Source organism: Xanthomonas massiliensis (genome assembly GCF_900018785.1).
Classification (GTDB): Bacteria; Pseudomonadota; Gammaproteobacteria; order Xanthomonadales; family Xanthomonadaceae; genus Xanthomonas_B; species Xanthomonas_B massiliensis.
Window position 1 is genome coordinate 737865 of record NZ_FCOY01000007.1, and the last position, 56629, is coordinate 794493.

The 56629-nt window shown below is 70.5% G+C and carries 49 protein-coding genes and 4 pseudogenes (3 of these 53 cut by a window edge); 18 read left to right on the top strand and 35 right to left on the bottom strand.

Features of this window, described 5'->3' with window-relative positions:
* On the bottom strand, position 1 holds a 1-nt sliver of the coding sequence (locus BN3794_RS13425) for a septal ring lytic transglycosylase RlpA family protein (RefSeq protein ID WP_066098021.1). Its footprint begins 1388 nt before the window's first position; a 1-nt sliver of its 1389-nt coding sequence is all that appears in the window; only part of the start codon is in view: it crosses the left edge, with 1 base visible at position 1; its stop codon lies beyond the left edge, outside the window.
* Positions 1 to 1125, bottom strand: partial view of a lytic murein transglycosylase B gene (gene mltB, locus BN3794_RS13430; RefSeq protein ID WP_066098023.1) — the 5' portion only. Its footprint begins 3 nt before the window's first position; only the first 1125 of its 1128 coding nucleotides appear in the window; the start codon lies at positions 1123 to 1125; the stop codon falls past the left edge of the window. Before mltB ends, BN3794_RS13425 begins: the two co-directional genes overlap by 4 nt.
* Positions 1126 to 1346: 221 nt before the next feature.
* Complete coding sequence (locus tag BN3794_RS13435; protein WP_066098027.1) at positions 1347 to 2126, bottom strand: acetoin reductase; 780 nt, start codon at positions 2124 to 2126, stop codon at positions 1347 to 1349.
* A gap of 96 nt (positions 2127 to 2222) precedes the next feature.
* Complete coding sequence (locus BN3794_RS13440) at positions 2223 to 3644, bottom strand: NAD(P)(+) transhydrogenase (Re/Si-specific) subunit beta (RefSeq protein ID WP_066098029.1); 1422 nt, start codon at positions 3642 to 3644, stop codon at positions 2223 to 2225.
* Between the two features lie 4 nt (positions 3645 to 3648).
* A complete protein-coding gene (locus BN3794_RS13445; protein WP_066098032.1) occupies positions 3649 to 3978 on the bottom strand; it encodes an NAD(P) transhydrogenase subunit alpha part 2 in 330 nt (109 codons plus the stop codon).
* A gap of 1 nt (position 3979) precedes the next feature.
* Positions 3980 to 5110: an NAD(P) transhydrogenase subunit alpha gene (locus BN3794_RS13450; protein WP_066098035.1), complete on the bottom strand. Its 1131-nt coding sequence runs from the start codon at positions 5108 to 5110 to the stop codon at positions 3980 to 3982.
* Between the two features lie 129 nt (positions 5111 to 5239).
* Complete coding sequence (gene rodA / locus BN3794_RS13455) at positions 5240 to 6364, bottom strand: rod shape-determining protein RodA (protein WP_066098037.1); 1125 nt, start codon at positions 6362 to 6364, stop codon at positions 5240 to 5242.
* Positions 6361 to 8424, bottom strand: coding sequence for a penicillin-binding protein 2 (gene mrdA / locus BN3794_RS13460; protein ID WP_066098039.1), 2064 nt, complete (start codon positions 8422 to 8424; stop codon positions 6361 to 6363). The genes rodA and mrdA overlap by 4 nt, the downstream gene beginning before the upstream one ends.
* Positions 8425 to 8430: 6 nt before the next feature.
* A complete protein-coding gene (gene mreD, locus BN3794_RS13465; protein ID WP_066098041.1) occupies positions 8431 to 8916 on the bottom strand; it encodes a rod shape-determining protein MreD in 486 nt (161 codons plus the stop codon).
* Complete coding sequence (mreC, locus tag BN3794_RS13470; RefSeq protein WP_066098043.1) at positions 8913 to 10046, bottom strand: rod shape-determining protein MreC; 1134 nt, start codon at positions 10044 to 10046, stop codon at positions 8913 to 8915. Before mreC ends, mreD begins: the two co-directional genes overlap by 4 nt.
* Before the next feature lie 145 nt (positions 10047 to 10191).
* Positions 10192 to 11238, bottom strand: a complete 1047-nt coding sequence (locus BN3794_RS13475; RefSeq protein WP_066098045.1) for a rod shape-determining protein — start codon at positions 11236 to 11238, stop codon at positions 10192 to 10194.
* Between the two features lie 283 nt (positions 11239 to 11521).
* Between BN3794_RS13475 and BN3794_RS13480 the strand changes: the two genes are divergently transcribed.
* Entirely contained in the window at positions 11522 to 12454 is a 933-nt protein-coding gene (locus tag BN3794_RS13480) for a carbohydrate kinase family protein (RefSeq protein ID WP_066098047.1), read from the top strand.
* A 45-nt stretch (positions 12455 to 12499) separates the two neighbouring features.
* On the opposite strand, the gene BN3794_RS13485 is transcribed toward BN3794_RS13480, so the two are convergent.
* The 7 genes and pseudogenes from BN3794_RS13485 to ubiE all read right to left on the bottom strand — a co-directional run bounded on the left by BN3794_RS13485 (position 12500) and on the right by ubiE (position 17793).
* Entirely contained in the window at positions 12500 to 12745 is a 246-nt protein-coding gene (locus tag BN3794_RS13485) for a hypothetical protein (protein ID WP_066098049.1), read from the bottom strand.
* Positions 12746 to 12748: 3 nt separating this feature from the next.
* The gene (locus BN3794_RS13490) at positions 12749 to 13552 is read right to left on the bottom strand and encodes a hypothetical protein (protein WP_066098051.1); all 804 of its coding nucleotides are present in this window, start codon (positions 13550 to 13552) and stop codon (positions 12749 to 12751) included.
* Positions 13549 to 14274, bottom strand: a complete 726-nt coding sequence (locus tag BN3794_RS13495) for a hypothetical protein (protein ID WP_066098052.1) — start codon at positions 14272 to 14274, stop codon at positions 13549 to 13551. Before BN3794_RS13495 ends, BN3794_RS13490 begins: the two co-directional genes overlap by 4 nt.
* Before the next feature lie 263 nt (positions 14275 to 14537).
* Positions 14538 to 16500 (bottom strand): annotated as a pseudogene (locus BN3794_RS13500) (M1 family metallopeptidase).
* A 66-nt stretch (positions 16501 to 16566) separates the two neighbouring features.
* A complete protein-coding gene (locus BN3794_RS17000; RefSeq protein ID WP_328585358.1) occupies positions 16567 to 16785 on the bottom strand; it encodes a YbaK/EbsC family protein in 219 nt (72 codons plus the stop codon).
* A gap of 33 nt (positions 16786 to 16818) precedes the next feature.
* Positions 16819 to 17028 carry a YbaK/EbsC family protein gene (locus tag BN3794_RS16705; protein WP_201455278.1) on the bottom strand — a complete coding sequence of 70 codons (210 nt, stop codon included), beginning with the start codon at positions 17026 to 17028 and terminating at the stop codon, positions 16819 to 16821.
* A 3-nt stretch (positions 17029 to 17031) separates the two neighbouring features.
* Positions 17032 to 17793 (bottom strand): bifunctional demethylmenaquinone methyltransferase/2-methoxy-6-polyprenyl-1,4-benzoquinol methylase UbiE, encoded by a 762-nt coding sequence (gene ubiE / locus BN3794_RS13510; RefSeq protein ID WP_066098054.1) that lies wholly within the window; start codon positions 17791 to 17793, stop codon positions 17032 to 17034.
* Between the two features lie 156 nt (positions 17794 to 17949).
* Between ubiE and BN3794_RS13515 the strand changes: the two are divergent.
* The 4 genes and pseudogenes from BN3794_RS13515 to BN3794_RS13535 all read left to right on the top strand — a co-directional run bounded on the left by BN3794_RS13515 (position 17950) and on the right by BN3794_RS13535 (position 22510).
* A pseudogene (locus BN3794_RS13515) lies at positions 17950 to 19908 on the top strand (ribonucleoside triphosphate reductase).
* Positions 19905 to 20570, top strand: coding sequence for an anaerobic ribonucleoside-triphosphate reductase activating protein (locus BN3794_RS13525; RefSeq protein ID WP_066098058.1), 666 nt, complete (start codon positions 19905 to 19907; stop codon positions 20568 to 20570). Before BN3794_RS13515 ends, BN3794_RS13525 begins: the two are co-directional and overlap by 4 nt.
* A gap of 78 nt (positions 20571 to 20648) precedes the next feature.
* A complete protein-coding gene (locus BN3794_RS13530) occupies positions 20649 to 21104 on the top strand; it encodes a nucleoside deaminase (protein WP_066098059.1) in 456 nt (151 codons plus the stop codon).
* An 89-nt stretch (positions 21105 to 21193) separates the two neighbouring features.
* Positions 21194 to 22510: a threonine/serine exporter family protein gene (locus BN3794_RS13535; protein ID WP_078059757.1), complete on the top strand. Its 1317-nt coding sequence runs from the start codon at positions 21194 to 21196 to the stop codon at positions 22508 to 22510.
* 201 nt (positions 22511 to 22711) lie between these two features.
* Here BN3794_RS13535 and BN3794_RS13540 read toward each other — a convergent pair whose 3' ends face one another.
* Entirely contained in the window at positions 22712 to 24592 is a 1881-nt protein-coding gene (locus tag BN3794_RS13540) for a DUF1302 domain-containing protein (protein WP_066098063.1), read from the bottom strand.
* Positions 24593 to 24758: 166 nt separating this feature from the next.
* Between BN3794_RS13540 and atpC the strand changes: the two genes are divergently transcribed.
* Positions 24759 to 25184: an ATP synthase F1 subunit epsilon gene (gene atpC, locus BN3794_RS13545; RefSeq protein WP_066098065.1), complete on the top strand. Its 426-nt coding sequence runs from the start codon at positions 24759 to 24761 to the stop codon at positions 25182 to 25184.
* A gap of 63 nt (positions 25185 to 25247) precedes the next feature.
* Here the strand turns inward: atpC and BN3794_RS13550 are convergent, their stop codons facing one another.
* From BN3794_RS13550 to hslV, 3 genes are all read right to left on the bottom strand, one after another.
* Positions 25248 to 26753: a DASS family sodium-coupled anion symporter gene (locus BN3794_RS13550; RefSeq protein ID WP_066098067.1), complete on the bottom strand. Its 1506-nt coding sequence runs from the start codon at positions 26751 to 26753 to the stop codon at positions 25248 to 25250.
* Positions 26754 to 27086: 333 nt separating this feature from the next.
* The gene (hslU, locus tag BN3794_RS13555) at positions 27087 to 28451 is read right to left on the bottom strand and encodes an ATP-dependent protease ATPase subunit HslU (RefSeq protein WP_066098069.1); all 1365 of its coding nucleotides are present in this window, start codon (positions 28449 to 28451) and stop codon (positions 27087 to 27089) included.
* Between the two features lie 105 nt (positions 28452 to 28556).
* Positions 28557 to 29108 carry an ATP-dependent protease subunit HslV gene (hslV, locus tag BN3794_RS13560; RefSeq protein ID WP_066098071.1) on the bottom strand — a complete coding sequence of 184 codons (552 nt, stop codon included), beginning with the start codon at positions 29106 to 29108 and terminating at the stop codon, positions 28557 to 28559.
* Positions 29109 to 29306: 198 nt separating this feature from the next.
* Between hslV and BN3794_RS13565 the strand changes: the two genes are divergently transcribed.
* Positions 29307 to 30263, top strand: a complete 957-nt coding sequence (locus BN3794_RS13565) for a LysR family transcriptional regulator (protein ID WP_066098073.1) — start codon at positions 29307 to 29309, stop codon at positions 30261 to 30263.
* 36 nt (positions 30264 to 30299) lie between these two features.
* On the opposite strand, the gene BN3794_RS13570 is transcribed toward BN3794_RS13565, so the two are convergent.
* The 9 genes and pseudogenes from BN3794_RS13570 to BN3794_RS13605 all read right to left on the bottom strand — a co-directional run.
* A complete protein-coding gene (locus BN3794_RS13570; protein WP_078059759.1) occupies positions 30300 to 31967 on the bottom strand; it encodes an OFA family MFS transporter in 1668 nt (555 codons plus the stop codon).
* A gap of 55 nt (positions 31968 to 32022) precedes the next feature.
* On the bottom strand, positions 32023 to 32520 hold the full coding sequence (locus BN3794_RS13575; protein ID WP_066098075.1) for an HPP family protein: 498 nt from the start codon (positions 32518 to 32520) through the stop codon (positions 32023 to 32025).
* A gap of 7 nt (positions 32521 to 32527) precedes the next feature.
* Complete coding sequence (locus tag BN3794_RS13580; RefSeq protein ID WP_066098077.1) at positions 32528 to 33733, bottom strand: NAD-dependent formate dehydrogenase; 1206 nt, start codon at positions 33731 to 33733, stop codon at positions 32528 to 32530.
* Between the two features lie 892 nt (positions 33734 to 34625).
* Positions 34626 to 35540: a tyrosine recombinase XerC gene (gene xerC, locus BN3794_RS13585; RefSeq protein WP_078059760.1), complete on the bottom strand. Its 915-nt coding sequence runs from the start codon at positions 35538 to 35540 to the stop codon at positions 34626 to 34628.
* 9 nt (positions 35541 to 35549) lie between these two features.
* On the bottom strand, positions 35550 to 36233 hold the full coding sequence (locus BN3794_RS13590) for a DUF484 family protein (protein WP_066098078.1): 684 nt from the start codon (positions 36231 to 36233) through the stop codon (positions 35550 to 35552).
* The gene (dapF, locus tag BN3794_RS13595; RefSeq protein WP_066098080.1) at positions 36230 to 37084 is read right to left on the bottom strand and encodes a diaminopimelate epimerase; all 855 of its coding nucleotides are present in this window, start codon (positions 37082 to 37084) and stop codon (positions 36230 to 36232) included. Before dapF ends, BN3794_RS13590 begins: the two co-directional genes overlap by 4 nt.
* Positions 37071 to 37295, bottom strand: coding sequence for an LPS translocon maturation chaperone LptM (gene lptM, locus BN3794_RS13600; RefSeq protein ID WP_066098082.1), 225 nt, complete (start codon positions 37293 to 37295; stop codon positions 37071 to 37073). Before lptM ends, dapF begins: the two co-directional genes overlap by 14 nt.
* A 40-nt stretch (positions 37296 to 37335) precedes the next feature.
* The gene (locus BN3794_RS16045; RefSeq protein WP_078059825.1) at positions 37336 to 37788 is read right to left on the bottom strand and encodes a YbaN family protein; all 453 of its coding nucleotides are present in this window, start codon (positions 37786 to 37788) and stop codon (positions 37336 to 37338) included.
* Positions 37736 to 39880: pseudogene (locus BN3794_RS13605) on the bottom strand (S9 family peptidase); the annotation flags it as partial. The pseudogene BN3794_RS13605 and the gene BN3794_RS16045, both read right to left, overlap by 53 nt.
* Positions 39881 to 39993: 113 nt before the next feature.
* Between BN3794_RS13605 and BN3794_RS13610 the strand changes: the two are divergent.
* Entirely contained in the window at positions 39994 to 41202 is a 1209-nt protein-coding gene (locus BN3794_RS13610; protein WP_066098084.1) for a pyridoxal phosphate-dependent aminotransferase, read from the top strand.
* Positions 41203 to 41343: 141 nt separating this feature from the next.
* Here the strand turns inward: BN3794_RS13610 and BN3794_RS13615 are convergent, their stop codons facing one another.
* Complete coding sequence (locus BN3794_RS13615) at positions 41344 to 42117, bottom strand: OmpA family protein (protein ID WP_236493263.1); 774 nt, start codon at positions 42115 to 42117, stop codon at positions 41344 to 41346.
* 169 nt (positions 42118 to 42286) lie between these two features.
* The gene (locus tag BN3794_RS13620; protein WP_425476728.1) at positions 42287 to 45805 is read right to left on the bottom strand and encodes a YadA-like family protein; all 3519 of its coding nucleotides are present in this window, start codon (positions 45803 to 45805) and stop codon (positions 42287 to 42289) included.
* Between the two features lie 19 nt (positions 45806 to 45824).
* Here BN3794_RS13620 and BN3794_RS17085 point away from each other — a divergent pair, with 19 nt between their 5' ends.
* Positions 45825 to 46067, top strand: coding sequence for a hypothetical protein (locus BN3794_RS17085; RefSeq protein WP_425476735.1), 243 nt, complete (start codon positions 45825 to 45827; stop codon positions 46065 to 46067).
* Positions 46068 to 46258: 191 nt separating this feature from the next.
* On the opposite strand, the pseudogene BN3794_RS17090 reads toward BN3794_RS17085, so the two are convergent.
* Together BN3794_RS17090 and BN3794_RS13630 are read right to left on the bottom strand one after the other, a co-directional pair.
* Positions 46259 to 46396: pseudogene (locus BN3794_RS17090) on the bottom strand (ESPR domain-containing protein); the annotation flags it as partial.
* A gap of 231 nt (positions 46397 to 46627) precedes the next feature.
* Complete coding sequence (locus BN3794_RS13630; RefSeq protein ID WP_066098094.1) at positions 46628 to 47626, bottom strand: helix-turn-helix domain-containing protein; 999 nt, start codon at positions 47624 to 47626, stop codon at positions 46628 to 46630.
* A gap of 621 nt (positions 47627 to 48247) precedes the next feature.
* Here BN3794_RS13630 and BN3794_RS13635 point away from each other — a divergent pair.
* From BN3794_RS13635 to BN3794_RS13675, 9 genes are all read left to right on the top strand, one after another.
* Entirely contained in the window at positions 48248 to 48418 is a 171-nt protein-coding gene (locus BN3794_RS13635; protein WP_066098096.1) for a Flp family type IVb pilin, read from the top strand.
* A 15-nt stretch (positions 48419 to 48433) separates the two neighbouring features.
* The gene (locus tag BN3794_RS13640; protein WP_066098098.1) at positions 48434 to 48976 is read left to right on the top strand and encodes an A24 family peptidase; all 543 of its coding nucleotides are present in this window, start codon (positions 48434 to 48436) and stop codon (positions 48974 to 48976) included.
* Positions 48973 to 49488, top strand: a complete 516-nt coding sequence (locus tag BN3794_RS13645; RefSeq protein WP_078059762.1) for a TadE/TadG family type IV pilus assembly protein — start codon at positions 48973 to 48975, stop codon at positions 49486 to 49488. Before BN3794_RS13640 ends, BN3794_RS13645 begins: the two co-directional genes overlap by 4 nt.
* 82 nt (positions 49489 to 49570) lie before the next feature.
* Positions 49571 to 50647, top strand: a complete 1077-nt coding sequence (cpaB, locus tag BN3794_RS13650; RefSeq protein WP_078059763.1) for a Flp pilus assembly protein CpaB — start codon at positions 49571 to 49573, stop codon at positions 50645 to 50647.
* A gap of 19 nt (positions 50648 to 50666) precedes the next feature.
* The gene (locus BN3794_RS13655; protein ID WP_425476719.1) at positions 50667 to 52016 is read left to right on the top strand and encodes a type II and III secretion system protein family protein; all 1350 of its coding nucleotides are present in this window, start codon (positions 50667 to 50669) and stop codon (positions 52014 to 52016) included.
* 60 nt (positions 52017 to 52076) lie between these two features.
* A complete protein-coding gene (locus tag BN3794_RS13660; RefSeq protein WP_066098104.1) occupies positions 52077 to 53342 on the top strand; it encodes a CpaE/TadZ family protein in 1266 nt (421 codons plus the stop codon).
* Positions 53327 to 54742 (top strand): TadA family conjugal transfer-associated ATPase, encoded by a 1416-nt coding sequence (locus BN3794_RS13665; RefSeq protein WP_425476720.1) that lies wholly within the window; start codon positions 53327 to 53329, stop codon positions 54740 to 54742. Before BN3794_RS13660 ends, BN3794_RS13665 begins: the two co-directional genes overlap by 16 nt.
* On the top strand, positions 54739 to 55677 hold the full coding sequence (locus tag BN3794_RS13670; protein WP_066098107.1) for a type II secretion system F family protein: 939 nt from the start codon (positions 54739 to 54741) through the stop codon (positions 55675 to 55677). Before BN3794_RS13665 ends, BN3794_RS13670 begins: the two co-directional genes overlap by 4 nt.
* A 43-nt stretch (positions 55678 to 55720) precedes the next feature.
* Positions 55721 to 56629: the 5' portion of a type II secretion system F family protein gene (locus BN3794_RS13675; RefSeq protein WP_066098109.1), read on the top strand. Its footprint extends 57 nt past the window's final position; 909 of the gene's 966 nt are visible here — the first part of the coding sequence; the start codon lies at positions 55721 to 55723; its stop codon lies off the right edge, out of view.

Sequence of the window (56629 nt, forward strand, 5' to 3'; positions counted from 1 at the left end):
TGCCGGGGGCAACTCCTGTCCGGCGATGGCCTGGGACAGCTGGAACACGGCCATCGCGTACATCTTGGAAATGTTGTAGCGGGTGATCGCGTAGTAGTTCTGGAAGCCGAGCCAGTACTGGCGGCCGGCGGCGCCGTCCAGCGCGATCGGGGTGGCGCGGGTGCCGGCGACCACCGGCGCGGCCGGGCGGTAGCCGCGCCGCGACAGCTCGGCCAGGGTCCAGGTCGGGGTCCAGTCGTCCGGGTTGAACTCGGCATGGCCGGGGGCCAGCGTCGCCGGCACCGCCACCTCGCCGCCACGCACCCAGCCGCCCTTGGCGACGAAGTAGTTGGCAATGGAGGCGAAGGCGTCGTCGTAGTCGCTGAACAGGTTGCGCCGGCCGTCGCCGTCGCCGTCCACCGCGTACTGGCGGTAGCTGGACGGCATGAACTGGCCCAGCCCCATCGCCCCGGCGTAGCTGCCGGTCAGGGTGGTGACGTCCAGGCCCTCCTCCTTGGCCAGGGCGAACAGCTGGCCCAGCTCGTCGCGGAAGAACAGCTCGCGGCGCACCTCGCGCTCGAGCTTGGCCGGATCGCCGCTGCGCGGGTAGTTGAACGCCAGCGTGTACAGCGCGTCGAGCACCCGGTACTTGCCGGTGTTGGCACCGTAGCTGGTCTCCACGCCGATGATGGCGACGATCACCTGCGCCGGCACGCCGGTGGCCGCCTCCACCCGCGCCAGCTCGTCGCGGTGCTGGGCCAGGAAGCGGCGCCCGCCGTCGATGCGCGCCTGGGTGATGAACATCGGCCGGTATTCGCTCCACGGCTTGACCCGCTCGGCCGGGCGCGACATCGCGGCGATGATCGAATCCTTCACCTGCGCCTGCGCCAGCGCCGCCTCGATCGTTGCCGGGGCGATGCCGTAGCGCGCGGCGGTGTCGCGCACGAACCCGGCACGCGCCACTTCCGGCGGCACCGGCGCGAGGTCCACCGGCGGGGCACCGGCCGGGGCGGCCTCGGGGGCCACTTCCGCCGGCGGCGCGGGCGGTGCCGTACTGGCCTGCGGTGCGCGCGCGGGCCGCTGGGGCTGCGTCGCGCAGGCCACCAGGCCAAAGGTGAACAGGCAGGCCAGCAGGCGTCTTGGCATCACGGAGCGGAAGATTCCGGTTGAACTGTTGCCAATAACACCATGAATCAAAAGAAAATTACAGTTCCATCCCGAAATCGACCTTCCCCGGCTTCAGGCCCGGTTTCCTTTTGTGGCTGCCGCGGCCGGCGCGCCGCCCCGGTTCCGGGCCACGAAAAAAGGCCACCGCAAGCGGTGGCCCTCGGTTGCCGTCGCGCCGGAACGGGCCGGCGCCGCCGCCGTCAACGGTAGACCATGCCGCCGTCGATCAGCACCGACTGGCCGGTCATGTAGTCCGAATCCGGGCCGGCCAGGTAGGACACCAGCGCGGCCACGTCGTCCGGGGTTTCCGCCCGGCCCAGGGCGATGCCGCCGACGAACTTGTCGTAGGTCTCGCCGGGCTTGGCGCCGGTCACCGCGGCCATGCGCTTGTCGATGTCCACCCACATGTCGGTGCCGACCACGCCGGGGCAGTAGGCGTTGACGTTGATGCCGTGGCTGGCCAGCTCCTTGGCCGCGGCCTGGGTCAGCGCGCGCACCGCGAACTTGGTGGACGAGTACACGCCCAGCAGCGCGTAGCCCTCGTGGCCGGCGATCGAGCAGGCGTTGACGATCTTGCCCTTCTGCTTGCGCGCCAGGAACTTCTTGCCGGCCGCCTGGATGCCCCACAGCGTGCCCTGCACGTTGATCCGGTAGATGCGCTCGACCTCCTCCGGGGTCACCTCCAGCAGCGGGTTGACCTGGCTGATGCCGGCGTTGTTGACCATGATGTCGAAGCCGCCCAGCGCCTGCTCGGCGTGGTCGACCGCGGCCACGACCTGGTCGCGCTCGGAGATGTCGGCCACGAAGGTGGTCGCCTTGCGGCCGAGCGCGCGGATCTCCCCGGCCACCGCCTCGATCTTGTCGGCCTTCACGTCCACCAGCGCGATGTCGGCGCCGTCGCGTGCCAGCCGCAGCGCGATGCCGCGACCGATGCCCTGGCCGGAACCGGTCACCAGAGCCACTTTTCCTTGGATTGCCATGAGTGCTTACCTCGCGGCGCAAGCCGCATTGGGGCCGGTTTCCACCGGCATTTCTGGAAAGGAAGGGCGCGCCGCCGTGGCGGCGCGCCGGATGCCTCAGGACTGGCCGCCCAGCGCCTTGACCGCCTGCACCATCTGGTTCAGCTCGGCCAGCGCGTCGCCGTAGACCATCTCGCAGTTCTTCTGGAAGAACAGCGGATTCTCCACGCCGGCATAGCCCTTGCCCTGGCCGCGCTTGATCACGAAGATCTGGTGCGCCTGGTACACGTTGAGGATCGGCATGCCGTAGATCGGCGAGGACTTGTCGGTCAGCGCCGAGGGATTGACCACGTCGTTGGCGCCGATCACCAGGGCGACGTCGGTGTCCTTGAAGCTGTCATTGATGTCGTCCATGTCGTAGATCATGTCGTAGGGCACGCCGGCCTCGGCCAGCAGCACGTTCATGTGCCCGGGCATGCGCCCGGCGACCGGGTGGATGGCGAACTTGACGTCCACCCCGGCGGCCTGCAGCAGCTGCACGAACTCGTACAGCTTGGACTGCGCCTGGGCCACCGCCAGGCCGTAGCCCGGCACCACGATCACGCTGCTGGCATAGCGCATGGTGACCGCCGCGTCGCCGGCATCGACGGACTTCATCTCGCCCTGCACCTGGTTGGCGCCGGAGGCGGCGACCTCGCCGAAGTTGCTGAACAGCACGTTGGCCAGCGAGCGGTTCATCGCCTTGGCCATCAGGAAGGTCAGCAGGGTGCCGGCCGAACCGACCACCATGCCGGCGATCATCAGCGCCGGGTTCTCCAGGGCGAAGCCCTCCAGCGCCACCGCCAGGCCGGTGAAGGCGTTGTACAGCGAGATCACCACCGGCATGTCGGCACCGCCGATCGGCAGGGTCATCATCACGCCGAAGGCCAGCGCCAGCACGAAGAACAGCAGCGGCCACAGCAGCGCGCTGTCGCCGGAGGCGATGGTGACGCCGCCGAGCACCAGGGTGGCCACGAACACCAGCAGGTTGAGCTCGCGCTGGCCCTTGAAGCGCCAGGCGCTGCGCATCTTGCCGTCGAGCTTGGCCCAGGCCACCAGCGAACCGGCCAGCGACACCGAGCCGATCAGCGCGCCGAGCACGGTGACGACCTGGTGCAGCAGGCCGGTGCCGGCGATGCCGCCGCGCTCGAACAGCACCACCGCGGCCAGCGCCGCGGCCGAGCCGCCGCCCATGCCGTTGTACAGCGCGACCATCTGCGGCATGTCGGTGATCGCCACCTTGCGCCCGCCGCGCCATGCCCAGGCACCGCCGATGGCCAGCGCGACCACCGCCAGCACCAGGTTGGTGGTCCGGTGCGGGAGCGCCGCCGGCTGCACGTCCACCAGGTAGAGGAAGCTGGCGAGCACTGCCAGCGCCATGCCGTAGCCGGCCACGATGATCCCGCGCGTGGCGGTCACCGGCGAGGACATGCGCTTCAGGCCGAAGATGAAAAGCAGGACCGCGACGAAGCCAGCCAATGCGACTAGAAGACTGGACATGGCCTCACTCCTTCGCCGCGGCCGCAGGGGCCGGCTTCTGGCTGGGCTTGAACATCGCCAGCATGCGTTCGGTCACCGCGTAGCCGCCGGCGGCATTGGCCGCGCCCAGCACCACGCCGACGAAGCCGATGATCTGCCCGGCCAGGCTGGTGGCGTTGAACAGCGCGTGCAGCGCACCGACCACGACGATGCCGTGGACGAAGTTGGAACCGGACATCAGCGGCGTGTGCAGGATCGAGGGCACGCGCGAGATCACCTCGTAGCCGGTGAACGCAGCCAGCATGAACACGTACAGCGCGATCAGCCAGCTCATCGAAAGCAGAGCGGAATCCATTTCAGGCCTCCTTGGAAAGGATCGCGGCGGCGGCCGGGTTGAGGATCTTGCCGTCGTGCGCCAACAGGGTTTTGGAAACGACCTCGTCGCTCAGGTCCGGCGCGATGGCGCCGTCCTTGACGATGAGCTCGAGCAGATTGAGCAGGTTCTTGCAGTACAGCTCGCTGGCATGCTGGGCCAGCAGCGAGGGCACGTTGAACGGCGCCATCACCAGGGTCGGGCCGATGGTCACGTTCTGCCCGGGCACCGCGCCTTCGCAGTTGCAGCCGGAATCGGCGGCCATGTCCACGATCACCGAGCCGGACTTCATGCCCTCGATCTGGCTGCGGCTGACCAGCTGCGGCGCCTTGCGCCCCGGCACGTTGGCCGTGGTGATGATCAGGTCCGCCTTCTGGATGTGCGTGGTCAGCACCGCGGCGGCCTTGGCCTGCTCCTCGGCGGTGAGCTCGCGCGCGTAGCCGCCCTGGCCGACCGCGTCGATGCCGGTATCGACGAACTTGGCGCCGACCGACTGGGCCTGCTCGCGCGTTTCCGGGCGCACGTCGTAGCCCTCGACCACCGCGCCCAGGCGCTTGGCGGTGGCCGCGGCCTGCAGCCCGGCCACGCCCAGGCCCATCACCAGCACCTGCGCGGCGCGCAGCGAGCCGACCGCGGTGGTCATCATCGGCAGGATGCGCGGCAGGTTCACCGCGCCCAGCAGCGGCGCGTAGTAGCCGGCCAGCGCCGACTGGCTGGACAGCACGTCCATCGCCTGGGCGCGGCTGATGCGCGGCACCGTCTCCAAGGCGAAGCTGGAGATCTTGTGGTCGCGCAGCACCGGCAGCAGCGCCGGCACCTTCTGCGGGTAGACGAAGCTGAGCAGCCACGTCCCCGGTTTCATCGCCGCCACGATCTCCGGCGCCGGCGGCTGCACCGCGAACACCACGTCGGCCCCGGCCACCAGGGCCTTGGGATCGTCCTGGAACTGGACGTCCTTGTAGTCGCTGTCACGAAAACGGGCCGCCACGCCGGCCCCGGTCTGCATCGCCACCTTGGCGCCGAGACGCTCGAACCTGGCCACCTGGCCGGGCACCATCGCGACGCGCGCTTCGTGGGGCTGCGTTTCCTTCAGAACCGCAATCTGGAAAGCCATAAACCCACCTCATCGGAAATGACGGGGGCGAGTATGGGCGCGAAACCGTCAAGCGGGCCTTGACATGGATCAAGCGCAAAGCCATGCGCATGCGTACGTTGCACGCGATTTCCCAACATGAGACCGGCGTCAATATCCGTGCACGGGCCGGTATTCGCGTACCGCCATCACCAGGCCGAGGCCGGCCAGCAGCGAGACCGCCGAGGTGCCGCCGTAGCTGATCAGCGGCATCGGCACGCCGACCACCGGCAGCAGGCCGGAGATCATGCCGCCGTTGACCAGCACGTAGACGAAGAAGGCCAGGCCGGTGGCGCCGGCGATCAGGCGCGAATAGGTGTCGCGCGCCTGCGCGGCGATGTACAGGCAGCGGCCGATCACGAACAGGTACAGCGCCAGCACCACGGCCACGCCGATCCAGCCGAACTCCTCGCTGAGCACGGCGAAGGCGAAGTCGGTGCTCTGCTCGGGGATGAAGTTCAGGTGCGACTGCGAGCCCATGCCCCAGCCCTTGCCGTCGAAGCCGCCCGAGCCGATCGCGATCTTGGACTGGATGATGTTCCAGCCGGTGCTGAGCGGATCGTTCTCGGGGTCGCGGAAAGTGAGGATGCGGTCCTTCTGGTAGGGCCGCAGCATGAAGAACCAGTCGATCGGCGCGAACATCGCCAGCCCGCCGATGGCCCCGGCCGCCGCGCCGGCGGCGATGAACCACCACCACGACAGCCCCGCCAGGTACAGCACGAACACGCCGCTGGCGGCGATCAGCACGCCGGTGCCGAAATCCGGCTGCAGCATGATCAGCAGCGTCGGCACGCCGATGATCACCGCCGTCACCAGGGTGGTGCCGAGGTTGGGCGGCAGCGGCCGCCGCGCCAGGTACCAGGCGGCCATCATCGGCATGCTGATCTTCAGCAGCTCCGCCGGCTGCAGGTAGAACAGGCCGAGATTGAGCCATTGCCGGCCGTACTTGCCGGTGCCGATGGCGAACACCGCCAGCAGCGGCAGCATCGACAGCGCGTATACCGATGGCGTCCAGGCGCGCAGGCGCGGCACCGCGATCCGCGAGATCGCCCACATCGCCACCAGGCCGACCGCGAAGCGGCTGCCCTGGGCCACCACCAGGTGGGTGCCGCCGGCACTGCGCATCACCGCCAGGCCCATGCCCATCAGCGCGCACAGCGCCAGCAGCAGCGGCCAGTCCAGCGTGCGCGTGAACCGGTAGCCCAGGTCGGTCAGCCAGCGCAGGATCTCCCTCACCGGTCGGCCTCCGGGATCTCGTCGGGGATCTTCTCCTCCGGCGCGGCCAGCGGCGCGGCCATGGCCTCCGCCGCCAGCAGGCTAGCGCCCAGCTGCACCGGCAGCAGCGGCAGCGCGGCGGCCTCGCGCTCGCCGGCCTGGCGCGCCTGCTCCTGCTCGGCGACGAAGGCGTTGGCGCCCAGCGCGGTGGTGCCCTGGGCGCTGTCGAGCGGCTGCAGGCGGTCGGGCAGCTTGCCCAGCAGCCAGGCATCGAGGATCTTGCGCGCGATCGGCCCGGCGGTGCTGGCGCCGTAGCCGCCGCCCTCCACCGCCACCGCCACCGCGATAGTCGGGTTGTCCGCCGGCGCGAAACCCTCGAACAGCGAGCGGTGGCGCAGGTGCAGCGGCAGGCTGCGCGGATCGACCGCGGCCACGCCCTTGCGGCTGACCACCTGCGCGGTGCCGGTCTTGCCGGCCATCTGGTAGGGCGCGCCGACCGCCATCGCATGGCCGCTGCCGCCGGGGCGCATGGTGTCCATCATGCCCTCGCGCACCCACTGCAGGTTGTTCGGGTTGGCGCTGATTGGCACCGGCGCGGACGTCGGCTGCGGCACCCAGGGCGCATCGAAGCCCTTGCGCGTGGCGGTCACCAGGTGCGGGCGGCGCAGCTCGCCGTCGGCGATGCCGGCCACGCCGCGCACCAGCTGCAGCGGCGTCACCTTCCAGTCGCCCTGGCCGATGGCGATGTTGACCGTGTCGCCGGGGTACCAGGCTTCCTTGCGGGTCTTGCGCTTGTATTCGGGCGACGGGACGATGCCGCCGATCTCGCCGAGCAGGTCGATGCCGGTCGGCGAGCCGAAGCCGTACTTGTACATGTAGCGATCGACCTGGGTGATGCCCATGTCGATGGCCAGCTTGTAGTAGTAGGTATTGACCGACTGGGCGATCGACTTGCGCAGGTCGGTCCAGCCGTGGCCGCCGCGGTGCGAGTCGCCCCAGCCGCGGCTCACCCCCGGCAGGTAGAACATGCCGGTGGACAGGATCTTGTCCTGCGGCCGGCGGGTGCCGCTGTCGAGCCCGGCCAGGCCCATGAACGGCTTGATCGTCGAGCCGGGCGCGACCCCGCCGAGCACCAGGCGGTTGAACTGGGGGCGCGAGGGATTCTCGTTGAGCGCCTTGAACTCGGCGTGGGAGATGCCGTTGACGAACAGGTTGGGGTCGTAGGCCGGCAGGCTGACCATCGCCAGGATCTCGCCGGTACGCGGGTCCACGGCGATGGCCGCGCCCTCGTACTGGCCGAAGGCCGCCACCATCGCCCGCTGCAGGTCCGCGTCGATGGACAGGCGCAGGTCGGACCCGGACTGCGGCGCCACCCGCCCCAGGGTGCGGATCGCCCGGCCCTGCACGTTGGTCTCGACCTGGTCGTAGCCGACCCGGCCGCGCAGCAGCGGCTCGTAGTAGCGCTCCAGCCCGGTCTTGCCGACGTGGGTCAGCGCCGAGCCGTTCTCGCCCAGGCTTTCCAGGTCCTTCTCGTCCACCCGGCCGACGTAGCCGATGATGTGCGCGAACAAGTCGCCGTAGGGGTAGCGCCGGGTCAGGTACGGCTCCAGCTCCACCCCGGGGAAGCGCCAGCGGTTGACCGCGAAGCGCGCCATCTCCTCGTCGTCGAGGCGGTACTTGAGCGTCACCGGCAGGAAGCTGCGGCGCAGCTGGCGGTCGTGCTGGAACCGCTCGATGTCCTCCGGCGTCAGCGCGATCACCTGGCCCAGGCTGGCCAGCATCGCGTCCATGTCCTCGACCTTGTCCGGGGTCACGTCCAGGCGGAAGGCCGGCACGTTCTCGGCCAGCAGGCGCCCGTTGCGGTCGTAGATCAGGCCGCGCCCGGGCACCACCGGCTTGGGCTTGATGCGGTTGGCGTCCGAGCGCGTGGCATAGACCTCGTGGTCGAGCACCTGCAGCCGGAAGTACCAGCCGCCGAGCCCGAGCAGGGCCAGCAGCACCGCCAGGAATCCCACCGCGGCACGGCGGCGGAACTGCGAGGCTTCGGCCAGCGGGTTCTTGATCGGGCGGCGCGCGTGCATCCGGGCTCAGTCCCCGCGCCGGACCACGCGCAGCGCATCGAGCAGCACGAACAGCGGCGCCCACAGCAGCGCCCCCAGCAACGGCGCCCACCAGTAGTTCCAGGGCAGGGTCGGCTCGCCCACCGCCAAGTGCAGCGCGGTGGCGACGATGCGGTCGTTCACCAGCAGGCCGCCGACGGCCAGGGCCTGCTGGTAGACCGGGAAGAAGCGCAGGCGCGCGCGGAAACGCTGCAGGATGAAGGCCATCACCACCAGGCGCAGCGCCTGCTCGCCGAGCAGCCCGCCGTACAGCAGGTCGGCGCACAGGCCGATGACGAAGGCGAAGCCGAGACCGGCCTTCTCCGGCGTCTCGATCACCCAGTAGGCCATCACCAGGGCCAGCCAGTACGGGCGCAGCGGCTGCAGCCACCCCGGCAACGGCAGCAGGCCCAGCAGCAGGGCCACCAGGACGCTGACCGGCAGCACCCAGCCGCGGTTGCGTGGCCGGCTCATCGCAGCGGCTCCGGGGACGGCACCGCCGGCGCCGGGGCATCGGCCGCCGGTGGCGTGCCAGGTTCGGACCCGGGCTTCGGACGCGGCGGCGGCGGCGTGCGACGCGGCGTGGTCGCGGGCGCGGGCGCGGTGGCGGGTGTCGCCTGGGACGCTGCCGGAGCCGGCGACGACGACAACGGCGACGTGCCGGCGGCGGCCGCGGCACCGGTGGCGGCCGTGGCGGCCGCCGTGCCCGGGGCCACCGGCGCGGGGGCCGGCGTCAGCAGGCTCTGGCGCGCGGCCGCCGGCAGGCGCAGCGGCGAGCCCGGGCGCAGCAGCAGCACGTTGCGGCCGCGGTCGAACTGGGCCGCCGGGAGCAGCCGGCCGACCAGGAAGGCGTGGGTGTCGTCCGGGCGCAGCGCCTCCACCTTGCCGACCGGGAACCCGGCCGGGAAGCGCCCGCCCAGTCCCGAGGAGACCACCTCGTCGCCGACCTGCACCCCGGCGCTGAGCGGGATGTCGCGCAATTCCAGGTGGTCGCCGCGGCCGTAGGCGATCAGGCGCACGCCGCTGCGCGCCACCGTCACCGGCACCGCGTGGTCCGGGTCGGTCAGCAGCAGCACGGTGGCCTGGATCGGGGTGACCGCGATCACCTGCCCCATCAGCCCGCCGGCGTCGATCACCGCCTGCCCCATCTGCACGCCGTCGCGGCTGCCGGCATCGAGCACCAGGCGCTGGCGGGTCGGGTCCAGGTCGATGTCCAGGATCGGCGCCAGCTGCACGTCCAGGCCGTTGCGCTCGGCCGCGCCCAGCAGCTCGCGCAGCGCCGCGTTGTCGAGCGCGGCGGTCTGCAGCCGGGTCAGGCGCGCGTTGGCGATCAGCAGCTGGTTGCGCAGCTGGCGGTTCTCGGCCACCAGCTGGCCATGGGTGGCGGCGTTGTCGCGCACCTGGTTGCCGAGCCGGCCGGGCAGGCCGGCCAGCATCCACAGCGGCTGCACCAGCAGGTCGGCCTGGGCGCGCAGCCGTCCCAGCCAGCCCGCCTGCACGTCGAGCACGATCAGGGCGACGGCCAGCGCCAGGTAGGCCGCCAGCCGCAGGGGGCTGGCCGCTTCGGCCGGACGGGAGGCAGCGGAAGGACCGTAGGACGGCACGGAAGGAGGCCGGGAAGGAAGGATGTGGATGGAAAACCGGAGGGCGGAAGCATGCACCGGCACGGCCATGCCGGGGGACGCCCGTCGCCTCGACCCGGGACCGGTGGCCGCCGCCGGCGCGGCGCCGGGGCCCCGTGCCCGCGCCTCACTCCGGCGCGAAGAACTCGTTGCCGTGCATGTCCACCAGCTCCAGCGCACGGCCGCCGCCGCGGGCCACGCAGGTGAGCGGATCGTCGGCCACCTGCACGTGCAGGCCGGTCTCCTCGGAGATCAGCCGGTCCAGGTCGCGCAGCAGCGCGCCGCCGCCGGTGAGCACGATGCCGCGCTCGGCCACGTCGGCGCACAGCTCCGGCGGGGTCTGCTCCAGCGCCAGCTTGACCGCCGAGACGATGCCCGACAGCGGCTCGTGCAGCGCTTCGAGCACCTCGTTGGAGTTGATCTTGATCATCTTCGGCACGCCCTCGGCGAGGTTGCGCCCGGAGACTTCCATCTCCTGCACCTCCGGCTGCGGGTAGGCGCAGCCGATCTCCAGCTTGATCCGCTCGGCGGTGGCCTCGCCGATCAGCATGCCGTGGTTGCGGCGCACGTAGTTGGTGATCGACTCGTCGAAGCGGTCGCCGCCGATGCGCACCGACTGCGAGTAGACGATGCCGTTGAGCGAGATCACCGCCACCTCGGTGGTGCCGCCGCCGATGTCGATGACCATCGAGCCGCGCGCCTCGGTGACCGGCATGCCGGCCCCGATCGCCGCGGCCATCGGCTCCTCGATCAGGTAGACGTCGCGCGCGCCGGCCTCCTCGGCCGATTCCTTGATCGCGCGGCGCTCGACCTGGGTGCTGCCGGCCGGCACGCACACCAGCACGCGCGGGCTCGGGCGCAGGAAGCGCGCCTTGTGCACCTTCTTGATGAAGTGCTTGAGCATCGCCTCGGTGTAGGTGAAGTCGGCGATCACGCCGTCCTTCATCGGCCGGATGGTGGTGATGTGGCCGGGGGTGCGGCCGAGCATCTGCTTGGCCTCCGCGCCCACCGCGGCGACCGAGCGGGTGCCGCCGATGGTGCGGTCCTGGCGCACGGCGACCACCGACGGCTCGTTGAGCACGATGCCCTGGCCGCGCACGTAGATGAGGGTGTTGGCCGTGCCCAGGTCGATGGACAGGTCGTTGGAGAACATGCCGCGCAGTTTCTTGAACATCGGGAAAGGAGGGTCCTGAGCAATGCCGCGCCCGGCGCCGAATGGCGAAAAAATGGGCAGGAAACGAAGCCTGCTAGCCTAGCAACCGCCCCCCCGCCGGGCAAGGAAAATTCTCGTAAAACCGAGGCTGCGCGGGCGTTTCGGCCAGCCCCGGTACACGTTCGGTTCTGGCCCCCGGCGCCATCTGCCGGTAACCTTTGCGCCGTGGCGCCTCCGTCGCCGCCCCGCGCGCCCGTCCGTGCCGCCGGGACATCCCCTCCTCGCTACAGGCTCAAGCACCCCGATGTCCGCCCTGATCTGCGGTTCCCTCGCGTTTGACACCATCATGGTGTTTCCGGACCAGTTCAAGAACCACATCCTGCCGGACAAGGTGCACATCCTGAACGTGTCGTTCCTGGTGCCGCGCATGCGCCGCGAGTTCGGCGGCTGCGCCGGCAACATCAGCTACAACCTCAAGCTGCTGGGCGGCCATCCTGTGCCGATGGCGACCGTTGGCCAAGATTTCGGCCCTTATCGCAGCCATTTCGAGGCAGAAGGCATCGACCTGTCGCAGGTCCGGGTGATCGACGAACTGTTCACCCCGCAGGCGTTCATCACCACCGACCACGACAACAACCAGATCACCGCCTTCCATCCCGGCGCGATGATGCGCAGCCACGAGAACCACGTGAAGGACGTGCCGGGGGTGAGCTTCGGCATCGTCGCCCCGGACGGGCGCGACGGCATGATCCAGAACGCGGCCGAGTTCCGCGAGGCCGGCATCCCGTTCATCTTCGACCCGGGCCAGGCCATGCCGCTGTTCAACGGCGAGGAGCTGCGCGACTTCATCGAGCAGGCCGACTACGTGGTGGTCAACGACTACGAGTCCAACCTGCTGCAGCAGCGCACCGGCTGGACCGAGAAGGACATCGTGCAGCGGGTGAAGGCCTACATCGCCACCCAGGGCCCGAAGGGCGCGCACATCCACACGCCGGGCAAGAGCTACCACATCCCGCCGGCGCACGAGCGCCGCGTGGTCGACCCGACCGGCTGCGGCGACGCCTTCCGCGCCGGGCTGATCTTCGGCATCGAGAAGGGCTACGACTGGGTCACCATCGGCCGCATGGGCAACCTGATGGGCGCATTGAAGGTCGAGCACCCCGGCACCCAGAACCAGCGCTTCGACTTCGCCGAGTTCAACGAGCAGTTCAAGCAGCAGTTCGGCTATTCGCTGTAGCGCGGCCGGCCCGCCGTGCGGCGGCGTGGGGCCGGCGCGGCATGGCTAGCGCCCGTAGACCTGCTCGGCCGGTGCCACCGTGGACGGCGGCCGCAGCGCGAAATAGGCCGCCTGCCCCGGGTAATCGAGCACCATGCGGAAGTAGCGCAACGCCGAGCCGCCGATCGCGCCCTCCACCGGCGCATCGGTCATGCTGGACATGTACTCGGTGAAGTTCGCATCCGCGCGCATCGCGAACCAGACCGGCCCGGTGGCGAGCCCGGCGATCTCCACCCGCGGGACCCGGATCATCGGCTAGGCGTGCGTGCCCGGCCGATCGCCGTCCTCGACCACCGGCCAGTCCGGGTGCCGCGCACGCCAGCGCTCGAAGCGCGTGCGGGTGATGAAGCTGCCCGCCACCTCCGTTCCGGCAGGCAGGCCGAAGACCGACGCCGCCCCGTCCGCCAGCGTCAGGGTGGCCCCGGTATCGAGCAGCATCGGCACCTGTTCCCCGTCGATCCCGACCGCGATGCGCGGCCAGTACATGTGTTGCGCCGGCCGCATCGTCATCGCCACGCGCGCCATGCCCGCCGGCACCGTCCCCGCCGGCAGCAGCGCCAGGGTGCGCGCGCCGTAGTCGAACGCCCACACCCGCGCGGCGAACCAGCGGCTGCCGAGGAAGCCGTCGGCCGACGCCCGGCCGGCGGCCACGGCCAGGCGGTTGTCCAGCCACGGGTCGGCCTCCGGGGCCGGGATGGCCGCCCCCGGGGCGAACGCCGGGAATGCGGCGGTGGGCTGCGGCCCGCCCTCGCCGTCCACGTCGGGGCCGGGAACCAGGCGCAGGCGTGCCGCGGTCTCGGCGGGCACCATGTTCCAGCCGCCGCCGCTGTCGGTGTAGAAGCGCACGCGGGTGCCGTCGGCCAGGCGCGGGACGACGAACACCCGGTCGTTGACGAACTCGGCCGGCAACGGTTGCGGTTGCGGTTGCGGCGACTCGCCGGCACCGGCGGCACCGGCGGCACCGGCGGCACCGGCGACGGCCAGCAGCGCCGCCCAGGCCAGCGCAAGCCACCGCCCCGGCCTGGCCCGCCCCGCGCCGGCCGCCGGGCGCCGGCTCATTTCCACCCCGGCATCTGCGCCGGATCCAGGCCGCCGGTCTCGAACACCACGCTGCGGGTGCCCCCGGCCTTGACCGGGAACGCGATCGTCAGCGCGCGTGCCTGCCGCGCCAGCTTCCACAGGGCCTTGTCGTCGTCGATGAACATGGCGATGGCCTCGCGGGTGTCGGGGCGGTTGGCGGCCATCGGCCGGGCCTTGCCGCCGTCCACGGCGACGGTGACGCTGCAATGGCCGTAGCAGGCCTTGGCGAAATCGCCCTTCTCCAGCACCAGGTAGGCGCTGCGGCCCCATGCGGGGTGGTCGCGGAACACCAGCCGCACCTGGCTGGGGCCGGAGCCGTCCACGTCCACGCGTTCCTTGCCGTAGATCAGCGCCGAGCGCTGGCTGCCGCCCTTCTCGGGCACCTGCGAGTACTGCCACAGCCCTTGCAGGCGGCGCTGCTCGCGCGCGGCCTCGCCCTTGGCCTTGACCTCGGCGTAGCCCGGCGCGATCCGCTGCGCCGCGGCGGTGCCGGCGTACTGGTCCAGCAGCGCCGCGCCGTGCACGCGGGCGCGCTCCCAGTCCTGCGCCTGCACCGCGCTGTCGTACTGGCGCGCCACCTCGTCGGCCTGCTGTTCGCGCGCCTGCGCCTGGGCGGCCTGCGCGGCCTGGCGTTGCGCTTCGTGGTCGGTGCAGGCCGCCAGGGCCAGGACACAGGCGAGGATCGGCGGCAGGCGTTTCATCGGGTCTCCCTCGGATTTCACCGCGGCACGGCAATGGAGGCCATCGTCCACGCCGCTTCGCCGCGACGCAACCCGACGGACAGCACGCTTGACTTGCACACCGCAGTACGCCCCTGCCCCGGCCCGGGCGGGTGGCCGCGCCGCCCCGCCGATCCCGATGCAGGACCCGTGCAGTGCCGGATCCGCGGGAAACAGGCACCCGGAAAAGCGGAAGGCGGGCCAGGGCCCGCCTTCCGCGCATTCCTGCAAACCGGTGGCAAGGCCTACCGGGCGCTGCCCGCGCCGGCCTTGTCGAGCATCTCCTGCACCGATCCGGTGGTGATCGGGTGGTAGCCCGGCTTCGCCTTGGCAAACGCCTCGCGGGCGAAGGCCAGGCCGTCGGGGGTCTTCACCAGCTCGGCGTAGATCGGCAGGATCAGCTTGCGCCGGCCGACCTTCTCGATGAACGCGCCGGCCGCCGGCCACGCCTGCGTGTAGCCGCTGCGGATCGCCAACGGGTACCAGCGCATGGCGATCTCGCCGTTGGCGGTGCCGGTGAAATGGTAGGCCTGGTCCAGCTGCGCCAGCTGCTCGGGCTTGAGCGTGGCGCCCATGCCCTCCAGGAAGTGCACCCATTCCTGGGTGGTCCATCCGTCGGTCACCTGGCGGGTCGGCAGCTTGCCGCTGCCGGCCCAGGCGATGCGCGCGGTATCGACGATGGAGAAGTTGCGCGACTGCGCCTTCTGCGCGAAGGCCGGGATGCCCGGCTGGTCGAGCCAGGCGTCCAGCTCGGCCTGGGTGACCACGTTCGGGTGCTTGGCCAGCAGGTTCTTCTGCAGGTAGTCGACGAAGTCGTCGGTGGTCGCGCTCTGGAAGGCGTGGCTGTCGAACCAGCCGCGCAGGAACGGATCGAACACCTCGCGGCCGAAGCGCTGCTCGAGGAACTGCAGGAACCAGGCGCCCTTGACGTAGGCGATCTCGCTCAGCGCATCGTCCGGGTCGCGGCCGTCCAGCGGCGGCAGACGCAGCAGCTGCGCGTCCTTGGGCAGGTCCTGGAGCTCGTTGGCGGCCAGCCCGCTCTGGTCGATCTGGCGCTCCATCTCGGCCATCTCCTTGCCGTACAGCGCCTCGGTGATGCGGCCCTGGACGTAGGTGGTGAAGCCCTCGTTGAGCCAGATGTCCTTCCAGCTGGCGTTGGTCACCAGGTTGCCCGACCAGCTGTGCGCCAGTTCGTGCGCCACCAGCGACACCAGCGACTTGTCGCCGACGATCACCGTGGGCGTGGCGAAGGTCAGGGTCGGGTTCTCCATGCCGCCGAACGGGAACGAGGGCGGCAGCACCAGGATGTCGTAGCGGCCCCAGCGGTAGGGCCCGTACAGGCCCTCGGTGGTGGCGATCATCTTCTCGGTGTCCTCGAACTCCTTGGCCGCCTTGCCGGCCATCGCCGGCTCGGCCCACACGCCGCTGCGCGGGCCGGTGGGCGCGAACACCAGGTCGCCGGCGGCGATGGCCAGCAGGTAGGACGGGATCGGGTGCTCCATGCGGAAGCGGTAGTCGCCGGTGCGCTTGGCCGCCGGATCGCTGTTGGCGCTCATCAGCACCATCACGTCGGGCCGGCTGGTGATGTGCGCGCTGTAGGTGAAGCGCACCCCCGGGGTGTCCTGCAGCGGCACCCAGCTGCGGGCATGGATCGCCTCGGACTGGCTGAACATGAAGGGCAGCTTCTTGCCCTCGGTCATCGACGGCTCCAGCCATTGCAAACCGGAGGCCTGCGGCGAGGTGTGGTAGGTGACCCGCACTTCCGGGTTGCGCTGCGGCACCGCGATGGTCAGCTTGCTGCCCAGGACCTTGTCGGCCGGGGCCAGCTGGTACTGCAGCGGCACCCAGCCGCTGCCGCCGGCGTCGCCGCCCTCGACCTTCTCGATGGCCAGGTCGCGGGTATCCAGCACCAGGTCGGTGGCCTTGGGGTCCTTCCAGTCGAGCGTGTAGGTGGCGGTGCCGGACAGTTCCTTGGCGTCGAAGTCCAGCTTCAGGTCCAGCGCCAGGTCGCGGATGACGACCTTGTCCGGCTCGGCATAGGAACTCTCGTCGTGGGTACGGGCAGGTTTCACGGCAGCGGCCTTGGCGGCGGGGGGCAGCGGCCTTGGCGGCGGGGGGCGCGGGGGCGGCGGCCGGCGCGGCGGCCTCCTTGGAGCAGCCGGCCGCGAACACGGCCGCGCAGCACAGCGGGAACAGGAACGAACGCATCGGGGACTTCCAGCGGGACGAAACCACGAGTTTACCGCGCCGTTCCCGCCCCGCCCGCGGCGGCGCTCAGCCGTCGCGGCAGACGTCGACCCAGGCGGCGGCGGCCAGCTCGGCCAGCCGCTGCGGCGGCAGGCGCACCGCGCCGTGGGTGGAGCCGGCCGCGGGAATCACGTCCGCGTAGGCGCGCAGCGAGACGTCGCAATGCACCGGCAGCGCCGTGGCCAGCCCGAACGGGCACGCCCCGCCGACCGGATGGCCGGTCAGGCTCCAGCACCCGCGCCGGATCGAGCATGTGCGCCTTGCCGCTGAAGCACGCCTTCATCTTGGCGTTGTCGATGCGCCGGTCGCCGCCGGCAACAGGAAGGCCTGGCCGCCGACCTCGAAGGCCAGCATCCTGGCGATCTGTCCCGGCACCACGCCGTGCTGGACGGCCGCCTCGGCCACGCTGGCACCGGCGCCCGGGGTCTCGATGATCGCCAGGTCCGGCGCCGCCTGCGCCAGGTGCGCGCGCACCGAGGCCAGGCCCATCGCTCAGATCCTGTAGCCGGAGTGGATGGCGACGATGCCGGCCGACAGGTTGGTGTAGTGGCAGCGCTCGAAGCCGGCCTCGGTCATCATCGCCTTGAGCTGCTCCTGCGGCGGATGCTTGCGGATCGACTCGGCCAGGTACTGGTAGCTGTCGGCGTCGTGGGCGAACAGCCGCCCCAGGCGCGGCAGCACCTTGAAGGAGTGGAAGTCGTAGATCGGCTTGAACCAGTCGAGCTTGACCTCGGAGAACTCCAGCACCCGCGCCTGGCCGCCGACCTTCAGCACGCGGTACATCTCGCGCAGCGCGGCGTCCTTGTCGGTGACGTTGCGCAGGCCGAAGGCGATCGTCACCAGGTCGAAGCTGGCATCGGGGAACGGCAGCGCCTCGGCGTTGCACTGCACGTAGTCCAGCCCGGCCACCAGGCCGCGGTTGGTGAGCCGGTCGCGCCCGACCGAGAGCATGCCGGCGTTGATGTCGCCCAGCACGATCTCCCCGTCCGCGCCGACGCGCTCGTGCAGCAGCGCGGCGATGTCGCCGGTGCCGCCGGCCAGGTCCAGCACCCGGTCGCCCGGCTTGACCTGCGCGGTGGCCACGAAATAGCGCTTCCACGCCCGGTGGATGCCCAGGCTCATCAGGTCGTTCATCAGGTCGTAGTTGCGCGCGACCGAGGTGAACACGTGGCCGACCAGCTTCTGCTTTTCCCGGGCGGGAACGTCGCGGAAACCGAAATGGGTGGTACCGCGCTCGTAGGGGGATTCGCTCATGGGCCGATTATCGCATCGCCGGCACGGCTTCGGCGCGCCCCGCGCCGCGTGCCCTGCGGCGGGTTGTCGCGACCGGCGCCGGGCTTGATCGGCGTCAAGACGGCATCTAGTGGTCGGATCGATAGTTCTCCACCAGATATTGTGGAAACGCAGACCATGCTCGCTCCCAAGGACAGCACCGCCACCGCCCCGCGGGTCGATCCGGTGGCCACCATCGAGGAATACCTGGACCAGGCCGACTGGCGGGTCAACGCCAATGCCAACCAGGGCTATTCGCTGGGCGGCCTGATCCTCAACGGCGCCGGCAAGCTGATCGCCAACTACTGGCTCTCGCATGTCTACCCGGCGCAGGTCGGCCGGGCCCACCGCGACGGCGACCTGCACATCCACGACCTGGACATGCTGTGCGGCTACTGCGCCGGCTGGTCGCTGCGCACGCTGCTGCAGGAAGGGTTCAACGGCGTGCCCGGCCAGGTCGAGGCGGCGCCGCCGCGGCACATGTCCTCGGCCGTCGGCCAGATCGTCAACTTCCTCGGCACGCTGCAGAACGAATGGGCCGGCGCGCAGGCGTTCTCCTCGTTCGACACCTACATGGCGCCGTTCGTGCGCAAGGACGGCATGGCCTATGCCGAGGTGCGGCAGAACATCCAGGAACTGGTCTACAACCTCAACGTGCCCTCGCGCTGGGGCACGCAGACGCCGTTCACCAACCTCAGCTTCGACTGGACCTGCCCGGCCGACCTGCGCGGGCAGGTCCCGGTGATCGCCGGCCAGGCGATGCCGTTCGCCTACGGCGAGCTGCAGGCCGAGATGGACCTGGTCAACCGTGCCTACATCGAGGTGATGGGCGCCGGCGATGCCAGGGGCCGGGTGTTCACCTTCCCGATCCCGACCTACAACATCACCGCCGACTTCCCGTGGGAATCGGAGAACGCGCAGGCGCTGTTCGAGATGGCCGCCAAGTACGGCCTGCCGTACTTCCAGAACTTCATCAATTCCGAACTCGATCCGGGCATGGTGCGCTCGATGTGCTGCCGCCTGCAGCTGGACCTGCGCGAGCTGCTCAAGCGCGGCAACGGCCTGTTCGGCAGCGCCGAGCAGACCGGCAGCGTCGGCGTGGTGACGATCAACTGCGCGCGCCTGGGCTACCTGCACCGCGGCGACGAGGCGGCGCTGCTGGCGCGCCTGGACGAATTGCTGGAGCTGGGCGTGCGCAGCCTGGAGCTCAAGCGCGCCCGGGTGCAGGACCTGATCGACCGCGGCCTGCTGCCGTACACGCGCCGCTACCTGGGCACCTTGCGCAACCACTTCTCCACGCTGGGCGTGAACGGCCTCAACGAGATGGTCCGCAACTTCAGCGGCGACCGCCTGGACATCACTGCCGAAGCCGGCCGCGCCTTCGCCCTGCGCCTGCTGGACCACGTGCGCGCGCGCATCGTCGCCTTCCAGGAACGGACCGGCCATCTGTACAACCTGGAAGCCACCCCGGCCGAAGGCGCGACCTACCGCTTCGCCCGCGAGGACCGCCGGCGCTGGCCGGACATCCTGCAGGCCGGCACCCCCGCGCAGCCGTACTACACCAACTCCTCGCAGCTGCCGGCGGGGTGGACCGACGATCCGTTCGCCGCGCTGGAGCACCAGGAGCCGCTGCAGGCGCGCTATACCGGCGGCACCGTGCTGCACCTGTACATGGCCGAGCGCCTGTCCAGCGGCCGTGCCTGCCGCGAGCTGGTGCGGCGCGCCCTGACCCGCTTCCGCGTGCCCTACCTGACCGTCACCCCGACGTTCTCGATCTGCCCGGTACACGGCTACCTCGCCGGCGAGCATGAATTCTGCCCGCGCTGCGACCAGGCCCTGCTGGCCCGCAGGCGCGATGCCGCGGCCTGACGCCTTCCCCCCCCCTTCCCCACCAGGAGCATCGCCATGTCCGAGACCGTTCCCTCCACCCCGGTGCTGCGTGCAGAGGAACGCCAGCGTTGCGAGATCTGGACCCGGGTGATGGGCTACCACCGCCCGGTATCCAGCTTCAACGCCGGCAAGCGCGGCGAGTACGCCGAGCGCGTCTGCTTCGTCGAGCCCGCGACGACCGGCGCGCGCGGCACCGGGCCGGCATGATCCGCATCGCCGGCCTGGTGCCGCTGACCAGCCTCGACCTGCCCGGCCGGCTGGCGGCGGTGCTGTTCCTGCAGGGCTGCCCGTGGCGCTGCAGCTACTGCCACAACCCGCACCTGCAGCCGGCACGCGCCGCGCCGGGGCCGGACTTCGCCGCCGTCCTGGATTTCCTGCGGCGGCGCCGCGGCCTGCTCGACGGCGTGGTGTTCTCCGGCGGCGAGCCGACCCTGCAGCCGCGGCTGGCACGGGCGGTGGCCGCGGTCCGCGCGCTGGGGTTCCAGACCGCGCTGCACACCGCCGGCATGTACCCGCGGCGGCTGGCCGCCGTGCTGCCGCACCTGGACTGGGTCGGCCTGGACATCAAGGCGCCCGCGGCGCTGCACGCGGCCGTGGTCGGCCGCGCCCACGGTGCCGCGCCGGCCCTGCGCAGCCTGCAGCTGCTGCAGGACAGCGGCGTGGACTACGAGTGCCGCACCACTTGGTCGCCGACGCTGTACCCGGAAGCGGCGCTGGTCGAGCTGGCGCGCGGGCTGGCCGCGCGCGGCGTGCGCCGCTGGGTGCTGCAGGCGCTGCGTCCCGGTCCCGGCCACGCCCCGGACGGGCTCCCGCCGGACCTGGCGCGGCTGTCCGCCCTCGTCCCCGGCTTCGAGTACCGGCCGGCCTGAAGCTTCCCGCGCGGCGCCTTGCCGCGGCGGGACGACCGCAGCAGACTGGTGCCCCCACTTTCCCACGTTCCCGCGTCCATGACCGCCATCCCCGACTACCGCGCCATGCTCGACACCGCCATCGCCGAGGCCCGCAAGGGGCTGGCCGAGGGCGGCATCCCGATCGGCGCGGCGCTGTACGGCGGCGACGGCCAGGTGCTCGGCTGCGGCCACAACCGCCGCGTGCAGGAAGGCGACCCGTCCGTGCACGGCGAGACCGACGCCTTCCGCAAGGCCGGCCGCCAGCGCTCCTACCGCGACACGGTGATGGTCACCACGCTGGCGCCGTGCTGGTACTGCAGCGGCCTGGTGCGCCAGTTCGGCATCGGCACCGTGGTGGTCGGCGAGTCGCGCACCTTCCAGGGCGGCATCGACTGGCTGCGCGAGAACGGGGTCAAGGTCGTCGACCTGGACAGCCAGGAATGCGTGGACCTGCTCGGCGGCTTCATCGCCGCCCACCCCGAGGTCTGGAACGAGGACATCGGCGAGGATTGAGGCGAGGGGCCGGCGTGCCGCGCGGGCACGCCGTTCCGGGCCGTCCCGGGGCCGATATCGCCCGCCTTGGCCGGTGACAGAATGACGGGATGTCCTCCACCATCACCGCCGCCGATGTGACCGATCCCGATCCCCAGGCATTCGTTCCCGCCTGCCGGGCGGTGGTCCGCGCCGGCACGCTGATGGCCTCGGCCGGCACCGGCGCGTACCGCGTCAAGGAAGCGATGAACCGGGTCGGGCGGGCGCTGGGCCTGGACAGCGTGCAGGCCGAGGTCACCCTCAACACCGTGGTCGCCACCTGCGCCCGCGGCGAACGCAGCCACACGCTGGTGGGCACCATCCCCGCGGTGAGCGTGAACGCCGGGCGCATCGGCGCGCTGGAGACGCTGTCGCTGTCCACCCGCCCGGGCATGGGCGTGGCCGAGGTCGAGGCCGGGCTCGACGCCATCGCCGCCGCCCCGCCGCGCTACGGCCTGGCGGCCACCGCGTTCGCCGCCATGGCCGCGTGCGGCGCGTTCTGCTTCCTCAACAACGGCGGCTGGATCGAATGCCTGGGCGCCGCCGCCGGTGCCGGCGCCGGGCAATGCCTGCGTGCCGCGCTCGCGCGGCGCCGCCTCAACCAGCTCGGGGTCGCGCTGCTCGCCGGCATCGCGGCCTGCATCGTCTACCTGGCGCTCACCGGGCTGGTCATCTCGCTGGGCTACACCACGCCGCGCCACGATGCCGGCTACACCTCCGCGGTCCTGTTTCTCATCCCGGGCTTCCCGCTGATCACCGCCGGGCTGGACCTGGCGCGACTGGATTTCAGCGCCGGCATCTCGCGCCTGACCTACGCGGTGCTGATGGTCACGGTGGCCTCGATCAGCGCGTGGACCGTGGCCGACTTCGTGCACCTCACCCCGCAGGTGGCGCCCCCGCTGGAGCTGGCGCCGGCGCTGTCGCTGGTCCTGCGGCTCGCCGCGAGCTTCGTCGGCGTCTACGGCTTCGCCTCGATGTTCAACACCCCGCCGCGCGTGGCCCTGGGCGCGGCGGCGATCGGCATGGTCGCCAACACCCTGCGGCTGTACCTGGTCGATGCCGGGTTGCCGCTGCAGGCGGCCGCGCCCTGCGCGACGCTGCTGGTCGGGCTGCTGGCCACCGTGGCCTCGCCGCGGCTGCGCTGCCCGCGCATCACCCTGACGGTGCCGGCGGTGCTCATCATGATCCCCGGCACCACTGCGTACCGCGCGCTGGTCTACGGCAACCTGGGCATGCCGGTGGAGGCGATGAGCAATGCCTGGCTGGCGGTGTTCGTCGTGGCCGGCATCGCCATCGGCCTGGCCGCCGCGCGCATGCTCACCGACCGCGTCTGGGCCTTCGAGGGACAGACACCGGGCACGCCGCCGCCCGGGCGCGGGACGCGCTGAGCCTTCCCGGCATGGCGATCGCCGCAGCTGCCCGCGGCCCTGGCCGGTAGCGCCGCAAACGAGCGCCCCGCGGAAACGAGCCCCTCCGCAGAGAACGCTGCCGCAGGGCTCCCGGGCGATCCCGCCCGCCGCCGCATCGAGCAGCAAGCGGCGGGAGGCCTGCGGGCGCCACCGGGCACCGCGCCGGGCGACGCGCCTCGATCAGAACGTCACCCCGGCCGCCACGACGACGTTGTCGTGGTCGGCCAGCACGTCGTAGCCGTCGTCGTGGAGGTAGCGGGTCCACGCCAGGCTGGCGCTCCAGCGTCCGGCGAACTTCGCGCCCACGCCCAGCACCACGCTCTGGCGGCCGCCGACCAGCGCGCCATCGACCGAGTAGCCGTGCACGTCCTGGCCCCAGGTCAGGCTCGGCGACAGGCTGACCCCGTGCGCCAGCGCGTAATCCAGCTGGCCCTTGATCCGGTAGCCCCAGGCCATCTTGGTGTAGAAGCCGTCGTTGACGCAGCCCCTGGGGTTCTGCACCTCGCCGCAGCTGCCGTCGCTGCCCTGCGGCGAATAGCCCCAGGCGAAGCCGCGGCCGTAGCGCGCCTGCGCCAGCGACGGCAGGTTGACGTGGCTCCACATCGCCTCGGCGGCGAGCGAGCCGGACTGCGCGCCCCAGCGCGGGCCGAGCGTGCGCACCGCGCTGGCCTGGGCCTGGAACTTGCTGAAGCGGTCGTAGCCGCGCAGCAGGAAGCCTTCCGGCTGACCGAGCGTGCGCGCGCCGATCGGGCCGCCGTTGCGGGTCAGCGCGGCGAACATGTCGGCGGTATTGAGCTGCACCGGCATGTTCGGGCTGTAGCTGGCCTCGCCGGCGAACTTCCAGGCGCCCGCCTTGCGCGCGGCGGACAGGCCCGACAGGCGGATGCCGTCCGGGTACTCCCAGGACTCGGTGATCGTGGACAGGCGCTGGGACAGCTGGGCGTAGGCCAGCGGCACGCCGGCCGCGGTCAGGCGATCGACCATGGTCGCATCGGTGCGCGCGCTGTCGGGCGTGGTCGCGTCCAGGATCGGCAGGCGCGCGTTGTAGCGCAGGTGGTACAGGCCGATGTCGGTGCCGCCGTCGGTCTTGTAGTGCAGCGCGAGCCCCCACTGGCCGGAATCGCGGGCCGGACGGTCGGTGCCGCGCGGCAGGTAGGCGCCGGCGTCGTACATGAAGCCGTCGCTGAGCCACTGGCCGGCCCCCGCCGAGTAGGCGTTGATCGGGTAGTAGGCATTGCTCTGCAGCCCCGAGCAACCCGCATCGATGCCCAGGTCGGTGCCGGAGAAGAAAGTGCCGCACGGATCCAGTTCGGTCGGCCGCCACTTCCATTGCCAGAAGCCTTCCACGCTGGCCTTGCCGTCGAGGAAGACCAGCTTGTTCCACACCATCTCCACCGGCAGCTGCGCCTCGCTGGCCGGGTCCACGCCGGGCCGGTGCAAGGTGGTGTAGTCGAACGGGTTGACCTGGTTGAGGCCGTTGAAGAACAGGCCCTCGCCCCATTTCACCCGCTGCCGGCCCACGCGCACGTCCCAGCCGGCGCTCCCGCCCAGGTCGGCGTGGCCGTACACGTAGGCATCCAGCCACATGAAGCCGGAGAAGCGGTTGGACCTGGAGAACCCGGTGTCTTCGAGCGGGGTGTCGGCGCGGAAGCCGTTGGGCACGTTGCCCTGCGGCACGTCGCGCCGTTCCAGCGCGTAGTCGTACCAGGCGCGCGCACTGACGTCGATGCCGATGTTGCCGTACTTCAGGTCCATGCTGCCGAGCACCCGGCCCGGGGCCGAATACACGTCGCCCTTGCCGAAGTTGAGGTTGCCGTCGTCGGAGGTGTCGCTGCCGTCGCCGCCCTTGGCCTTGCCGTCGGAGCGGAAGCCCTTGCCGACCAGGTGCCGCGAGGGATCGGCGGTGCGCACGCCGGCGCCGGCGGTGGCGCGCAGTTTCCAGCTGCCCTGCACCTCGCCGTCGGCCAGGGTGAAATCGCCGGCGAGGGCGGGTACGGCCAGCGGCAGGATGCCGGCCAGCAGGGTCAGGCGCGGCCAGGTACCGGTCTTGGGAACGGACATGCGTCTATGAAATGGGAAAGGGAACGCGGCGATATACCTGCTCCGGGCGCGCAATGCGAATCCGGTTGCATCTGCGATCGTTGCAACGGAAATCGGCACCGGCCGTTCCCGCGGCGCGCCGCTGGTCTTAGTCTTGTCGCTTCCCCCGCTTCCGCGCGTGCCCGCCATGCCCGACCGCCCCGCTTCCGCCGTACGCACGCTCACCCTCGCCATCGTCAGCCTGCAGGGCAGCATCTGGCAGGGCGCGGTGCGCGAGGCGAGCTTCCCGGGGCTGATGGGACGGTTCGGCATCATGGCGCGCCACCTGCCGATGCTGTCGATCCTGCGCGAGGGCCTGGTGCACATCGTGCCGGCCGAGGGCGAGCCGCTGGACGTCTACGTCTCCGGCGGCTATGCCGAGGTCCAGCCCGGCCGCGTCGTGGTGATGGCCGACATGGCCGAGCGCGGCTCGGACGTCGATGCCGCCCATGCGCGCACCGCGCGCGAGGCCGCCGCCTCGCCGGTGGCGGCCACCTTCACCGATGCGGCCTACCTGCGCATGCATGCCGAACTGGTGCGCCGCTACGGCTCGCGCCTGTACGGCCGCGGCTGAGGCACTGCCGCACACGCAGCGGCCGCCCGCAGGCGGCCGCCGGTCATGCCGGGCGCGGCGCGCTCACCAGAAGCCGAGCAGCTTCCACCACAGGCTGCCGACGATGGTGTACACCACCAGTTGCAGCACGCACATCACGAAGCCCACCTGCCACCACTTGCCCATGGTGACGTAGCCGCTGCCGAAGATGATCGGCGAGGTGCCGGTGGCGTAGTGGGTCAGCGCCATCATCGCGGTGGAGCCGGCCACCATGACCAGCATGAACGGGGTCACGTAGTCGGGCGGGATCAGCTGCACGCCCACGGTCAGGAAGGCCAGCATCATCGCGCTGACGTGGGCCGTGGTGCTGGCGAACAGGTAGTGCGAGAACACGAACACCAGCACCAGCAGCGCCGCCGATCCCTCCCAGCCCATGCCGCTGGCCACGATCAGGTCCTTCAGGTGGCCGGAGAACCAGGTGATCACCCCGATCTTGTTGAGCTGCTCGGCCATCATCACCAGCGCGCCGAACCAGATCAGCGTGTCCCAGGCGCTCTTCTCGGACAGCACGTCGTCCCAGTCGATGGTGCCGGTGATGATCAGGATGAACAGGCCGAGGAAGGCGACCACGGTCGGGTCCAGGGTGAAGGCCGCGCCGAAGAGCATCGCCGGCACGTTGGCCCACAGCAGCAGCAGCAGCGCGAAGGTGCCCATCATCACCTTCTCGGCATGGCTGAGCCGGCCCATGCGCCCCAGCTCGCTCTTGGCGAACTCCACCGCGTTGGGCGTCTGCTTCACCTGCGGCGGCGACATCAGGTAGATGACCAGCGGCATCAGGAACATGCACACCAGGCCGGGCACCAGCATGCACACCGCCCACGTGGTCCAGGACAGGTGGAAGTTGCCGCCGGTGGCCTTGGCCACGTAGTCCACGACCAGCGGGTTGGGCGCGGTGGCGGTCAGGAACATGCCCGAGGTGATCGGGTTGGCGTGGTAGTTGACCAGCGCCAGGTAGGTGCCGACCTTGCCCTGGGTGCCCTTCTCCGGGTCCGAGCCGAAGGCGTTGGCGATGGACTTCATGATCGGGTGGACGATGCCGCCGCCGCGCGCGGTGTTGGACGGCGTGAACGGCGCCAGCACCAGCTCGCACACCGCCAGGCCGTAGCCGATGCCCACCGTCTTCTTGCCGAGCAGCGCGATGAACATCAGGCCGATGCGGTTGCCCAGGCCGGTCTTCTTCAGGCCCCGCGAGATCAGGATGGCGACCACGATCAGCCAGATCAGCGGGTTGGAGAAGCTGCTCAGCGCATCGGCGATCGCGCCCTTGGACGAGTCGGACGTCACCTGCGAGAGCGAGACGATGACGATCGCCATCAGCGCCATCACCCCGATCGGCATGACCTTGAGGATGATCGCCACGATGGTGGTCAGGAAGATCGCCACCAGCCCCCAGGCCTTGGGCGTGAGGCCTTCGGGGGTCGGCACCAGCAGCAGCGCGACCAGCACCGCGGTGGTGACGATCGCCGGCACGATGCGGAAGGGAACCGCGGCCTTGAAGTGTTGCAGTGCCGCCTTGAGGCTCGTGGACATGGGGCATGACCTGTGATGGGGAGCGGCCTGCCGGCAGGGGATGCGGCCCGCCCGCGGCGGGAAGCACCCGGCCACCGGCGGGGCAGGCATACGATAGCCGCCTGCGGCGAAACCGCACACTGATCCAGATCATTCCTGCGCCGGGCCGGGCGCGGCCCCTGGCCTGTGCCCGCCGCCGTGCCGGCGGCCACGCGCGCACCGATGGGTGCCGGCGCGGCGTCCGCCGCACCGTGCCTGCCGCCCGCCTGCCGCAGCCATGACGAAGAAAAGGCCCCGCCACAGGCGGGGCCTTCGCGATCCGCGGCACCCCGGCGACCGGCGCCGGCATCCGCCTCAGAGGATATAGCGGCTCAGGTCCGGGTCCTGGACGAGGCTGCCCAGCTGGGCATCCACGTAGGCGCGGTCCACCGTCACCTTCTGGCCGCCGCGGTCCGGCGCCTCGTAGCTGAGCCGGTCGAGCAGGCGCTCGAGCACGGTGTGCAGGCGCCGGGCGCCGATGTTCTCCTGGCGCTCGTTGACCTGGAAGGCGATCTCGGCCAGGCGCTCGATGGCGTCGGCGGTGAACGCCATGTCCACGCCCTCGGTCTTCAGCAGCTCCACGTACTGGCGGGTCAGCGCGGCCTTGGGCTCGGTGAGGATGCGCACGAAGTCGTCCTTGCTCAGCGCGCCCAGTTCCACCCGGATCGGGAAGCGGCCCTGCAGCTCCGGCACCAGGTCCGACGGCTTGGCCAGGTGGAACGCGCCGGAGGCGATGAACAGGATGTGGTCGGTCCTGACCGTGCCGTACTTGGTGGAGACGTTGGAGCCCTCCACCAGCGGCAGCAGGTCGCGCTGCACGCCCTCGCGGCTGACGTCGCCGCCGGACACGCCGGCATCGCCGCGCTTGGCGACCTTGTCGATCTCGTCGATGAAGACGATGCCGTGCTGCTCGCAGGCCTCGATCGCCGCGGCGCGCACGTCCTCCTCGTTGACCAGCTTGGTGGCCTCCTCCTCGATCAGCAGCGGCCGCGCCGCCCTGACGGTGAGCTTGCGGGTCTGCGGCTTGCCGCCGCCGAGGTTGGCGAACATCTGCCGCAGCTGCTGGCCCATCTCCTCCATGCCCGGCGGGGTCATGATGTCCATGCTGACGTTGGCGGCGATCTCCAGCTCGATCTCGCGCCCGTCCAGCTCGCCCTCGCGCAGCATGCGCCGGAACTTGACCCGGGTGTCGTTGTCCTGCGCCGACGGCTCGCTGCGCGCGGCCTGCGCGTCGAAGCCGATGCCCACGCTGCGCCGCGGCAGCAGCGCGTCGAGGATGCGCTCCTCGGCATGCTCCTCGGCGGCGGTGCGCACCCGCGCCTTGGCCTGCTCGCGGTACATCTTGACCGCGGTGTCGGCCAGGTCGCGGATGATCTGCTCCACGTCCTTGCCGACGTAGCCGACCTCGGTGAAGCGGGTGGCCTCGACCTTGACGAACGGCGCGTTGGCCAGCGTCGCCAGGCGCCGCGCGATCTCGGTCTTGCCCACGCCGGTGGGGCCGATCATCAGGATGTTCTTGGGCATCACCTCGTTGCGCAGCTCCGGCTCGAGCTGCATGCGCCGCCAGCGGTTGCGCAGGGCGATGGCGACCGCGCGCTTGGCCTCGTGCTGGCCGACGATGTGGCGGTCGAGCTCCTGCACGATCTCGCGCGGGGTCATGGTGCTGTGGGTATCGGTCATGGCTGCGGGAATGGGCTCATCGAAGGGAGGAAGGGACGACGCGGCGGGGCCGCCGGCCACGTGGCGGCGCGCGGCGGCGCACGCGCGCATGGCCGGCGCGGAAGCTCACAGCTCCTCGACCACCACGTTGCGGTTGGTGTAGATGCAGATGTCGCCGGCGATGCCGATCGCCTCGCTGGCGATGGTGCGGGCATCGAGCTGGGTATGCGCGATCAGCGCGCGCGCGGCCGACAGCGCGTAGGAGCCGCCGGAGCCGATGGCGATGATGCCGTCCTCCGGCTCGATCACATCGCCGGTGCCGCTGATCACCAGCGAGGTCTCCTTGTCGGCCACCGCCAGCAGCGCCTCGAGCTTGCCCAGGCGGCGCTCGGTGCGCCAGTCCTTGGCCAGCTCGACCGCGGCGCGGGTCAACTGGCCGTGCTTTTCAAGCTTCGCCTCGAACAGCTCGAACAGGGTGAAGGCGTCGGCGGCGGCGCCGGCGAAGCCGGCCAGCACCTGGCCGTCCTTGCCCAGGCGGCGCACCTTGCGCGCATTGCCCTTCATCACCGTGTTGCCGAGGGTGACCTGGCCGTCGCCGGCGATCGCGACGTGCTCGCCGCGGCGCACGCAGATGATGGTGGTGGCGTGGAAGACGTTGGGATTCTGGCTGGGGTCCATGCGCTGCTCCGTGTGGTGCTGCCGATCTGGGGACCGCGCGCGGGCGATTCAAGCCCGCGCTCGCGGCCCCCGCGTGGTGCGTCGCGCCAAGACATCGGCGCCGGCGTCCCTACAATCGGCCAGGTGCCCCACGCCCGGGTCCTGCCAGCGTCGCCCCGCGACGGCGGCAGCGGCCCTCACCCCGCACGGGAGCCGCGCATGTTCATCAGGCAACTCAGCTACCTGGTCGCCCTTTCGCGCGAGAAGCACTTCGGCCGCGCCGCCGAGGCCTGCCACGTCTCGCAACCGGCGCTGTCCAATGCGATCCGCGGCATCGAGGCCGAACTCGGCATCGCCATCGTCAACCGCAACCATCGCTTCGAGGGCTTCACCGAGGACGGCGAGCGGGTGCTGGCCTGGGCGCGCCGCGTGCTCAAGGACTGCGAGGGCCTGCGCCAGGAGGCGCGCTCGCCACGCGACAGCCCCAGCGGCGTGCTGCGCCTGGGTATCATCCCCGCCTCGGTGCCGATCGCACCGCGGCTGACCCAGGCGTGCCTGCACCGCCACCCGCGCATCCGCCACGAGATCCGCACCATCGCCGCCAGCGAGATCCTGCACCGGCTGCAGCGCTTCGACATCGACGTCGGCCTGACCTACCTGGACGACGAGCGCCTGGGCGATTTCGACACCCTGCCGGTGTTCAGCGAACGCTACGTGCTCGCCGCCGCCAGCACCGCCGCCTTCGACGGCGCGCGCTGCGTCAGCTGGTCGGAGGTCGCCGACCTGCCGCTGTGCCTGTTCGGCACCGACATGCAGTGCCGGCGCGGCATCGACGCGGCGTTCGCGCGCGCCGGGCGCGAGGTGGTGCCGCGGCTGGAGAGCGATTCGATGACCTCGCTGTGCGCGCACGTGCACGGCGCCGGCCTGTACAGCGTGCTGCCGCACAGCGTGCTGTGCCTGCCGATCCTGGCGATGCCGCTGGCGATGATCCCGATCGTGCCCGAGCTGCACCGCACGATCGGCCTGGTGATGGCGGCGCGGCAGCCGCGCGGGCGGGTGCTGCAGGCCGCGCTGGACTGCTTCGCCGGCGTCGACCTGCAGTACCACGTCGATACCCTGCTCGGCGAGGAAGCCGGCAGCGCCGCCTGCCCGCTGGTGGACTTCGGCCGCACCTGAGGCGGCCGGCGCCGGGATGCGCCGGCCGGTCCGCGCTCAGAGGAAGCCGGCCACGCTCTGCAGGGTGCGGTACACGCCCCAGGCGATGGGCAGGCCCACCGCCAGCCAGGCCAGCAGCAGCGCCAGGCGCTGGCCGCCGGAAGTCGCCGCCGCCGCGGCAGCCGGCGCCTGCTGCGCGACCGTGGCCGCGGCCACGCGCAGCGGTTTGTCCTCGCGCGCCAGTTCCTCCTCGCCCATGAAATGGCGGCGATCGACCGGCCGCACCAGCAGGTTGCACACCAGTCCCACCAGCAGGAAGCCGACCAGGATGTACATGGTCTGGTTGTAGACCTGGTCGCGCGGCGTGCCCAGCGACAGCTGGTAGTCGCGCATGTAGTTGATCACCACCGGGCCGACGATGCCGGCGGTGGCCCACGCCGTCAGCAGGCGGCCGTGGATGGCGCCGACCATCTGGGTGCCGAACAGGTCGGCCAGGTATGCCGGCACGGTGGCGAAGCCGCCGCCGTACATGCTGACGATCACGCAGAACGCGGCCACGAACAGCAGCTTGTTGCCGGCCCCGGCGATGGACGGGATGCTGGCGTACAGCAGCGCACCGATCACGAAGAACAGCGCATAGGTCAGCTTGCGGCCGATGCGGTCGGAGATCGAGGCCCAGGCGAAGCGACCGCCGATGTTGAACAGGCTCAGCAGCGCGGTGAAGCCGGCCGCGGCCGCGGCCAGGGCCTTGAGCTGCTCGCCGTCGAGCGCGCCGAACGGCTTGTGCACGCCGATCAGCTCGCCGCCGAACACCTCCTGCAGCATCGGGCTGGCGATGCCGAGCACGCCGATGCCGGCCGACACGTTCATGCACAGCACCATCCACACCAGCCAGAACTGCGGAATGCCCCAGATGCGCCGCACGTGCACGTGGCCGCGGGCGATCATCGCGTTGGCCGCGGCATCGGCCGGCGGCGGGCTCCATCCCGGCGGCGTCCAGCCCGGCGCCGGCACCCGGTAGCCGAACGCGCCGCCGAGCATGAACGCCATGTACACCAGTCCCATCACCACGAACGTCGGCGCCACCCCGACGTCGTGCGCGTTGGCGAAGTGCGCCATCAGGGCGTTGGCCAGCGGCGAGCCGATCATGGCGCCGCCGCCGAAGCCCATGATCGCCATGCCGGTGGCCATGCCGCGGCGGTCGGGGAACCACTTGATCAGGGTACTCACCGGGGAGATGTAGCCCAGCCCCAGGCCGATGCCGCCGATCACGCCCGAGCCCAGCAGCATCAGCCAGAACTGGTGCAGGTGGATGCCCAGTGCCGAGATCAGCATGCCGCCGCCCCAGCACAATGCGCTGACCACGCCGGCCTTGCGCGGGCCGGCGTGCTCCAGCCAGTGCCCCCAGATCGCCGCCGAGGTGCCCAGCAGCACGAAGAACAGCGTGAAGATCCAGCCCAGCGTGGATACCTTCCAGTCGCAGCCGCGGGCGAACAGCTCCTGCAGGAAGCCGCCCGGCGTGCATGGCACCGGTTCGGTGATCCCCACCGCCTGCGACAGCGGCAGCCAGAACACCGAGAAGCCGTAGGCCATGCCGATGCACAGGTGGATCGCCAGCGCCGCCGGCGACACCAGCCAGCGATTGAACCCCGGCGCGGCGACGGTGCGCTGGCGGGACAGCAGCGGCGCGACCGGCGCCGCGACGTCTTGGATCGAGCTCTGCACGTTGGTTTCCTCCCAAGAGGTGGTACACCGATTGCAAACGACCGGCAGGTGCGCCTCAGCCGGATCCGCGCCGCGCCAGCCAGTGCCGGCCGTAGCCGTACAGGCGGCCCAGCAGCATCAGCAGGCACGCCCCGGCCAGCGTGGGCAGCCACAGGAACTCCCAGCCCGGCTGGGCCATGAACACGATCACCGGGTTGCTGCCGGCCGGCGGGTGCATGGTGCCGGTGGCCAGCATCAGCATCAGCGCACAGGCGGCGGTGATGCCCAGCGCCGCCCAGCCCGGGCCGAGCAGGTGCAGCCCGATCAGGCCGACCAGGCTGGCCAGGCAGTGCCCGCCGATGACATTGCGCGGCTGCGAGAACGGTCCGTCGGGAAACGCGAACAGCAACGCGCAGGTGGCACCGAAGGAACCGAGCAGCCAGGGCTGGCCGGTCCAGGCCGCCAGCGCGCCGACCAGCGACAGCGCCAGTGCCGCGCCCAGTCCCGCCAGCGCGATGGCGGCGGGACGGGGGCGCGCGGTGGCCGCGCGCACGGGGCGGGACGATGCGGACATGGCCGGGTCACTTCTTCTGCGAGAACCGGGCCGCTTCCTCCGAGCCGCCGGTGGCATTGCCGGCGCTGTAGGAATGCGCACCGACACCGGCCAGGTGGCCGCCCTGCACGATCAGGTACTCCTCGCGGATCGGCCGGTCCTCGAAGAAGCACTCCAGGATCTCGCGGGTGCCGGCGGCGTAGCGCGCCTGCGCCGACAGCGAGGTGCCGGAGATGTGCGGGGTCATGCCGTTGAACGGCATCGTGCGCCACGGGTGATCCACCGGCGGCGGCTGCGGGAACCACACGTCGCCGCCGTAGCCGGCGAGCTGGCCGCTGCGCATGGCCTCGACGATGGCATCGCGGTCGCACAGCTTGCCGCGTGCGGTGTTGACCAGGTAGGCGCCGCGCTTGAAGAACTTCAGCGTGTCGGCGTTGATCATGTGCTCGGTTTCCGGGTGCAGCGGGCAGTTCAGCGTCACCACGTCGCAGGCGCGCGCCAGGCTCTCCAGGTTCTCGTGGTGGGTCAGGCCCAGCTCCTGCTCCACCTGCGCCGGCAGCCGGTGGCGGTCCAGGTAGTGCAGGTGCACGTCGAACGGCTTGAGCAGGCGCAGCACGCGCAGGCCGATGCGCCCGGCCGCCACCGTGCCCACGTGCATGCCCTCGATGTCGTAGGAGCGCTCCACGCAGTCGGCGATGTTCCAGCCGCCCTTGGCCGCCCACTCGTGCGAGGGCAGGTAGTTGCGCACCAGCGCCAGCATGGTCATCACCACGTGCTCGGCCACGCTGTTGCTGTTGCAGTAGGTGACCTCGGCCACGGTGACGTCGTGGTCCATCGCCGCCTGCAGGTCGGTGTGGTCCGAGCCGATGCCGGCGGTGACCACCATCTTCAGCTTCTTCGCGCGATCGAAGCGCTCGGCGGTCATGTAGGCCGGCCAGAACGGCTGCGAGATCACGATGTCGGCATCGGGCAGTTCGCGGTCGAAGATGTTGCCCGGGCCGTCCTTGCTGGACGTGACCACGAACTGGTGGCCGTTGGACTCCAGGTAGTGGCGCAGGCCCAGCCCGCCTGAGACGCTGCCCAGCAGCTGGCCCGGGGTGAAGTCGATGGCGTGCGGGGTCGGCAGGGTCTGGCCGTCGGGGTAGCGCTCCAGCTTGGGCAGGCCGTCGCGCGGGTAATGGGTGGGATAACCGTCGATCGGATCGTCGTAGAGCACGCAGAGGACTTTGGCCATGGAGGTTCTCCGGTTGGATGGCGGTACCCGGGCGCGTGCGCCGCGGGAGCATGGATCGGACCGAACATGTCGGCGGCGGCCATGCTTGGAGTGGCCTGCGGGCGAATGCCAATCACTAGTCCTGATCCCTCGATACATCCGCTGAATCGAGCGGCGCCGGGCCTTGTTCCGCAAGGCCTGCGTGCCGTTCGGGCCCGCCGCAGCAGCCGCTCGCGGGCAGCGGACCGGGTGTTTTTTGCGGCGATGCACGATGCCTGCCGGGGTAGCAGGACCACGCGCCGTGGCGACTCGGTCGGCGGTCAGCGGTCGGGTCAGGGACACGGCAGTACCGGCGCGCGCTGTGCAGGTGCACATGGGCCACGTGCCGGTCGTGGAGGCAGGCCTGCAGCCAAAACCCACCGCTTCCCGGGCAGACCTCGGCGGCGGCGACCACCCCGGTGTCGTCGCAGGCACGCCGCGAGATCGGCCACGTGGCCACGCCACGCAGTCCCGCATCCGTACACCCGCCGTGCGGCGACTGCACCGCAATGCACACAGATCGGCCCGGCCACGCGACGGGACGGATATGCCGGCAAGGGGCATGGAGCGCGACGGCAACGAGCGATACCGCCGGCCTGCATAGACGGCGCCATCGAATGCCTTGTCCACGCACACCCTTCCTTCCGGCGGGTCGGGCGTGGAACGCCCGCGCGACGGCAGCGGCCGCGCGGGATACGGCACGCGTGCCGTGCGGTGTCATCACGGCGCCCCGAACAGGAAAGCGAAAGGCATGCGGATCGAGCCCAGCGAAAAGGCGGCGATGGGCAGGCACCGGCGGAGGGCGCGGCAACCGGAGCCGCCCTCGCCGTGGCCGCGCGCCGCTGTGCGACCGCGCAGTGCGCCGTGTCGCGCCTCAGCCGTCCTTCTTGCGCCGCGCGCGCGGATGCGCGGCGTCGTAGACCTGGGCCAGGCGCTGGAAATCCAGGTGCGTGTAGATCTGGGTGGTGGAGATGTCGGCGTGGCCGAGCAGTTCCTGCACGCCGCGCAGGTCGCCGGACGATTCCAGGATGTGGCTGGCGAAGCTGTGGCGCAGCATGTGCGGGTGCACGGGCTTGTACAGCCCCTGGCGCAGGGCCAGCTGCTTCACCCGCACCTGTACCGCGCGCGCGGAGATCGGGCCGCCGCCGCGGCCCGGGAACACCGGATCGGCGCCATTGCCGCCGCTTTCGCCCTGCCAGGCCGCCAGTGCCGCGCGGGCATGCGTGCCCACCGGCACCACGCGCTGCTTGTTGCCCTTGCCCAGCACCGTGACCAGGCCGGCCTGCAGGTCCAGGTCGCGCCAGTGCAGGCCGCACAGCTCGCTCAGGCGCAGCCCGGAGGAATAGAACAATTCCAGCAGCGCGCGGTCGCGCAGGCCCAGCGGCGCCTCGGTGGGCAATGCGACCAGTTGCACCGCCTCGTCGGCATCGAGCACCTGCGGCAGCTTGCGCGGCGCCTTGGGGGCGCGCAGCGACGCCGCCGGCGAGGCGGCCAGGCGCCCGTTCCGGAGCAGCCAGGCGTAGAAGCTGCGGCACGCCGACAGGCGGCGCTGCAGGCTCTTGGGCGACAGGCCGCGGCGATGCTCGTCGGCGACGAAGGCGCGCAGCTGCGCCGTGTCCAGCGCTTCGGGCGCCGTACCCGGCGCCTGGCGCCCGGCCCATCCGGCCAGTGCCTCCAGGTCGCGGCGGTAGGCGTCCAGGGTGTTGGGCGACATCCGCCGCTCGACCTGCAGGTGCGCCAGGAACGCGGCGATGGCCGCCGGCGTCTGCGCCTGCCCGGTCGCGTCCACGGCGCGGCCTCAGCCGGCCGCGGCGAAGCGCTGCAGGCCCACCTGGAGCGATTCGCCCATCATGCGCAGGAACAGCGTGCCCATGCCGGGATAGAAGCGGTTGGGATCGCGGCTGCCCACCGCCAGCAGGCCGGTGCCGGGCAGCGGCACCAGCGCGGTGGACTGCACGTCGAGGGCGTCCTCGCCGTACAGCAGCGCGTTCTTGTCGGCGTGCAGGCGCCCGCACAGCGGCTCGTCCTCGCGCAGGCAGTCGCGGAACGGGGTCAGGCGCGCGTCGTCCTCGGCGATCACCTGCAACCAGGGCGCCTGCAGGCCGGGATCGGCGAACAGCACCAGGCGCACGATGTCGCCGTCGAAATCCTCCTCCAGCGAGGCCACCATCGCACGCACGGTGTCGGCGACGTTGGCCTGGCGCATCAGCGCCAGGGTCAGCTGGTGGGTGCGCACGGCCAGGCGCTCGTTGACCTGGGCGTTGGCGGCCAGCTCGGCCAAGCGGCGCTGCAGCTCGCGGTTCTTGTCGCGCAGCACCTCCAGCTGGTAACTGGCCAGCGAGGCGGTGGGCCCGTCCTCGCGCGGCACCACCAGGGTCAGCGCCAGGTCGGGAAACTGGCGCAGGAAGGTCGGATGGCGGCGCAGCCAGGCGGCCACCTCGTGCCCGCCCGGCTCGGCGGCGCGTTCCTGGAATTCGCTCATGGGTGCCACTCTCCTTCGAAGACGAACGCGGCCGGGCCGGCCATCACCAGTTCGGCATCGTCGGCCGGCCAGCGGATCTGCAGCTCGCCGCCGGGCAGGTCGACGCGCACGTCGCGGCCGACCCGGCCGCGGCGCACCAGCACCGCCACCGCGGCGCAGGCACCGCTGCCGCAGGCCAGGGTCTCGCCGGCACCGCGCTCGTACACGCGCAGGCGCACGTGGCCGGCATCGACCACCTCGGCGAAGCCGACGTTGACCGATTCCGGGAAGGCCGGGTTCTGCTGCATCAGCGGGCCGACGCGGTCCACCGGCGCGGCATCGGCGCGGCCGACCTCGATCACCGCGTGCGGATTGCCCATCGACACCGCGCCGAAGCGCACGCTCTCGCCCTGCAGCGGCAGGAAGTACTCCTCGCGCGGGTGGGCGAAGCCGAGCAGCGGCACCGCCTCGGGCTCGAAGCGCGGCACGCCCATGGCGATGGCGAAGCGGCCATCGCCCAGGTCCTCCACCGCGTGCCGCCCGGCGGGACTGTCGATGGCGAAATGCGCCGCATCGGCAGCCCCGGCGCGGACCAGCCAGGCCGCCACGCAGCGCGCGCCGTTGCCGCACTGGCCGGCCTCGCTGCCGTCGGCGTTCCAGATGCGGTAGGCGGCCACCGCGCCGGCATCGCGCGCCGGCTCGATGGTCAGGATCTGGTCGCAGCCCACGCCGTAGTGGCGGTCGGCCAGGCGCGCGGCGAGCGCGGGATCGGGCGGTGCGCCGCCGTCGCGCAGGTCCAGCACCACGAAATCGTTGCCGGCCCCCTGCATCTTGCTGAAGTGCAGGCGGGCGCCGCCGTTACTGGTCGTCATCGTCGCTACGGTCGCCCTTGTCGGCCGGCGGCTGGGCGTCCTCCGGCTGCAGCGCCTGCTCAGGGGTCTGGGTCGGCGCGGGCGCGGTGGTCTGCACCGGCACCGGCTTCTGCGGCATCACCAGCGGGCCCTTGTTGCCGCAGCCGGCCAGCACCGGCAGTACCGCGGCCAACAGCAGGGGACGAAGCGGGAAACGGAACGTCGTGCTCATGCGCCGAGTATAGCCACTCGCCCGCATGGCCCGCCCCGACTCACCGCCGCGGCGGTTCAGGACGCAGCCACAGCCAGGCCGAGACGAGCGCCATCGGCCCGATCGATACCGCCCACACCCAGGGCCTGGCCACGAACACCAGCACCACCACCGCGCACGCGGCCATCGCCAGCGAGGCCATCCACTTGCCGCGGCGACTGACCGCGCCGTGCGCCTCCCAGTCGGCGATCGCCGGGCCGAAGCGCGGGTGGGTCAGCAGCCGCCGGCGCAGCCGCGGCGAGCCGCGGGCGGCGGCCCAGGCCGCGATCAGCACGAATACCGTGGTCGGCAGGCCCGGCACGAAGATGCCGACGATGCCGGTGACCAGGCTCGCCCACGCCAGCAGCCACCAGGCCCAGCGCAGGCGCACCGGGCGCGTCGCGGCGGGCACCGGCGGGGCCGGCGGCGGCGCGCCCGTGGCGGGATCGGCACGACTTGCCGCCGTGGCCGGCATCCATGTTGATCCGGAACACGATCGGCGCGCGCGCGGTGTCCTGCTCGCGCAGCCGCGCCACCCACTTGGCCGGCTCCCAGTACTGCACCTGCGAGTCCCACAGGCCGGTGCCGACGTACATCGCCGGGTAGGCCTGGCGCCTGACATTGTCGTAGGGCGAGTAGGACAGCATGTAGTCGTAGTACTGGCGCTGCTCGGGATTGCCCCACTCGTCGTATTCGTTGGTGGTCAGCGGGATGGTGGGGTCGAGCATGGTGGTGACCACGTCCACGAACGGCACCTGGGCCACGATCACCCGGTAGTCCTGCGGCGCCTGGTTGGCCACCGCGCCCATCAGCAGGCCGCCGGCGCTGCCGCCCATGGCCGCCACCCGCCCAGGCGCCGCCCAGCCCTGCGCCACCAGCGCCTCGGTCACGTCGACGAAATCGTTGAAGGTGTTCTTCTTGTGCAGCAGCTTGCCGTCCTCGTACCAGGCCCGGCCCATCTCCTGGCCGCCGCGGATGTGGGCGATGGCGTAGACCACGCCGCGGTCGAGCAGGCTCACCGCCGGCAGGTTGAACGCCGGATCGGAGGAAATGCCGTAGCTGCCGTAGGCGTACTGGAACAGCGCCCCGCTGCCGTCCTTGCGGTAGCCCTTGCGGTACGCCAGCGACACCGGCACCCGGGTACCGTCGCGCGCGGTCACCCACAGGCGCTCGGTGACGTAGCGGGAGGGGTCGTAGCCGATCACCGGCTGCTGCTTGAGCTGGCGCCGCTCGCCGGTGGCCACGTTCAGCTCGTAGGTGGTGGCCGGGGTCGTCAGCGAGGTGTAGCCGTAGCGCAGCCACGGCGTGTCGGGCTCGGCATTGACCGCCAGGCCCATCGAATAGGCCGGCTCGTCGGCCTGGACGTAACGCGGTTCCTCCGCGCGCGCCGGCGCGTCCACCTGCGGACTTCCGGGCAGAAGCCGGATGCGCTCCAGGCCCTCCGAACGCTCCTCGATCGCGGTGAAGCCGTCGAACAGCTCGAAACCCTCGATGTACACCGCCGGATCGTGCGCCACCCAGTCGCGCCACTGGCTGCGCGAGGTGGCGTCGCTGGGCGCGGTGACGAGCTTGAAGTTCCGCGCGCCGCCGGCATTGGTGCGGATCACCCAGCGCCCGTCGAAATGGTCGGCGTCGTACTCCACGTCGCGCGCACGCGGCGCCAGCACGGTGAACTGCCGCGGGTCGGCCGCCGGGGCGTAGCGCAGTTCCGAGGACACGGTGCTGTCCACGCCGATGGTGATGTACTTGTCGTCGCGGGTGCGGCCGATGCCCATGTAGAAGCTGTCGTCGTCCTCCTCGTACACGAGCACGTCGTCCGCCGCCGGGGTTCCGAGCACGTGCTTCTTCACCCGCACGGTGAGCAGCGTCTCCGGGTCGTTCTCGACGTAGAACAACGTGCGGTTGTCGTCGGCCCAGACCAGGTCGGGCGACACCCCGGTGATCGCGTCGGCGTAGACCTCGCCGGTCTCCAGGTCCTTGAAGCGCACCGTGTACTGGCGCCGGCCGACGTCGTCCTCGGCCCAGGCCAGGATGCGGTTGTCGCGGCTGACGTCGGCATCGCCGACGTTGAAGTAGTCCTTGCCCGCGGCCAGGACGTTCACGTCCAGCAGCACCTGCTCGGCGGCGAAGTCGCCGGCCGCGTTGGCCTGCTGGATCGACAGCGCGTCCACGCCGGGGCCGTCCTTGCGCCGCGCCTGGACCGGGTAGTCCTTGCCGGCCTCGAAACGGGTGTAGTACCACCAGCCGCGCTCGCGGTAGGGCACCGAGGCGTCGTCCTGCTTGATGCGGCCGACGATCTCCCCGTAGAGCGTGTCCTGCAGCGGCTTGAGCGGAGCCAGCACCTGGTCGGCGTAGGCGTTCTCGGCCTGCAGATGGGCCAGCATCGCCGGCGCCTTGCGCGCGTCGTCGCGCAGCCAGTAGTACGGATCCTCGCGGGTCGCGCCGAACGGGGCCTTCACCGCGTGGGGCTTCTTCGCCGGCTCGGGCGGCGTGGCGGCGGTGGCGGCAAGGGACGTGGCGGAAACGGTCATCAGCGTGGACATCGCAAGAAGGAGAAGGGGATTCATCGATGGGGTTCCTGCATCGGCGGGTCAAGGGCATCCGGGCCCGATGCGGCAGTCTCGGCGGCGACGGTGCCGCAGGCAAGCCGGGCGGCGGGGGATCGGCCTATCATTCGCGCATGGATACCCGCGCCTCCTACGCCGTTCCGCCCGTCCCGCTCGTTCCCTACAGCCAACGCGGCCGGGAGATCGCCCCGTTCCGGGTGATGGAGCTGAGCGCGCGCGCGGCCGAGCTGGAGCGCGCCGGCTTCGACGTCATCCACATGGAGGTCGGCGAACCGGACTTCACCACCGCCGCGCCGATCGTCGAGGCCGGCCGCGCCGCGCTCGCCGCCGGCCGCACCCGCTACACCGGCGCGCGCGGCCTGCCGGAGCTGCGCGCGGCGCTGTCGGGCTTCTACCGCAGCCGCTACGGGCTGGACATCGCCCCCGAACGCATCCTGGTCACTCCCGGCGGTTCGGGCGCGCTGCTGCTGGCCAGCGCCTTGCTGGTCGACCCCGGCAAGCACTGGCTGATGGCCGACCCGTGCTATCCGTGCAACCGCCAGTTCCTGAAGGTGATGGGCGGGGCCGCGCGGCTGGTGCCGTCCGGCCCGGAGAGCGCCTACCAGCTCACCCCGGCGCACGTGGCCGCGCACTGGGACGCCGACACCGTCGGCGCCTTGGCCGCCTCGCCGGCCAACCCCACCGGTACCGTCCTCTCGCGCGCGGAACTGGCGGCGCTGTCGGCGGCGGTGAAGGCGCGCGGCGGCCGGCTGGTGGTGGACGAGATCTACCACGGCCTGACCTACGGCATGGACGCGCCGAGCGTGCTGGAAGTGGACGACGACGCCTTCGTGCTGAACAGCTTTTCCAAGTATTTCGGCATGACCGGCTGGCGCCTGGGCTGGCTGGTGGCCCCGGTCGACGCGGTGCCGGCGCTGGAGCGGCTGGCGCAGAACCTGTACATCGCCCCGTCCACCGTGGCCCAGTACGCCGCGCTGGCCTGCTTCGAGCCGGCCACGATCGAGATCCTCGAGCAGCGCCGCCACGCCTTCGCCGAACGCCGCGACTGGCTGCTGCCGGCCCTGCGCGGGCTCGGCTTCGATATCCCGGTGCAGCCGCAGGGCGCGTTCTACCTGTACGCCGACATCGGTCGCTTCAGCGAGGACGCACAGGCCTTCTGCGCGCACTTCCTCGAGACCGAGCACGTCGCCTTCACCCCGGGCATCGACTTCGGCGACTACCGCAGCCGGCGCCACGTGCGCTTCGCCTACGCCAACAGCCTGAAACGCCTGCAGGAAGCCGTGCGCCGCATCGAGCGCGGGTTGAACACGCTGCCACGCTGAGGTGCAGGCGGTACGCAGGCCGGTCCTGTGAACGACCCGCGGGGAGGCGTCCAGGCGCCAGGAACCCGGGCGGACACAGCCACGCCCGGGCCATCGGCCAGGAGCCGGCTCGACTTCGTCCGGCCCCGGTGCCGCCCCTGGTCAACGCCGGGGCACGATCGCCTCGCCGCTGATCTCCACCCTGCGGTTCGGGGCCAGGCATGCGATCACGTCCGCGCGCTTGGCCTCCGGACATTCGACCAGGGGATCGGCCTCGCCGCGCCCCTCGGCCCGGATCGCCGCCACCGGGACACCGCCCTGGACCAGGTAGTCCACGACCGCCTGCGCACGCTGCCGCGAAAGCTCGAGGTTGTAGGCGTCGGCACCGATGCGATCGGCATAGCCGGCCACGCGGATGGACTGGACCTGGCTGGCGGAGCGGATCGTCTGCTGCAGCCGGTCGAGATTGCCGCGGCCGGCCGGGGTGAGCCGTGCACTGTCGAAGTCGAACAGGGCGTCCGACGACAACCGGATCGGTTCCTTCGGCAACGCCGCCGGCACCGCGACCACCTCGGGCCGCGGTTCGACCCACTGGGCGCAGGCATCCGGCTTCCAGCGGGACGCCTTGGCGATGCCGTCGCGGTCAAACACCACCTGGAACTGGCATTGCTGGTATTCGGGGCTGCCCACCTGCGTGCGGAAGTTGAACAGGTAGTTCCATTCGTGCACGCCCCACATGCCTTCGTTGAAATGGGGGGTGCCGAGCAAGGCCTGGACCTGCGCCTTGTTCATCCCGACGGCGAAGCGCCGCAGGTCGCCGGCATCCACGAAGGTCCCGCCGGCCGGACGGGCTTTCCCGGCCGGCGGGAAGCCGGCCGCGGTATCGCCCGATACCTTGCCGGACGAAGCGCATCCGGCAAGCATGAGCACCAGCATCCCGACCACCATTCCGGCTGGCCCGGGGTACCGGCGAGCGCTATTTGTCTGCATTGGATTCATCTCCTGGATTGGACCAGCTTCGGACACGAGGGCGGGAACGGCATGGAGGCGCCTGGAGGTGGCCAGTGGCCGGACGGGTCCGTCCGGCTCACCGCCCGGAGCGGACTCACCACTGGATTCCGAGGCCGACGGAAACGCCGCCGTCGCCGCGGGTGTTGGTGGTGCCGCTGAGCTTGTAGATCCAGCGGCCGCCTTCGGATACGCCCGAAATGCCGACCGCCATGCCGGCTTCGCCGTTGTAGCCGCCCACCGCGGCCGACGCCATGCTGTGCCCGGGCAGGTAGGCCTGCGGCAGGCCCGCCACCGCCATGGCCGACGCCACGCCGGCCATGGCACGGTTGTCGACCCGGTTGATGTCGCGGTTGATCTGGCTGAATCGCTGGTCGGTATAGTTCTTGGACCAGTCCTGCAGGCCGGCCAGCCCCTGGTTCATCTGCTGCACGTTCACCGCATCGTTGTCGGCCGTGCCCGCCGCGATATTGGTGACCTGGCGATAGTTGCCCTCGCTGCCGACCGATACCGAATTTGCGCGGTCCGCGACCGATCCGGCACCGACGGCCACCGAATTGTCGGCGCTGGCCAGCGCACCGTTGCCCAGCGCCGTGCTGTCGTTGCCCGAGGCCACGGCGCCGGCACCACCGGCCACGGAGTTGTCGCCGCTCGCCGTGGGCCGGCCCTTTCCGTCGCTGTCGTTGGCCTGGAACATGCCGGCACTGCCGTTGATGTTCTGGATCTGCTGGTCGGTATAGGCGTTGGCCTGGGTGATCGCGTAATCGACCCCGCCCTGCAGCTGGCCGACGTTGACCGCGTCGTAGCGATCGGAACCGTCGGCGACGTGGGTCACCTTGCGCTCGGCACCATCGCTGCCCACCGAGACCTCGCCGGCCGAGTTGCTGGTGCCCTCCACGTACGCACCGTCGTAGCCGGTCTGCGCGCCGACACTGGTGCTCGAGCCGGCTCCCAGCGCCACGCTGTTGGCCTGGTCCACGGTCGCGCCCTCGCCGAGCGCCACACCGGCGTCGGCACTGCTGTGGGCGCCGCTGCCCACCGCCACGCTGCCGGCGCCTTCGGCCTTGGCCTCGGGCCCGATGGCCAGGCTGTCGCTTCCGGTCGCTTCGGCCCCGGCCTTGCTCGATTCGACCGACAGGTACTTGCTGTCCGCGGCCGCCGCCTGGAGCTGGTCGATCTGGGTGTTGATGTTGACCAGCGAACTGTTCACGGCACCGAAGGCATCGCCGACGCTGCCATAGCTGCCGCTGCTGGTGCTTCCGTCGGCCCCGACCTGGGTGATCGTGTAGGTCGGCCCCGTCCAGGTGCCGGCGGCACCGTCGTAGCCGGCCCCGCCGCCCAGGTATTCGGCGATCTTGCCGTTGGTGTCGTACAGCTGCGCGCCGTTGACCGCATCGGTGCTGCCCGCCGCGACCGTGCCGGCGGCCACGTTGGAAATGCCGACCGCCGCGCCGCTGCCGTCGCCGCTCAACGTGACGTGGTTCAGGACGTTGCCGTCGGCATCGACGTCGTACTGCACCGCACGCGAGCCCAGCAGCGTCACGTCGCCGGCCACCGCCTTGAGCTGCGCCAGATTGACCGCATCGTCGTCGTCCTCGGCGTCGGCGACGCCGGTCAGGCGTCGCCCCTCGCCGTCCACGTTGCCGAAGTCCACCACCGTGCCGCCGCTCTGGCCCGCCACCGTGACCACCAGCGAGCCCGGATCCTGGCGCACCAGGCCGGCGGTACCGTTGATGATGTTCTCGATGTTGGTGGTGTTGCTGCCCACGCGGCCGTCCAGGTTCTCCAGGGCCCCGCCGACGGTGGAATAGCTGGCCGTGCCGCCGTTGCCGTCGTCGAGCACATAGGCCGGGCCGGTCACCGCGCCGGTGGCCGGGTCCATCGTGGCGCCGCCGCCCAGCGATTCCACCACCGGCCTGAGCTGGACCACGTTCACCGCTTCGTCGGCGGCCACGCCGGCGGCCACGTTGCCGATCACGGTGCCGGAGGCACCTTCCAGGGTCGCCCGCCCGTAGTCCGGATCGCCGTTCGCATCGAGGTCGTACTTGACCGCCACGCCGGATACCGCGTCGATCTGCGAGATCGCGCCCTTGAGCTGGCCCACGTTGACGGCATCCGTGTCCTCGCTGCCGGCGGCCAGGTGGGTGATCTGCCGCTCCGCGCCGGCCTGGCCGATGGACACTTCGCCCGACGACGTCTGCGCCGCCGCCAGCCCGTATGCGGCGTAGCCGGCCAGCGCGCCGCGATCGGCGTTGGACTTATAGCCCAGCGCCACGCTGTTGGCCTGGTCGGAGATCGCCTCCGCACCGAGGATGGTCTGGCCGTTGGCGGTGCCCGAGGCGCTGTCGCCGACGACCACGGAATGGCCCAGGCGCGCGTCGTAGTCGCCGTCCACGTAGCCGCCCGTGAACAGATCGCGGGCATCCACGCTGGCCAGGGTGTGGCTCGCATTGGACCCGATCACCACTTCCTTGGATCCGTTCGCGCTCGCGCCTTCGCCGATCAGGGTCTGGTAGTCCTGGGCGGCGTTCACGGCCCAGCAATCGGCGGTGACCAGCCCGAGCACGTTGAGGCAATTCGTGGCGTAGGCCGGCGAGCCGTCGGGCAGCAACAGGCCCAGCAGCCCCCCTGGATTGCCGGAGTTGACGTTGGTGATGTAGCTGTCGGAGGTGACGCCTCCGATCAGCGTCAAATGCGAATTTCCGCCCGTGGCCGCACCACCGAGCGCATCGATCGCCTGGCCTACCGGGCTCAGGTTCGCCACCGGCAGGCCGAGCACGTTGACGGTGGAATAGGCCTTCTGGATGTTGGCGCTGTTGACCGCCATGCTGCCATCGGTCAGCCAGCCATCGCCGCCGAGCACGCTTTCCAGCAGCGGATCGACCAGCTGCTCGACCGAGCCGATGATCCCGCCGTTGCTGACGATCGTGCCCTTGGCCGCGCGCGTGAGGCCTTTCGGGGTACTGGAAGTGGTGCTTGCCGGCTGCCCGGTCAGGCTGCCGACCACGTTGCCCAGGCCGTCCGTGATCGTATCGACGATGTTGCTCACCGTGTCGCCGACGCCGGCCAGGCCCGAACTGGAGCCGACCAGGCCGCCCACGGTGGTGGCCACGCCGCCGACGGCCTGGCCCGCCACCGTGTCCACGGTGCCGCCGATCGCGCCGACCAGCCCGTTGACGTCGGTGTTGACCACGTTGCCCACGATGCCGGTCAGGCCGTCGGCCAGCGCGCCCGTGGCTTTCCCGACGGTCCCGGCGAGCGCGTCGGAACCGGTGATGCCCCCGACCGCGCCGGCCAGCAGCTGGCCGCCGTTGCCCACCACGGCGGAGGCGCCTTGCCCGACCCCCTCGACCGCCTCGTCCAGGTGGGTCTCGTCCAGGACGTTGGTCACCAGGTGTTCGGCACCGGTAGCCGTTTCCCCGACCAGGTTCACCAGGTCTTCCCGCAGCTCGTTGGTCTTCATCGCCGGAGGCGTGCCGGTGGCCAGCGTCGTCACGGCGTTGTCGAGCGTGTCGGTGGCGGTGTCCACCAGGGCCACGGTGGCGTTGCCGATCGTGGCCAGCTGCGAACCGGAACCGGCCAGCGCGGTCGTCAGCCCTCCCACGGTCTTCGACACGACACCGTCGACCGTCGCCGTGGTGATCCCGACGGCGGGCCGGACGACGGTACCGACCACGCCGGACACGACCGCGGGCAGCCCCGCCGATGCCGCCGCCGCGCCGGTGCCCGCCTTGGCGAGCGCATTCGAGGCGATGACGGTGGCGAGCCTCGCGCTTGCGTTGCTACCCGTCGTCACGACCGGCGACGAGGTGGCTGCACCGATCCCCCTCGCGGCCCCGCCCGGCTGCACGACCGATGGCATGGCCGATGCCGCGTAACGCGCACTGCCGCCCGCCGCCTGTACCGATGCCGGGGCGACGGCCGCTGCAGGCGTGATGGATGCGGGAGCGGCAGTGGCCGATGGCTCCGCATACTTGTCGATCAGCGATGCCAGGTCCGACAACCTGTTGTCCGCCGCCAGCGCATGGCCTGACTGCATGGCCAGTACCAGCACGGAGCAGGCTGCCGCCAGACGTGCCGGGCGGGAAAGGGCGGTGCCGCCGTGCATCATGGCCGCCCCGGCCGGCCTGTCGGAGCGGGCCAGTTCGGATGCGACGACCAGCGCATTGAGCGTCGTGTTCCATACGAGTCGATATACGCGATTCATGATGTCTCCCCCAGTAAGAGATGTCGGTGAACGGTTCCGCCGTCATGGCAGCCGTGTCACGTTCATTACAGGGGAGGCGGCGGCGCATCATTGCTCCGTTACGGCACGCCGACGGATCTTTACGGCAAATCGATATGTAATTTCGGCAACCGCATAGGCGAAACGCCTCGCATCCCGCGGTCGCGGAGGAATCCATGCCCAATCGCGGATCGGAACCGGCCGGCCGCGTGTTCAACCGGCCTCGATGCCGTTGGAGGGGGCACGCAACAGCGTCTCCCTGGGCAACTCCCCGAAGATGCGGCGGTAGTTGTCCGCGAAACGCGACAGATCCCACAGGCCGTAGCTCAAGGCGATCGACTTCACCGAGCGCCGGCTGGCATCGGTCATGGACAGGCTTCGGCATGCCGAGCACAGCCTGAGCATCGACAGGTAGCGGTTCGGCGATATCCCCAGCAGGTTGTCGAAGGCGTAGCGCAGCGCGCGTTCGCTGACGCCGGCGGCATTGCAGATCTCGTGCATGTAGATATTGCGCCGCAGGTTGGAACGCATGAAGTTCTCGGCGCGCTGCAGGATGAGGTAGTGGGTATGTCGTCCTCGCGAGCAGGTGGGACGGTCGCTGCCGGAAGCGGAAAGCATCGCCTGCAGATGCTTGTGCAAATAGGCCTCGCCGATGCTCGTCTCCTGCACGCCGCTCATGTCGGCGGAGGAAACCAATCGCTGCCGCACGTGCTCGCACAGCTGCTGCAGCTCGCGCGCCTCCTGCCATTCTCCCGCCCTGAACAGCGACGCGCTGTTGCCGGGAGGCGTCACCCGTCCCAGGTTGAGTTCGGAGAATTTCTGATCGAAGCGCTTCAGCGGCACCAGCATGAAGGTAACGCGGGTGCCGGCGCTCAGCGCGAATTCGCTGATGCCGTCCGGCAGCACCGTCACCACCGCGCCGCATTCCAGGGGCGTGCCATGGCACCAGCTGCCGGCATCGCCCGTCTGGTGGACGAAGCCCAGCAGACACCAGTCCAGCGGCAGCATGAATCGGCCCCGGAACCGGAAACCGGTCTCCGCCGTGCACAACAGGACACCGTCGTGGACCCGGGACGTGATCGCCGCGCGTGGCCCGGCGTTGTCCAGCAGCACCATTTCCACTTCGCAGACCTTCAGCACGCCGCCCAACGTCACCAGGTCGAGCGGCCTCAATTCATCATCCGCGATGCCACCGGCCTTGCTCTCGGACATGGCTCGAAAGTCCCCCCCCTTCGATACGACACGAACAAGCCCTCGCCCGGGGCGAAGCCCGGCAAGCGCAAATCATTCCAAGACCAGGGAGCGTCGATCCCGTGTGGTGACGCCCCTTCCCCCGAAATCGTGCACAGGGATTCAAGCACGCCTATTAACGTATTCATGCACGATTTCGGCAATTGCCACGGCCCGGCCTGTTTCCAGCATCGTGAACCGAGTCACATATCAATCTCGGCCGAAACAAAAACGTGACACACGCCACATGGAACTTGCCCGGACGTTGCCGAATTTGTGCATCTCCCAACACCGCCGGACACCGATGATGCATCGCAGTCGGGGCAAAGCAGCGCTTGTCCCGGCACTCAGGGGGAATCATGAAAAGTCCACGGTGGAATGGACGCAGTACCTGTCCGGCGGCATCGCCGCGCATTCCAGTGCCTGTTTCAGGGCGGCCTCGCATGCTCCCCCTGATGTTCGATCCGGCCATCCTTCCAATACACGCGAATGCCCTCTGGCGCATGGGAGCGACGGGGGGATTGGCCATTCCAACCGGCGGAGCGATCCAGAATCCGGCCGGATCGTCCCGGGGAAAGTCCCCGACAACCACGGAGTAGACCGATGAATGCGATCCGCAAGTTCCTGAAGGAAGAAGACGGCGTGACGGCCCTGGAGTACGGACTGCTGGCGGCCATCGTCGCCGGCATTCTCGTGGCCACGGCCAAGCCCCAGCTGACGGCATTCTTCACCGAGCTCTTCACCAAGCTGCGCCAGGCCGTCAGCGAGCAATAACGACCGGCCGTGGATATGTCGACCCATCGACTGGTAGTGATCGTGTTCTGCATGGGGGTCATTGCGAGTGACCTGTATGCCAGGCGCGTCTCCAACCGCTGGCTGCTGGCCGGGCTGGCGGTTGGGGTTCTCCTGCACGTCGATGCCTGGCGGCTTGGCCAGGCCGGATTCCCCGGGTCGGCATTGCTGGGCCTGGCGGTCGGCCTGGTGGCGCTGCTGCCTTTCCATGCCGTGGGCTGGATGGGTGCAGGCGACGTCAAGTTCTTTTCCGTCATCGGATTCCTGCTCGGCTGGCAGGCCCTGCTGCCGGTGTGGATCATCGCCAGCCTGCTGGCCGGCGTGCATGCCACGGCGGTCGTGCTGGCCCGCTATCGGGACGGCGCATGGATCCCGCTGCACCTGCAGCTGTTCCTGCACGGCACCCAGGTCCGCCCCGGGGTCCACGGCTGGTGGGCACGGATGCTGGCGGCGCGCCAGGGCCGGAAAGGAATTCCGTACGCGGCCTATCTCGGCATCGGCGTACTGGTGTGGATTCTTGTCCCGGGAGTCAGGACATGAGCCGTCCTTGCCGGACCGGCGCGACAAGCCCGTCGCGCGGTGCCACCGGGGGACCGGCGGGCCAGCGCGGCGTCGTCACCATCGAATTCGCACTGATGCTCATGCTGGGGTTGCTCCCTCTGCTGTTGCTGACCTTCTCCGGCGCGATGATCTTCGCCGCGAAGCAATCGCTGTCGCTGGCCGCGGCCGAGGGCGCGCGGGCGACGCTGCATTACGGCAGCGATGCGCAACGCCAGGCGTCGGCGCACGCGGCCGCAGTCCGCTCCATGCAGTGGCTGCTGGGATTTGCCGGCAATTCGAACGCGGCAGGCATCGAAGTCTCCGGTCCGATCGCCTGCGAAGCGGGCTCGGGCACCTATTGCTACACCGTCACCACGTCCTACCGATACGACGAAAAACCCTTTCTGCCCGGTACGGCCGCGCTTTACGGCTGGGTGATGGGCGCCTCCCTGAAGGATGCCGCCACCGCCCAGCTGGATGCCGAGTCCGCCAGGCAATTGGGCTTGAGATAGCAATACCTCCCCCGGAAAAACCATCGGATGTCCGATCCGGCCCCACCGCGCCCCGGATCGTTGCCTGCAAGGAGAACCGCGGATGCAGAAGGTCACACGTATCGTTGCCGTCGCATTGGTCGTTCTGGCATTGATCATGGCGGTTGTCGCCATCAGCGTCGGCAAGCGCGGTACCCACACCACGGCGGCAGCCGGCACATCGGAGCCCACCCCGTCCTTGCCGGTGGTGGTCGCCACCCGCGAGCTGGCCGCGGGCACGGCCATCCCCGGGGATGCATTGCAGATCGTGGACAAGCCGCAACGTCCACCAGGCGCCTATACCCGCATCGACCAGGTGGCCGGACGGGTTCCGGCCCAGCACGTCCCGTCCGGCTCAATCCTGACGGCCACGATGATCGCGCGCGGCCTGGGACTTCAGCTCAACCCCGGCGAGCGCGCCATCGCGGTCCCCGTGGACGAGCTGACGGGCGCGGGCAACCGGGTGGCGCCCGGCGACTATGTCGACGTGTTCCTCAACCTGGGCGATTCGCGCCGCGCCGCCGCGGAAGACGTGCCGAGCCAGGCGCGATTGCTGCTCTCCCGCGTCCGGGTCCTGGGCTACGGTGCGGACGATCTGGATCGCCGCGCTGCCGCCGCGGAGGAAGCACCGGCTCCCCCGCCCGCCGAGGCCGATTCCAGCCCCGCCTCCGGCACTGCGCCCAACCGCAGCGACAGCCGTCGTGCCCGCGCGCTGGCCGAGCGTGGCGACGAGGCCCCGTACGGCAGCCCGTCCTCCGTCGCCGGTGGCGCGGCACGGTCCGCGATACTGGCCGTGCCGGTCGAGGACGCCAGCAGCCTGCTGCTGGGCGCGCAGACGGGCAAGCTGTTCCTGGCCCTGCGTAGCCCGGTCGACGACGGCCTGGCCGATGCCTCGCTGTTCCCGCGGCCGCGCAAGGTGCTCGCGCCACGCGCGGACCTCGGGCCCGACGAGCGTGCGGCCCTGGGGGCTCCCGAGAACGAGGCCTTTGCCGGCATCGACAGTCGCGCCCTGTCGGGCAATGCATCGGCCGCCGTCCAGGCTCCGCCGCCGGCCCGCACCGGCGCCACCGGCACTGCCCGCCGCAACGGAATCGAGATCATTCGTGGCGACGGGCAAGGCTCGCGTCTGTCCCCCCCGTAACCCTGGAGCCGCTCGGCACATGAGCACTGCCTCGCCCTGTCCCCGTACTCGTCCCCACTCCACCGCCCGTGGCCTGTTGCTGGGCATCGCCATGATGGCCGGCCTGTCGCTGGTGCCGATACGGCCGGCCGCGGCCGCCGACGCCCAGGTGGTCCTGCAAAGTCACGAACAGCGGCCCTGGCAGCTGCCTGCCGACCTGGAACGGCTGGCCATCGCCAACCCCGACGTCGCGGACGTGGTCACCCTGCGCGACAGGCACCAGGCCCTGCTCGTGGGCAAGGCGCCGGGCACCACCACCTTGCTGCTGTGGCAGCGCGATGCGGCAAGCCCGCAACGGATCCGGGTGGAAGTGCGCAATGCCGTCCAGGACGCATTGCTGGGGGACTCCACGGCGACCACCCACGTCCAGGATGGACAGGCCCTGCTCGCGGGCTCGCACGATTCCACGCTGCAGCACGAGCAGGCCCGCAAGGCGCTGTCGGCGGCGTTGCCCGACAAGGGCACGGTCAACGACGTCTCGACCGTCGCCAGTGGCGGCGTGGTCCAGGTGGAAGTCCGCGTGGTCGAATTCAACAAGACCACCCTGAAGCAGCTGGGCCTGAACTTCTCCAACAGCAACGGCGGCTTCAGTTACGGCTTCACCAGCCCGACCGGATCCTCCGGCAGTTCCGGCTCCGGGGACAGCGGCAGCGCGTTGTCGTCGGCGTTCAACCTCGTTGCCAGTTCGCTGACCCATGGCTGGGACGCCAGCCTGGACCTGCTTCAGAGCAACGGCATGGCCCGGGTGCTGGCCGAGCCGACGCTGGTGGCCCTGTCCGGGCAGAGTGCCAGCTTCCTGGCCGGCGGCGAGTTGCCGATCCTCGAGCCGCAGGGGCTCGGCACCACGACCGTCACCTACAAGCCCTTCGGCATCGGCCTCACCGTCACCCCGACCGTGCTCTCCCGCGACCGCATCGCATTGAAGGTGGCCCCGGAAGCGAGCGACCTGGACTACACCAACGGCGTCACCCTCAGTGGCGTGCAGGTGCCCGCGATCACCACTCGCCGGGCGGACACCACCATCGAACTGGGCGATGGCGAGAGCTTCGTGATCGGCGGGCTGATCAGCAGCAACCTGACGTCCACGGTGAACAAGATCCCCCTGCTGGGCGACCTGCCGATCATCGGCTCCTTCTTCCGCAACCTCAATTACAAGCGCCAGGACAAGGAGCTGGTGATCGTGGTCACTCCCCGGCTGGTGCAGCCGCTGGCGCGCGGCACGCGGATATCGCTGCCCGGCGAGCATGAGTCCCAGCCCGACATGCCGGTATGGGGTGCCTGGTTGCTCCATCCCGCAGGCCCGGATCCCGTCCCCGGCTTTTCCCGCTGAGAGCGCCCGCCCGTGAATTCACCCGTGGCCATGCATCCCCGTCACCCGCCCGAAGACGCCATGACGCTGTCGTTCTACGCGCCGGACAGCGTCGCCGCGCGCCGGCTGGCGGAGAAGCTGCATGCCATCGCACGCATCCAGTGGATCGACAGCACCCTGGTCGCTCCGCTCGCCCTCGCCCAGTCCGACCAGGTCGGCCCGGTGCTGCTGCTGGATTTCCTGTCGCCCCATGCCGCGCATTCCTCCGGCCTCGCCCGGGAACTCGCGGGCCTGATGCCCGGCTGCTCCCTGGTGGCGGTCGGATCGGCGGCCGGCGAGGACGCGGCCGGGGTACTGGCCGCGTTGCGTACGGGCGTCAAGGAATTCGTCGACATAGAGTCCGAGGCAGGCGCCATCGACACGCTGCTTCGCAAGGTGCTGGATGCGGCGGGCCAGGCTCGGCAAGCCGCACTCGCCCCGGTTCCCGCACGCCACGCGCGCCTGGTGCTGCTCAGGGGGGTAAGGCCCGGCATCGGCACCAGCACGCTGGCGGTCCATCTCGCCGTGATGGCGCAGCGCCGCTGGGCCGCGCATCCTCCCGCGACAGGGAGTGTCGCCGGCGCCGACCGCAACCACGTGTTGCTGCTCGACCTGGGACGCCCCGCCGGCGATACCCGCCTCTATCTCGACATCGAGGCCAGGTACGGCTACGACGAGCTGCTGCGCAGCGTCGACCGCCTCGACGGGACATTCGTCCGCACCGCATTGGCCAGCGATCCCAACGGCGTGGTCGTGGTCGGGGAGGACAGCAGTGCGGTGCAGGCCCCGGCGGGCGGCAGGGAAGCGGCCGAGCTGGTCGCCCGCCTGCGCACCCTGTTCGACGTCATCGTCTGCGATATCGGCGGGTTGCCCGACGCCTTCGTCCCTGCGGCGCTGCTGCAGCAGGCGGACGAGATCTGGCTGGTCACCGACCAGTCGATCGGTGCCCTGGTCTCGCTGGATGTCAGCATCCAGGAACTGAAGAAGCAGCAGCTCTGGGGCGACAAGCTGAAACTCGTGATAGATCGCTACCATGAGAACTACGGTATCGGCGCGGCGCAGATTGCCTCCCGTTTCGACCTGCCGCTGCTGGCCACGCTGCCCGAGAGGACGCGCACCATGCGGGCAAGCTCGGGCATCGGGCGGCTGATCCTCGACCACGCGCCGCGGGATCCCTACCTGCGGGCAATGCATCCGCTGGTCGACCGGCTTGCGCCGGCGCCCGGCCCGTCGCCCCTCCACGCCAGGCCCCGTCCCTGGCAAGCCATAGCCCACCGCCTGGGGATCTCCCGATGGAAAAGAAAGTGATCCCGATCCATCCGATCCTGCCGCCGGACGATTCCCGGAACGAAAAGGATCCGGCACCGAAGCCGTTGCCCGAGGAAACCCCCATGCCGACAGCGCTCCCGGGAACCCGGATCCCGACCGCCTTCGAGCAATCGGAGCAGTTCCAGAATCTTCTCGCCGCCGCGCACGAGCAACTGCTCGACTCGATCGAGAACGAGCATATCGACATCGGGGCCTGGGCCCCGGACACCGTTGCCTCTTTCGTCAGCAGGCACACCGCCGGCTTCATCCAGGACTGGCACATCCCGGTCAACGAAACCGAGATGCAGCTGGTGGCCGATGCGCTGCTCAAGGAGCTGACCGGTTTCGGCCCGTTGGACGACCTGATCCGCGACCCCAATGTCGAGGACATCCTGATCAACGGCTACGACAGCGTCCATGTGTCCCAGGGGGGACAACTCGCCAAGGTCCCGGTCCGCTTCTCCGACAACAACCACCTGCTGCGCATCCTGCGCAGGATCATCGCGCCCCTGGGGCGCCGGCTGGATGAATCCAATCCGATGGTCGATGCCCGGCTGCCCAATGGCGGCAGGCTCAACGCCATCATCGAGCCGCTGGCCGTCGATGGGCCGATGGTGTCGATCCGCAAGTTCCGCAAGGATCCGTTCACGCCGAAGGAACTGCTCGAGCGCGGCGCCTTCGACAAGCCGATGTACGCCGTGCTCGATGCCATGGTCCGCGGCCGCTGCAACCTGCTGATCTCCGGAGGCACGAGCTCGGGCAAGACCTCGTTGCTGAACGCACTGGCCACGTTCATACCGCACAACGAACGCGTCATCACCGTCGAGGACACCGCCGAGCTCTCGCTGAACCATCCCCACGTGGTGCGCCTGGAAAGCCGGCTGGGGGCGGCGGACGGCACCGGGATGGTCACCATCCGCGACCTGGTGCGCAACAGCCTGCGCATGCGCCCGGACCGGATCGTGGTCGGCGAGGTGCGCGGTGCCGAGGTCATGGAGATGCTGCAGGCCATGAACACCGGCCACGACGGCTCGATGGCGACGATCCATGCCAACAACCCGCGCGACTGCCTCAACCGGGTCGAGATGCTGGCGGGCTTTGCCGGGTTCCAGGGCAGCGAGGACAGCCTGCGCCGGCAGATCGCCAGCGCCATCGACTTCATCGTCCAGATCGCCCGCCTGGCCAATGGCCGGCGCACCATCACCTCCATCACCGAGATCACCGGCGTCGGCGACAACCTGATCACCCTTCAGGAGCTCTACCGGTACGATCCCTTCGTCGACCTGGACGGCACGGAAACCGCGCGCTGGACCGGTCTCGGCTTCCAGCCGCATTCGCACAAGCTGGAGCCCTTCCGCCAATACCTGCTCGAAGCCGCGCGGCAGGAGTTCCCGGGATGAGCCTGGTCCTGGCCCTGCTGAGTGTCGTCCTGCTGCTGCTCGCGGCGGCGGTGGAGCTGTGGTGGGGCGTCAGCGCACGCCAACGCCAGCGCGCCGAACTGGAGCGCATCGAGATGCGCCTGCCTTCCTCGCTCGCCGCCCGTCCGGTGGCGGCCGCGTCCGGCGGCGAGGCGTGGCGGGGACAGCAGGGCACCGCAACCGCCCTGCCTTGGGATGGCCTGATGCGCCGTGCGGGGCTGCCCGCCGGCTGGCGCACGGCCTCGATCCTGCTGGCGCTGGGCCTGGTACTGGCCGTGCTGGCCACGTTGCGCATGGGCACGCCCTGGATCGTCCCGCCGGTCGTGCTGCTCTACGCCGCCCTGGTCGCGCTGTGGCTGTCCCGGCGCATCGACCGATTGCGGCAGAAACTGCTGGGGCAGCTTCCGGATTTCCTCGACAACATGGTCCGCATGACCTCGGTCGGCAACAGCCTGCCGATGGCGTTCCAGGGCGCCAGCGCCCAGGTCCTCGCCCCGTTGCGCCCGCTGCTGGATACGACCCTGCTTTACAGCCGTGGCGGCATGGAGCTCGACCAGGCGCTGCTCAAGGCCTCCCGGCCCTACCGCATCGAGATCCTGGAGGTGCTCGCGCTGGTCCTGGGCGTCAGCATCCGCATCGGCGGGCGCGCCGACCAGGTACTGCAGCGGCTGGCCAATTTCATGCGCGACCTGCAGCAGGCGCAACACGAACTGCGCGCCACGACTTCCGAGACGCGCGCGTCCTCCTGGGTCCTGGGACTGCTGCCGCCGGGCTGCGTGTGCTTCATGGCGTTGCTCAGCCCCGACTTCTTCCAACCCATGTTCCACGACCCGCTGGGGCTGAAGCTGCTCGGCATGGCCCTTGCCCTGGAAGCACTGGGGGCCCTCCTTCTCTATCGACTGGCCAAGTCGATATGAGCCGCATTCCGCCCGATTCCCGGGGTCCGGGAGACCGCACGCCATGAGCGCCAGCATGCTCCTCGCCATCGCTGCCGGCATCCTCGCACTGGGGCTGCTGTTGCTGGCCCTCGCCCTGTTGCTGCGCGATCGGCGCAACGCACAGGCCGAAGCCACCCTCCAGACCGCATTGATCCGCCGCGCCCTGGCGCCCGGCATGTCCGCGAGCGAGGCCGGGCCCGAAGCTTCCGGATCGTCGGCCTGGCACGGATGGATCGATCGATTGGCGGCATTCGGAAGGAGATTCCAGGGCAGCCGGCTGGAACACGCGCTGCTGGCCCGCGAGGATCGCATGCTGCTGGACCAGGCCGGCTGGAACAGCCTGACGGGCGCGGCCGTGTTCCTGGCCTTGCGGCTGTTGCTGGCCCTGGTCTTCCTGCTGCTGGCGCTTGTCCTGTTCGGCCGCGACGGTGGCAACCTGCCGATCGTGATGGTCTGCGGGGCCGCCGCCGGCGTGCTGCTGCCGAAGCTCGCGCTCAGGGCCTGGTCCAACCGGCTGCGCAAGCAGGCCGCCGACGAGCTGCCGATGCTGATCGACTTGCTGCGCCTGCTGCAGGGCGTGGGCATGAGCATGGACCAGAGCCTGCAGATGCTCGGCGAGCAGCTGCGTCGCGCCATCCCCCTGCTCGGACGCGAGTTGCAGGCGGCCAACGTGGCCTACATGCGTGGCCGCTCGCGCGAGCAGTCCCTGCAGCGGCTCGCGGAGGTATTCGACAACGAAGATCTGCGCAGCCTGGTGGCCCTCGTACTGCAGGTCCACCGGCACGGCGGGGCCGTGCAGGAGCCGCTGCACCAGTTCGCCGAACGGCTGCGCGAACGCCGGCGAATGGAGCTGAAGGAGAAGGTGGGCAAGCTCTCGGTCAAGATGACCGTGGTCATGATGTTCACGTTGCTGCCTGCACTGATGCTGGTG

Excerpts from the sequence above, each read along its gene's own strand:
- BN3794_RS13435 (WP_066098027.1), bottom strand. The coding sequence starts at position 2,126 with ATGGCAATCCAAGGAAAAGTGGCTCTGGTGACCGGTTCCGGCCAGGGC.
- BN3794_RS13440 (WP_066098029.1), bottom strand. The coding sequence starts at position 3,644 with ATGTCCAGTCTTCTAGTCGCATTGGCTGGCTTCGTCGCGGTCCTGCTT.
- BN3794_RS13445 (WP_066098032.1), bottom strand. The coding sequence starts at position 3,978 with ATGGATTCCGCTCTGCTTTCGATGAGCTGGCTGATCGCGCTGTACGTG.
- BN3794_RS13450 (WP_066098035.1), bottom strand. The coding sequence starts at position 5,110 with ATGGCTTTCCAGATTGCGGTTCTGAAGGAAACGCAGCCCCACGAAGCG.
- mrdA (WP_066098039.1), bottom strand. The coding sequence starts at position 8,424 with ATGCACGCGCGCCGCCCGATCAAGAACCCGCTGGCCGAAGCCTCGCAG.
- mreD (WP_066098041.1), bottom strand. The coding sequence starts at position 8,916 with ATGAGCCGGCCACGCAACCGCGGCTGGGTGCTGCCGGTCAGCGTCCTG.
- BN3794_RS13475 (WP_066098045.1), bottom strand. The coding sequence starts at position 11,238 with ATGTTCAAGAAACTGCGCGGCATGTTCTCCAACGACCTGTCCATCGAC.
- BN3794_RS13480 (WP_066098047.1), top strand. The coding sequence starts at position 11,522 with ATGTCCGCCCTGATCTGCGGTTCCCTCGCGTTTGACACCATCATGGTG.
- BN3794_RS13485 (WP_066098049.1), bottom strand. The coding sequence starts at position 12,745 with ATGATCCGGGTCCCGCGGGTGGAGATCGCCGGGCTCGCCACCGGGCCG.
- BN3794_RS13490 (WP_066098051.1), bottom strand. The coding sequence starts at position 13,552 with ATGAGCCGGCGCCCGGCGGCCGGCGCGGGGCGGGCCAGGCCGGGGCGG.
- BN3794_RS13495 (WP_066098052.1), bottom strand. The coding sequence starts at position 14,274 with ATGAAACGCCTGCCGCCGATCCTCGCCTGTGTCCTGGCCCTGGCGGCC.
- BN3794_RS16705 (WP_201455278.1), bottom strand. The coding sequence starts at position 17,028 with ATGGGCCTGGCCTCGGTGCGCGCGCACCTGGCGCAGGCGGCGCCGGAC.
- ubiE (WP_066098054.1), bottom strand. The coding sequence starts at position 17,793 with ATGAGCGAATCCCCCTACGAGCGCGGTACCACCCATTTCGGTTTCCGC.
- BN3794_RS13525 (WP_066098058.1), top strand. The coding sequence starts at position 19,905 with ATGATCCGCATCGCCGGCCTGGTGCCGCTGACCAGCCTCGACCTGCCC.
- BN3794_RS13530 (WP_066098059.1), top strand. The coding sequence starts at position 20,649 with ATGACCGCCATCCCCGACTACCGCGCCATGCTCGACACCGCCATCGCC.
- BN3794_RS13535 (WP_078059757.1), top strand. The coding sequence starts at position 21,194 with ATGTCCTCCACCATCACCGCCGCCGATGTGACCGATCCCGATCCCCAG.
- BN3794_RS13540 (WP_066098063.1), bottom strand. The coding sequence starts at position 24,592 with ATGTCCGTTCCCAAGACCGGTACCTGGCCGCGCCTGACCCTGCTGGCC.
- atpC (WP_066098065.1), top strand. The coding sequence starts at position 24,759 with ATGCCCGACCGCCCCGCTTCCGCCGTACGCACGCTCACCCTCGCCATC.
- BN3794_RS13550 (WP_066098067.1), bottom strand. The coding sequence starts at position 26,753 with ATGTCCACGAGCCTCAAGGCGGCACTGCAACACTTCAAGGCCGCGGTT.
- hslU (WP_066098069.1), bottom strand. The coding sequence starts at position 28,451 with ATGACCGATACCCACAGCACCATGACCCCGCGCGAGATCGTGCAGGAG.
- hslV (WP_066098071.1), bottom strand. The coding sequence starts at position 29,108 with ATGGACCCCAGCCAGAATCCCAACGTCTTCCACGCCACCACCATCATC.
- BN3794_RS13565 (WP_066098073.1), top strand. The coding sequence starts at position 29,307 with ATGTTCATCAGGCAACTCAGCTACCTGGTCGCCCTTTCGCGCGAGAAG.
- BN3794_RS13575 (WP_066098075.1), bottom strand. The coding sequence starts at position 32,520 with ATGTCCGCATCGTCCCGCCCCGTGCGCGCGGCCACCGCGCGCCCCCGT.
- BN3794_RS13580 (WP_066098077.1), bottom strand. The coding sequence starts at position 33,733 with ATGGCCAAAGTCCTCTGCGTGCTCTACGACGATCCGATCGACGGTTAT.
- BN3794_RS13590 (WP_066098078.1), bottom strand. The coding sequence starts at position 36,233 with ATGAGCGAATTCCAGGAACGCGCCGCCGAGCCGGGCGGGCACGAGGTG.
- dapF (WP_066098080.1), bottom strand. The coding sequence starts at position 37,084 with ATGACGACCAGTAACGGCGGCGCCCGCCTGCACTTCAGCAAGATGCAG.
- lptM (WP_066098082.1), bottom strand. The coding sequence starts at position 37,295 with ATGAGCACGACGTTCCGTTTCCCGCTTCGTCCCCTGCTGTTGGCCGCG.
- BN3794_RS16045 (WP_078059825.1), bottom strand. The coding sequence starts at position 37,788 with ATGCCGGCCACGGCGGCAAGTCGTGCCGATCCCGCCACGGGCGCGCCG.
- BN3794_RS13610 (WP_066098084.1), top strand. The coding sequence starts at position 39,994 with ATGGATACCCGCGCCTCCTACGCCGTTCCGCCCGTCCCGCTCGTTCCC.
- BN3794_RS13615 (WP_236493263.1), bottom strand. The coding sequence starts at position 42,117 with ATGCTGGTGCTCATGCTTGCCGGATGCGCTTCGTCCGGCAAGGTATCG.
- BN3794_RS13630 (WP_066098094.1), bottom strand. The coding sequence starts at position 47,626 with ATGTCCGAGAGCAAGGCCGGTGGCATCGCGGATGATGAATTGAGGCCG.
- BN3794_RS13635 (WP_066098096.1), top strand. The coding sequence starts at position 48,248 with ATGAATGCGATCCGCAAGTTCCTGAAGGAAGAAGACGGCGTGACGGCC.
- BN3794_RS13640 (WP_066098098.1), top strand. The coding sequence starts at position 48,434 with ATGTCGACCCATCGACTGGTAGTGATCGTGTTCTGCATGGGGGTCATT.
- BN3794_RS13645 (WP_078059762.1), top strand. The coding sequence starts at position 48,973 with ATGAGCCGTCCTTGCCGGACCGGCGCGACAAGCCCGTCGCGCGGTGCC.
- cpaB (WP_078059763.1), top strand. The coding sequence starts at position 49,571 with ATGCAGAAGGTCACACGTATCGTTGCCGTCGCATTGGTCGTTCTGGCA.
- BN3794_RS13655 (WP_425476719.1), top strand. The coding sequence starts at position 50,667 with ATGAGCACTGCCTCGCCCTGTCCCCGTACTCGTCCCCACTCCACCGCC.
- BN3794_RS13660 (WP_066098104.1), top strand. The coding sequence starts at position 52,077 with ATGACGCTGTCGTTCTACGCGCCGGACAGCGTCGCCGCGCGCCGGCTG.
- BN3794_RS13665 (WP_425476720.1), top strand. The coding sequence starts at position 53,327 with ATGGAAAAGAAAGTGATCCCGATCCATCCGATCCTGCCGCCGGACGAT.
- BN3794_RS13670 (WP_066098107.1), top strand. The coding sequence starts at position 54,739 with ATGAGCCTGGTCCTGGCCCTGCTGAGTGTCGTCCTGCTGCTGCTCGCG.